This window comes from Bradyrhizobium jicamae (assembly GCF_018130215.1).
GTDB classification, from domain to species: Bacteria; Pseudomonadota; Alphaproteobacteria; order Rhizobiales; family Xanthobacteraceae; genus Bradyrhizobium; species Bradyrhizobium jicamae_A.
On record NZ_JAFCKQ010000036.1, the window covers coordinates 1 to 54,880 of the forward strand.

Consider the following 54,880-nt stretch of genomic DNA (forward strand, 5'->3'; position numbering starts at 1 on the left):
CGCGCCGATTCATTTCACCGCTCCCCGCGCAGGAACGAGCTATCCTAGCGCATTTCGGTTGGCCCTTCCATCGTTAGGCTGCTCCGGAAGTCTCGATTGAGGCCGGCCCCAGCCGCGGTCGGAGACAGCCGACATTCGAACAAGTGTTGCGGACGGCCGAGGATGGCCATACCCAGGCATCTTGCCGATCTCATTCGATCAGTTCGTCCGCCGCGATGAGAATAGATTGTGGTATCGTAAGACGAAGTGATCTTGCAGTCTGAATGTTGATGACCAGTTCGAACTTCGTCGGTCGAAGGACCGGAAGGTCATCCGACTTGGCTCCGCGTAGAATCTTGCCGGCATATACGCCGACCTGGCGGTAGGTGTCGGCGAGGCTCGCACCATAGCTCATTAGCCCGCCATCCGCCGGAAACTCGCGGATGTGGAAGATGCCGGGCAGTTGGTGACGAGAGGAAAGCGCAATTATCCGGCTCCGCCGAGAGTCGAAGAATGGGTCGTTCTGAACCACTAGCGCGGAGACGCCAGCCTTAATCAGCGCTGCAAAGTTGGCATCGATCTCGGCATCTGTTGTTGCGTTTTGCACAACCAACTCGCGGTCGGGCGACTGAGCTGCGGTGGCCACCGACTGGCGGAACTGGTCGACCGCGTCCATCCCGAAGCTAGGGTTGAGCAGCAGTCCCACGACGTGCGCCGACGGTACCAAGGTGCAGAGTAGCTCCGAAATCGGTCGGCTCCGCAGATCGGCGACAAGTGGCGGCAGCCGGCTGTAGTCGCCATTTGCCCAGCGGTACTCGATGGCCACGTTACGACCCTCGATATACCCCATATCTTCGAGCCCGCGGCGGAAGGCATTGGTGTGAATTGCGGCTTCCTCAGGCGAACGCGTGCTAAGGAAGCCGATCACCGGCTGAGTAGGCGGCTGCTGCGCGCGTGCCACAATTGGCCATGCTGCCGAAATAGCCGCAATTCCTTGAACGAAATCTCGCCGTCGCATTACTCTTCCGAAGCCTTGCCGCAGAGCAACCACGTAAGCTCAACATGGAATTGTCGGAAGGTGGTTCGAGGGCCAATTTGCGCTGAATATTTTTAGCTGTCCATGTCGCAGATGGATCACTCGCGTCGTTTTTGGCCCGGATCCCCGATGTCGCTTCTCCCCTGACAGCGGCGGAATAGCGCAAATGCCCCGACCGCCGGTTCAGGCCACAAGCCGACTTCAACGGCTACTCGATCACCTTGTCCGAGCGAAGCACCAGAGCCGCGGGAATTTCGTGTCCAATTGCCCTGGCAGTTTTTAGATTAACGACAAGCTCAAAGCGCGTCGGTTGCTCGACCGGAATGTCAGCAGGCTTCGTACCGTTAAAGACCTTCGCCACGAGCTGCGCTGCCTGACGGTACATCTGCGTGAACCGAGGACCATAGGCAGTGAAGCCGCCTTCCTCGGCGGTTTCGGGCCATTGATAGATTGCTGGCAACCTGAGGGTTCTAACCCGATCGAGAATAATTTGACGGTTGTTAAACAGGAGTGGAGTTGCCAGCACATTGATTGCTTGGGCTTGCGCATGGTAGGCCGCATCTATAGCATCAGCGATTGCGTCAACTTTTGCCGCCCAATGGATAGAAAGCTCGACCCCCTGAGCTTCGGAGAGCTTCTGCAACGCTTGGCTTTGTTCTGACGACGTTGTCGCGGGGTCGGCCAAGGCGGCTACGCGAAGAATACCTGGAACGGCCTCGACGAGGATTTCCTCTCGTTTGCCATCTAATTCGGTGGCAAGAATGCTAATGCCTGTTACGTTACCTCCTGGTTTCGCCAATGTGCGCACGAAGCCGGGACGCACCATATCGTCAGTCACCGCGATGATTGGCGTAGTAGTGGTGGCCTCTCGAGCAGCGCGAATAGCCACGTCGCCGCCGCATAGTATTACATCAACAGACGATTTTGCGAGGGTTGAGGCATGGGTTGCAAGCTCATCAAGCTTCAGGCCGTAGCCTTCCCTGTCGGAAGCAACGTTCTGCCCCTCAATAAACCCGAGTGATCGAAGTTCATCGTAAAATGCGAGATGATGTGGGTCTGTCAGGGCACCTTGGTGGAGGCTACCAATTCGATAGATACGCCCCGGTTGCTGTGCTCTCGCTTGGCTCGAGCCAACCGTAACTGCAGCACCGACAAATGCAATGAAATCGCGCCGCCTCATGCCCGCTCCGCCCTGGACCGCTACAGTCAGAATATAGGAAATCCTCGGTCGGAAATGACTGATTTCCGCATCGGGATCAAAAGCGGCTATGACGGCCAGCCCTACCGCTTGTCCGGTCTATCCCGAAGAGCAGATGCAAGTGCGACCATGTGGGAGAGCACCCACGGGCCACAGCCGGACTCGTGCATTGCAGCAATCGCGGCTCATTCGATCACCTCGTCGGCGGCGGCGAGCAGCGCTGGAGGCATGTCAAGGCCGAGCGTTTTGGATGTGTTCAGATTGATCACCAGCTCGAATTTTGTGGGTTGTTCGATCGGTAGATCGGCGGGTTTGCCTCCTTTGAGTATACGATCGACAAAAAAAGCAGCCCGACGTGACAAGTCGGCAATGCTGGCCGCGTAAGCCAACAAACCGCCAGCCCGAACTTGTTCTCGAAACACGAATATTGACGGGAGCCGGTGCTTCACTGCCCCTTCCGCAATGGCTCTGCCCTTTGCAACGAACACGCCATCTGACGTGACGACTAGCCCCTTCGCCCGCCCGTTCGCGAGGGTTGCAAGCTGGCTGTCGAGATTGTTCTCATCGGCCTCCACGATATCCACTGCTATGCCAAGTGAGCGAACATCCAGTTCCAATTTCTTCGCCCACGACGAGCCGACCTTGTAGATGGGCTGCCTTGTGGAAACTAAAACGCCGACCCTGTCGAGCGTCGGTACTACCTGTTTCAGGAGTTCGACGCGTTTGCCGTAAAGTTCAAGGTCCATGGTGGTAAGCCCCGTGACGTTGCTGCCAGGGCGAGAAAGGCTCCCCGCGAACCCCGTGCCGACGGGATCGGGATGGGCAAACGTGACAATGGGGATCGACGAGGTCGCCCGCTTCGTGGCCATCAGCTCCCGAGTTCCAGTCGCTACGATGATGTCAGCACGCTCGCGCACGAGATCGGCGACGAAGCCATCAATCAGGCTGTCATCACCTGCCGCAAATCGCCGATCGAAAACGACGTTCTGGCCCTCGACGTAGCCGAGCTCCTTCATCTGCGCCAAGAACGGACCAAAGTTGGCGGGCTCCGCGGGAGTCGCTCCGATCGAGACGAGACCGACAACTGGACGCACCTGTGCGTATGATGCCATTGACGGCCACATCGCTGCACCGCCGAGAAGCGCTACAAAATCACGACGTTTCAGTCGATCGAATTGCATTCGTAGTCCCTGGCCGGGAAGCTCCGTTACGATCCAGGAGGATAGCGCCAATGGACGTCCTTGTGACAGATGACAACGCGTCCCAGACGTGTAAAAATCGCCGTACAGGGCCATCAGTCTTGAAGCCCACACTGGGCCGTCCAGGCGGCGATCAGCGGCCTGATTCCAAGAGTCACCGGCGAGGTGGACGTTAAGGCATCGGCTTAATTCGCTCGAACGTCAGAACCCCTACTCCCTCGCGTCCGTCAACCGGGCTCCTGTTCGGCTCGGTCTTAATCACAAGCTTGTCGCCCTCGACAGTGTAAAAGCGGACCTGATCGGTTCCTAGTCGGCGTCCATCCCACTCGATGTCGACGTGATGAACCACCCTTCCGGGTGAGAGCTTGTACGTGCCGCCATATGCAAGCATCGCCTTGTGCAATTTGATCCGATCCGCATCGGTTGGCTCGGCACGTGGCCGCGGTTGCTCGTCCGAGACGAAAAACGCGATCATTCGTCCATCGGACGCATAGCTGATATATCCATAGGGTTGCTCGCCCATTTGGTTGTAACGTTCACCGGTCCCCGCGACTTCGCGGACGAACGACTTCAACTTCCATGTTCCAAGCAAAGGATTGTCTTCAGCCCCTGCGCCAGCCGGTCCTAACCCGGCCAGCATCAGCGAAATCAACAGCACCTTGCAACTCATGCCAGTTCCCCTTTGTCATTCGAAGTAGCGAGGGAAGATCCGCGCAGAGCAATTGTGGCGCCCGCTAGTTAGAGAGAGGCCACAAACCGCACGCTGATCAGGATGAGATAGAGAGACAATGCAATCTCCATTTGACGCTTTGGCATTTGATGTGCGAGGGCCACACCATAGCGTACAGTCATGACACTGAGCGGTGTCAGAAGCGCAAAGCCAATCAGGGACACATAGCCGAGTGACAATGGTGGCAGGCCCGGATGATTCCAGCCGGCGAAAACATAACCGAGCGCGCTTGGAATTGAGACAAAGAGTCCCACGCCTGATGCCGTTGCAATCGCCGCATGAATCGGAAAGCGGTAAAGGGTCAAGACAACGTTTGCGACAAGCCCACCACCGATCCCCATCAACGAGGCAGACGAGCCGATGACGACGCCATAGCCCGCCATAACGGTCGTACCGGGCAGAACCTTCCCTAACTGCCAGGTGTCTTTGCCAGCGAGCAACCTGATCGCGAGAAACATGCAAACGATGATAAAGACGCTCTTGAACACAATCGGTTTCGCTACCGAGGCGCCATAAACGCCGCCAAGCACGCCGACGACGATCGGGACCGCCCACATCCTGAGCACGCGGATATCGACCGCGCCCTTCCTATAGTGGCCTGCGAACGACGAAATCGAGGTCGGTACGATAACGGCAAGCGAGGTTCCGACGCAGAGCGGCATCAGGACGTCATCTGGAACGCCGTAAAGCTGAAAAACCTCATAAAGCACAGGAACGATGACGGTTCCGCCTCCAACCCCGAATAATCCCGCCAGGATTCCAGTGCAGGCACCCGCTCCAGCAAGAGCCGCGGCAAGCCATGCAGTGTGACTAAGCGCAAGCGCACCCATTTGCCCGCTCCTCGGTCATGAACATCACGTCGGAGGTCTGATCGAACTCCACCGTGTCGCCTGTTCGTAGGCATAGGCGAGTTGAAGACAGGCCAGATCACCATGACAGGGCCCGAGAACCTGCAGCCCCATCGGTAAGCCTTGCCTCGAAAATCCTGCCGGCACGTTGACCACTGGACAGCCGACGAGCGTGGCGTAGATCACCACCTCCATCCAGCGATGGTAAATATCCATCCTGCAACCGCCGATCTCTTTCGGCCACGTCACCCTTGCATCGAACGGGAAACACTGTGCAGTGGGAAGCACCAGGAAATCGTAGGTCTTGAATAATCGCTGGACCGCGCGACACCATTCGGCTCGGCGAGCGGACGCCTCAAGCACGTCAAGTGCCGACAAACGCATCGCCTGCTCAACTTCCCAACGCGCTTCCTCCTTCATCAGGGGTCGCTTCGCTGGATCTGCATAACGGCCTGCCAGGGGCCCACCGATGAGCCAGGCACGAAGCGCCACCCAATCCCTCCAGAGTTCATCAAGCCGGTAATCGACGCGAACCGGTTCGACAACACAGCCGATCTCGACGAAGGATTCGGCCGCTCGTTCGCAAAGCTCGAGTACGCCGGCGTCGAAAGGGAAATATCCGCCGAGATCGCCGAGCCAGCCGACGCGAGTTCCATCCCAGTCGCGCGCCAAAAGTTCGCGAAAGCAAACAGAGCTTTGTTCAGGTTCCGGTCGTGACCACGGCTCGTCTCCGACCTGCACGGAAAACAGCATCGCCAGGTCCTCAACCGCGCGTGCGATCGGTCCGACCGTACCGAGCGACGGCAGGTTGGGATCACGCCCTTCCGAAGGCATCCGCCCTTGGGTTGGGCGAAGTGAAAACAGATTGTTGTAGGCAGCCGGATTCCGCATCGAGCCCGCGCTGTCGCTGCCGTCAGCCACTGGTAACATGCGGGTCGCCACGGCGACTGCGGCCCCAGCGCTGCTACCGCCCGCTGTTCGAGTTCGGTCATAAGCATTGAGCGTGGTGCCGAATACAGGATTATAGGTTTGCGACCCCAACCCGAATTCGGCGGTGTTGGTCTTGCCAACGAGGATCGCGCCAGACTGCTTGGTCCGTTGCACAAAGATTGCATCTCGTGTCGGGATCGCTTCCCTGTGGAGCGGACAGCCGAGCGTCGTGCGAAGGCCTTTGGTCGATGCAAGATCCTTGATGGCTTGCGGGATGCCGTGGAGCCAACCCTGGCGGACGCCGCCAGCCAGCAGGGCATCCTTTTCACGCGCTTCCGTCAGGAGTTCTTCGCGATCGCGGATCGAAACAATGGCATTGTAGGATGAATCGATCCGCTCGATGCGATCCAGGTGGGCCGTAACGACCTCAAGACAGGAAGTTTCGCGGGAAGCAATCGAGTCAGCCAGCGCACATGCGCCAAGGTCAACGATTGCACTAGGTTGCACAGGAGCGATATTAATTCCCGATGGCCTCGCACCATCGGGCTGATGCGTGAAATGCAAATGGTGGTTTAACATTTCAGGCACTGTTTTTCTTCTGCGGGTTCCGCGATGGATGTGGGCCATAGGGAGTGGCGACGACACGAGACCACGTCTCGCGCCACAGTCTCGCGACGAACCATCGGATGAAATGACTGCGTGACAGCTGGGCGGCAGTCCAAATGTCACTAAGGCAATCGCCTGAATTCGCTATAAACTCGTCCTTGTGCATGACACGAGCGCCTTACTAAAAAGGTCGATGAGTTCTTCGTCTTGCGACGAAGAGAGCAATGACCTCTCGGTAACGCGGCCGCTTAAAGTCAGTAAGGCCGGTATCGCATAGCTATTTCCCGGTCCGCTCGAGTCAAAATAAAGCGCCGCCAGCGAAAAGATCGCCACTCGATCAGAGCAGCGGCGTTTGAACTCAAAACAGCCGGCAAATTATTGGAAGTAGAAACGCGGTCAGCACCCCGTTCAGACCCATACCAAGACCAGCGAACGCGCCCGCCACCTCATTGATCTGTAGCGCGCGAGCGGTTCCGATTCCATGCGAAGCGATCCCCATCGTGAGTCCCACGACACGCGGGTCACCGACGCGAACAAGGCGCGCAACAATTGGCCCGAGCACGGCTCCCGTAATGCCGGTCATGATCACAAGAACGATCGTGAGCGTCTGCAAGCCGCCGATCTGTTCGGATATGCCAACGGCAATTCCAGCTGTCACGGACTTGGGTGCGAGCGAGAGAATGGTCCGTGGACTCGCTCCTAGCGCCCATGCTAGGCTAACCGCACTCAAGATTCCGACTGGCAAGCCCACGGCCAAAGCCACCGTGATCAAGCGCGCGGAACTGCGGATAACAGCCCTTTGACGAAAAAGCGGCACCGCAAGCAATACAACGGCGGGACCGAGCATGAAATGTATGGTGTCGGCGCCGCGCAAATAGGTTTCATACGGGATATGCGTTGCCTCAAGACCAATGGATACGAGAACGATTGCCAACAGTGTCGGATTGAGTAGCGGATGATTGCCGCCCAAGCGCGATATTCGGGTTGCTGCCAAAAAGGCAAACACCGTCGCACCAGTCTCAAGGACCGGCTTTTCTGCAAGCCCCGTCCAGGCCATGTCTGCTAGGATTTGGCTAAGCGTCTGCATCAGGGAGCGCTCCCTCATGTGGGAAGGACTCATGCGCTGGGCTCTTCGCCGTCGCGTCACCCAACCAGCTCGCAACCGTCATTGTCACAGCCAGGGTGATTGCCGTGCCGCCAATGACAGCTGCCAAAATCGGCAGAGCTTCAGTTTTCAAGATGTCTAGATAGGCGATTACGCCCACGCCCGCCGGCACAAATAGCATCCCTAAAAACTGAAGCAGCCGATCGGCAAGAACTCCTAAATCGTCTGGCAACTTTCCCCGAACGGAAAGTTCGGCGTACAGCAGAATTAATCCAGTGACCGGTGCGGGGAGCGGCAACAAGCCTGATCTTGCCGCAACCTCTCCCACGCAAAGCCAAAACATCACGCGAGCAATTTGTTCAAGCATGACAAGGTCTCCGAAGGAAACACTTCTCAGCGTCCGCGCATCTACTTATAGCGGCGAACCTCAGGGAAATACGGTGCCAAATGCCAATTCACTTTCGGTGATCCCCGCTCGTCCGGATGCGAGATAAACGGACACAACTGCAATAATTGCGAAGAGCGCATACCCTAGAATGTATCGGCGGTTATGATTGTCGATTGCGACGTGTGAGCGAATGGCAGCGTGTCTTATCAATTCCATGATCGAGACTCCTGCTGACCTGAGGTTACGGCTAAGACCGCAAATCGGGATGTTAACTGGTTCACATGCTGTGCAATTTCCGATATTTGCCGAAGCGGTAAGCCAATGTTGGGAAGAGGCAGTCTGCGAAACCTGAAAAAGCCGCTAGAAACGGAAAACTGTTACGCTCTCTCGGTTTCGCTATTGTTTCGTGGAGCAAGCAAGATGATTTCGTTCTCGTTTCATGACAGTGTCCTCGACAAAGCAGATTGAAAGCAGGCCAGGTTTTTCGTTAGACGGGGAAGCACTGAATGGATGGGTTATGATCGTGAAAAGGCGGACATCTCCCGAGGTCGCTGAAGGGGCAGACAACGGACTTTGCGGGACGTACGCACATCGCTTCTAGTCTTCGCAGAAGAACAGACGGCGAGCCTTCTCATCGTTCGGGGCTTCTGGACCTAGCCCCAGAAAGTCAGGCCGGCGTTGAGGCTCCCGCAGCAGCAGAGGTCTCGCGCGGAGACGACGGGCTTCGCCGGCGGACCCGCATGCGTAGCTCAGCTCGCGGTTCCAGGATAAAATCCGATGCAGGGCGTCAAAATAGCGATCGTGCTCCTTTGCGTAGATTTCTGCCGCCACGCTCCAATCGGATCTCGTGGCGAGGAGTTCTTGCAAAACTCGAACATCGCGCAGCATTAGAGACAAACCGCAACCGAAGCACGGGTCGCTGGCTGCCGCAGCGTCGCCGATTAGCGCGACACCGTCGCGGTAGGGGTGCTCGAGGTGAATTGGATTCAGCTACATTTGAAGTCATGAAGAGATTGCCGCCCTTAACGGAACTGCGAGCTTTCGAAGCTGCGGCACGCCATTTGAGCTTCAGTAGAGCTGCGACAGAGCTCGGAGTTACTCCCACGGCAATCAGCCACCAAATCCGGCTACTCGAGCAATATTGCGGCAAGCCGTTGTTTCGTCGGCGACCGCGTCCGATGGCGTTAACATGGTCTGGGCAGCAGTTGTTTCCCATGGTTAGGGACGGCTTTGAATCATTTGCGACGGCCCTGGCGGCCGTGCGCGCTGGATCAGCATCCGGCGGGCTTCGTGTGACCTCGACGAATGCCCTGGCAGCGCGCTGGCTGGTACCGCGCCTGCCACTATGGCGGAAGGAGTTTCCCGGCATCCGTTTGAGCATTGTTGGTACCGACGCTGTGCTCGATCTGAGATCGGGAGAAGCCGATGTCGCCATTCGATATGCTCGCACACCGCCGTCAGATATGGTTTGGGTGGAGCTCGCGCGCGACACATTTCATGTCGTCGGAAGTCGATCCCTTGTTGGTGTGAGCCGCAAGGCTGCGAGGCCGAGCGATCTCGCGCGCTTTCCAATCATCGAATGCGAGTGGCCACCGACCGACTTCGGCGCACCGACCTGGGAGCGATGGGAAGAAGCGGCGCGCGCCAAGAAACGAAAAGTGCCTTCTTTGGCAACCTCGGCGAGCTTCAGCTTCAGGGAGGAATTGCATGCAATCGAAGCTGTGATCGCTGGTCAAGGAATCGCAATTCTGAGTGACATCCTTGTCGGTCGCGAACTGGCCAACGGAACGTTGATCCGGTTGTCCGACATCACGCTGCCAGGATATGGCTTTTTTGCCGTGTACAGACACGGGCATCCCAAGCGAGCTGCCATTCAAACTTTGGTAAGCTGGATCGGCAGCAGGGTCTGAGCCGCGTCACTAGTGGCGGCCTAGCCCGCTACTCTCGACGAGGTTCTGTTCAATGTCCGCTTTGGGTAAAAAAGCGAAGAACTCAGGTTGAGCAAATCTGGCCCGCTCTGCCGCGATGAGCGGATTTCCTTCGCACGCGGCGCAACTTCGCACCCGCGCTCGGCGACATCTGCCTTATCGTGGCGCAGCAATTGCCAGAGCGCCCTCTCGTGATAGTCTCAACTGCTTATCGTTGGCGAGGGTTCAAGTGAACCGGCGGGAGCTCATTGCACTGGTTGGTGGTGCGGCGGCGTGGCCAGTTACAGCACGCGCCCAGCTTACACAGAAGATAGCTCGTATCGGAATTGTCAGCATCGGCGGCTCGACTGCTGACATGATGGGCCCGCTGCCGCCCAACCGCACCGTGCGTGCCTTCCTGCGTGGAATGGCGGAACTGGGTTACGTTTACGGCCGCGATTTCGTGACCGAGCCGCGTGGCACCGACGGCATCGCGACGGTTGCCGAACTGGCTGCTATCCACGTCGATGTCATTGTCGCCACCGGCGGCGGAACGGCGCTTTCCGTGCTCAAGCAAGCGACGACAACGATTCCCATCGTTATGACGGCTGCTTCCGATCCCGTGCGCCAAGGGTTTGTCCAGAGCTTTGCCCGCCCGGGTGGAAACTTTACCGGGATGAGCATGCAGACACTGGACCTCACAGGCAAACGTCTGGAGTTGCTCAAGGAACTTGTCCCAGCCGCGGAAGTTGTGGCCGTATTGTGGGATTCGACCGACAGCGATTTGTGGCCAACAGCCTCGGCTGTCGGCCAGGCACGAGGCTGGAAACTTCTGTCAGTCGAGATTCGCGATGTCACGGAAATCACGGCTGCCTTCAAGACAATGTTGAATGCGAGCGCCAGCGCACTCCTCGTTCCGGCATCGGGCCTTCTCTTCAGCCAGGCTAGCAAAATTGTCGAACTTACCACGCTGAACCGCATTCCAGCAATGTATGAGCTGAGGGCATTCGTTGATGTTGGTGGCCTCGCTTCTTTTGGCGCCGATATCGACGATATCTGGCGGCGTGCCGCTACCTACGTCGACAAGATATTGAAGGGCGCTAGTCCTGCCGAATTGCCAATCGAACAACCGACCAAATTCGAGCTTGTGATCAACAAGCGAACAGCGGCGGCGCTCGGTCTGACCATGCCTCCCTCTATCCTGATCCAAGCCGACGAGGTGATCGATTAGCCGCCTAACACGCCGCGCAAATGCTCAGGTCTCCTTATGACCGATATTGTTGAAAAAGTTGGAAGTATTACTAGTTCAAAAATCTCGTTGAAATCAGCTCGGATCGAATTTCGACAAGCAGCGCCTTCACGATGGACATAGGAAGATCGCACAGCGATTCTGCGTAGACTGATGTGGTCCCCCGTATCTAAAAGACGCAAGCGCACCGGCAGCCCCTAGAAAATAGGCATGAGTGCCACATGGGACTTTTTTCAACAATATCGACCCATCGCGACATTTTGCGCTGCCGCACGAGTCCGGTCGTTATAGGAGCAAAGCGGATATTGCGTTCGCATGACGACGATGAGTTTAGGGGCACACGGAATAGTTCGTTCGTGGCTTCGCTCACCGCGGGGAGGTCATCCCCTCATGCCCTTTCTTCACCGAAGACCACCAAGGCTCTCACCAAGCATGGTGGTTCACGGTCCCGTCCTAGCAAGGTGGTGCCGCTGCTATTTTGGCTTGTCGTAAAGCGGCGCCCCCTTGTCAACAATGTGGACTGTCACGAACTTGATCGGTTTGTCGCCGACCACTTTGAATGCTCCATGTGGCATATCGCGATGATTGATGCCAGCTAGGCCAGTTGGATACTGAACTTGTTTGCCGTCGGGGGTTTCAACCGACCCGCCGTCAATAATGTAAAATGCCTCTTCACCGTGATGGATATGCAGGGCTCCAACGTCGCCTGGCTTCATCTCTTGGATGCTCGTAATGATTTCCATGTTGGTACCGGCGAGATCAGACCGCTTTAATTCTTTCCGGTAAGGCGAGTCCTGCGAATGCGCCGCGGAAGCCAAGACACACACGAACAAAAGGCTTAGGAAATATTTCATGCCACTTCCTCCCAAACATTCGCCTTGAAGGGGCATTTTTCTTCAGCCTAGAAGCGACAGCAAGTGGGTTCTACGGGGTAGAGACCGCCCGATACCTCATGCCGCCGATCGGCCCTTGGACGTTCCGGTTAAAATCCGGGCGGACATCTGCGCCACGCTTCGCAAGCCGAACAGACGAAACGCGACTCGATATCGGAGAGGCGCACGTCGTCGGCCCAGCGGTCCGCCATCAGCGCGAGCGATCGGCGCAGCGATGGTCGGCACAGTAGATCAGCACGCCATGCGCGCCCATCTCGCGCATCTCCCCGAACGTGATCCTCTGCTCCCGCATGCTGCATCTGAGCGTGGTCGGCACGCGCGCAAATCGTCAAGCTCTGGTGGCATGGGTCGGAGCCGAGCTACCGCGTGTCGTGGGTGTGGTCGTCGTCGTCGAGCCCGTCGTCGAAGGCGTCGCCGTCACCACTTCCAAACAGCCGCCATGAGGTAGACTGGATCTCGTAGGCCGGGGATGCCTCGGCCCGTGAATCCCCCCGACGGCCCCGGCTTTACCTCCCACTTGCCATCCCGATGCGTTATCGCCTCGCGCACAACCGGCTGAAACGCCCGGATCGCATCGTCATCGTCTTGGATGCAGAAGATAGTGAAGGAGCTGGGACCATTCTGTAGAACCCGATGACCCGGTCCGCCTTTGCGCAATTCCTCGAAGTAATTATCCATCGCTCTCACCCTGATTTCGCGGCGAGGATCACATAGCCCCGACCGCGTGGCGAGCCTATTGATGCGCCATCCGCGCGGCCGGCCCCGATGTCCGCCCGATCTAATTGAACGCACCACGCGCCACGCGTGGAAGGCACGTTCGACAAATGTCGAACCTGAAGCCAAGCGCGCCGGCAACGACGGCAAGAGCTATACGTCACTTATCGGTGATGTTGATCGATCTCACCATGTCGGTGAAATAGGCCGCCGCAGATTCGACAATGCGCCAGCGGCGATGTCTGGTCTTTACACCAGTTAGGTGAAATTGCGCCGTGAAGGCGGCTTGATTGACGCGCGCCACCGCGCGGGTGCAGCGTTGTGATGCCATCGCCGATGGCGAGCCGGCCCAGTGGTAGCGCACCGGGTCGGTTCTAACCCCGCAACGCTACCGCACACGCTACCACCATGACCACCGACAACGCTGACGCCGCACTCCTCCCCCTGATCGCCGACCACGACAGGATGTTCGTCCGCCTCACCGAGCTCTGTAAAGTTTGGGATGCCGGAACCCATCGCGTCGAGCATGAAGCGCTCGCGGCCGAAACCGAGTAGCTGGGCGCGCTGATCATCGGCACGCCGGCACACACGAAGGCCGCGCTCGACGGCAAGATGCGTGTGGCATGGTTCAAAGACGACGTCATCACCCAGCTGATGCTGGCACACGACCGGGCGCGGATCGCCGCCCGGCGCAAGACCAGATCGGCCGAGCGATCCGTCGCCGCCTAAGACCACGCCATCATCGTCGACAGGCCCGCCCCTCAACAGGCGGGCCTTGTGCTGTGTGTGTAAGGAACCTCACTCTGTTGTGACACTGTGCTGTCGTTTTGGTGTTCCCTTGGTGCTTGCCCGGCATCAGCGCGGCGCGGGATGATTTCCGGCGAGTCACGCCTGTCACCGAGGTCACCAACATGGAAGAATCCCGATTAAGCGTCCGTCTGCCTGCCGAGCTGCGCGCTGCGCTCGAACAGGCGGCCGAGCGGAATTGCCGTTCTATAAACGGCCACGTCGTCTACACGCTGCGCGAGGCAGTTCGCCGCGATCGAGAGCAGCGGCAGGCGGAGGCGGCGCGATGACCTGGCGCGATAACCTCCGCATCCATCCTGCCGCAGATCTGTTTCCCATGATGGGCGATACCGAGCTGCGCGAACTTGGTGAGGACATCAAGCGGCAAGGATTGCTAACCCCTGTCGTGCTTTGGAAAGAGCAGAAGGATTTCGAGCCAGTGCTGATAGATGGCCGCAGCCGTCTTGACGCGATGGAAGCGGTCGGCATCGAGATTGAGGTCAACAGCATCGGTACGGATTGCGACCCTAACACTCGAATCATGATGAGGCGCGCGCCCTTAGACTTGTGGTACCCGATCAAGACAAGCGAGGTCCGTGGCGATCGGGTCGACGGCGACTCGTATACCTATGCAGTAAGTCTCAACATCCGACGCAGGCACCTCACCACCGAACAGAAGCGCGACCTGATCGCAGCCATCCTCAAGGCGACGCCGGAGAAGTCGAACAGGCAGATCGCTGAGACTGTGAAGGCGAGTCACGTGACGGTCGGCGCCGTCCGTGCCGAGATGGAATCAACTGGACAGATTGACCAGTTGACCAAGACGGTCGGCAAGGATGGGAAAGAGAGACCTGTTGCGCAAGTCGTGAAGGTCAGAGAGATCGCCGCCGCGGCGTCGGAGGTGCAGGTCGCGAAGGTCAAGGTGACCAAGCCCGAACAGCGCACAGCACTTCGGATCGACAGCTTTCGCGCCAACATCTACGTCATCGCTGACATGTTCGATTCTTTCGCTCCGAAGGAGATCGAGACCATCGTGCAGAGGATGGCAAGCAAAGAAGGTTACCTCGAAGTTGTGCGCGACGTCGCTGACCGGCTCCGCGATCTGGTGCGCGCCGCCGAGCGCGTGCTCGACGAGCAGAAGATTGAAGCGCCGCCGACCGCACCGGAGCCGGAGACCGCGCCGACCAGCGGTGCGCTGTCTTGGAAGGTGACGCCGGACGGGATCGTCCACCTCGCCACCACGCCAACCGCCGACTTTCGTATAGTGGTGAAAGATACCATCACACTGTCGCGCAAGCCGCCCGGCGATCGATGGCATCCCGATCACGTCATCGGCTGCTTTGACACGTTGGACGCCGCCAAGGCGGCCGCCGAGACGGGAACGGCCCACAAGATCACCGCACCACCAACGGCGCCGCCGGCCACCACGGCACCCGCCAAGCCGAATAGGGAATGCCCGCACGGCTTGTTCGCCCTTTCCTGCGACCGCTGCATCGAGGCCAAGGCCGCTGCCAAGCAGACCACTGAGACGACGGGGGCTTGATCGATGTCACCGCGCGCCCGCCTGACCTGGGACCACTTGCCCCTCTACGCCTCCGATGAGGAGATCGGCGAGGCTGCCATCGGTTGGGAAAGAAGGCGTGAATTTGCCGGCTTGGCGGCTTCGCAGGAACGTAGGGGTATGCCTACAATAGATCCCGTGTGGGGCGGTCGCTACGTTCCGGCTGTTAGAGCCTTCTGGGATTTTGAGTATCGGCTGAACGGATCAACCGCAGTCCCACTCGCCCCGAACGGAGTCGAAGGAAAGTTTCATGGATCATCAAGACGCAAGGCTGGCAACACCCGGCCTGAAACGACGCAAGCGAAAGACCGGCCCGCCGGTCCCGTACTGGTTCGCGACTGACGAGGCAATCGCCGCGGGCTACACAGTAAGGTCGGCAAACCTGCGCGAGATCGCCGACGACCCTGTTGCACTAGCAAAGCGCTGCCAGCGGCTGCAGGCCGAGATGCTGACGTTCCTGTCCGGCCGCGATCTCGATCCGGTCGGCGCGTTCGATGGCACGTTCGGCGCCGCGCTCAAGCACTACGAGACAGACTCGGAGAGCCCGTATAACACCGAGATCAAGCCCGGCGTCCGGCGCGTCTACGGCATCTATCTCAAACGCCTGCACGGTCACATCGGCGCACTACGCATCGATCACCACGACGGCCGGCATGCCAAGCGCTGGTTCGCAGAGTGGCGCAAGGATGAGGACGGCAGCGATCACCTCCCGCGCGCGCTGATGGTCTTGGCAGTTCTGAAGGCCGCGATCTCGTTCGGCGTGCTGTGCCGCCTCGCCGGCTGCAAGGCCTTCCAAGACGTGCTGGCCGAATTGGAGACGCCTAAGCCCAAGGCCCGGACTTCCGCTCCGTCGGCCGAGCAGATCACCGCGGTCAGGAAGGCGGCACACGCCGCCGGGCGTCCTCGCCTCGCCCTGCTCTATGCCCTCGTCTATGAGACCACCGGCCGGACCTTCGACTTCCTGGGCGAGTGGTTCGCTCTCGACTACCAGAAGCCAAGCGCGGTCATCGCGCGCGGCCAGAAGTGGATCGGGCCGATGTGGAGCGCGATCGACGCCAACGGCATCATGACGATCAAGCCAACCAAGACCGAGGACACGTCCGAGGTCGAGGTGGTCTTTGACCTGACCTGCTGCCCGATGGTCATGGAAGAGCTGACCATGGTGCCCGAGGATGAGCGCAGCGGACCGCTGATCATCGACACGCGGACCAAGGTCCCCTTCCCGTACACCACGTTCCGTTACTACTGGCGTGAGGACTTCGCCGCCGCCGAGCTGCCGGAGAGTATCTGGTGCCGGGACCTCCGCGCCGGTGGATCGACCGAGGGAAGGAAGTTTGGCGCCTCCAAAGACGACCTGCGGATGGTCATGGGCCACACCAATGAACGCCAGACCGACAACTATGACCGCGCCAAGCTAGAGGCGTTCCGCCGCGTCATGAGCGCCCGGACCGCCGGCAGGAACGCCTCGTAAACAAACCCGAGGACCATCTCAGGACCACGGGACCGCGCCTTTTGAATTAGTCAATACGATCAGCGCCTTACAGAAGCGCAAAACAGCCGAAAGTTAAGGAGCTGTTAACGTCAATGGATTGCGAACGCGGCCCGGCGGCTCGAACAGCTTCGGCAGACCCGAGAGTCCGGCGACATTCCTATCGGATACGCCTGGTCGGACGCTGCCGCATCTCTTCCTCGGACGCTGCCTGTTGCGCTTTCAGCCGCTGCACGAAGATTCGTGCCGCCCTCGAAATATGATCCCGGCTGAGCGTCTCCGCTGTCGCGCCATCGCCCGACATGACGGCTTCGAGGATCGCGACATGCTCGCCAAGGATGATCTGCGGCATCTGCGCGTCGTCGCGCAGCACCTCTCCCATGACGCGGCGCAGGTAGGGCCAATGTGGAGCCGTCGTTTCGCCGATCAGCGGATTGCCGGCCAGTTCGTTGATGAAGCCGTGAAAGGCCATATCGGCTTCGATCTGTTCGTTGAGGGAGCCGCTCTCGACCGCCGCCTGCCCGGCGTCGAGGTAAGCCCGGCCTTCATGCCTCGCCCGCTCGGAGCCGCGTTCTGCGGCGAGCCGGGCCGCCAGGCCGTCCAGCATGGCGCGCACCTCGTAGAGGTTCTGCACGAAATCGACGTCCAGCGGGGAGACGATCAGGCCCCGGCCGGGAGCCTCGCGGACCATTCCACGGTCGCGGAGCAGCAGCAACGCCTGCTGAACCGGCTGGCGGGAGACCCCATAGGCGCGCGCCAATTCATCCTGGATCAGCCTTGAGTTGGCCGGCAACGCGCCCTCAACGATCTCAGAAACAATAGCATTTACAACCTGTTCCACCAGGGTTGGCTGGTTCTGGATCTGGGCCATGCATTCTCCGCCGGGTGCTTCGCTCAAATTTATCACTGCGTCGCAGAAGAATCTATTGCTCCGTATTCGAATTCAGAATATGTATTCTGTATTCGAATTCAATACCGCCTCGATGCGGAACTTCACATGGGAGGACGCCAATGCTCGTGGTTAGCCGTCGTTCGCTATTGAAATCCGCCGCCGGCCTGGTTGCCGCCGGATCGCTGCTGAAGAGCCCCGCCGTGCTGGCCCAGGCCGCGCCGCTCAAGCTGAAGTTCGGCAACGACCTGCCGGCGACCCACACCGTGAATCTGCGCCTGAAGGAGGCCATCGAGGCGATCGGAGCCGAGACCAAGGGCCAGCTCACGATCAGCCTGTTCCCCAACAACCAGCTCGGCAGCGACACCGACATGATGACCCAGCTCCGCTCCGGCGCGCTCGAGCTCGCGACCATGCCCAGCACGGTGCTTTCGACCCTGATCCCTGCCGCATCGCTGACCGGCGTCGGCTTCGCCTTTACGAACTATGACAAGGTATGGGCGGCGATGGACGGCGAAGTCGGCAAGTACATCCGCGGCAGCATCGAGAAGGTCGGCCTCGTCCCCTTCGAGGCGATGTGGGACAACGGCTTCCGCCAGATCACCTCAAGCACCCATCCGATCAGTTCGCCTGAGGATCTCAAGAACTTCAAGATTCGCGTACCTGTCGTGCCGCTGTGGGTCGCGCTGTTCTCGGCGTTCGGCGCAGCACCGGTCAGCATCCCCCTGAACGAGGCGTACTCCGCGCTGCAAACCAAGATCGCCGACGGCCAGGAAAATCCGCTGGCGCTGATCGAATCCGCCAAGTTCTACGAGGTGCAGAAGTACTGCTCGCTCACCAATCACTCCTGGGACGGCTTCTGGCTGCTTTCGAGCCAGCGGATCTGGAAGACGGTTCCGAAGGAGCTGCAGGAAGTGATGCAGAAGCACTTCAATGCCGCTGCCAGGAAGCAGCGCGACGACATCGTCCAGGCCAACGCCGAGTACCGCAAGAACCTGGAGTCGAAGGGGCTCGCGTTCAACGAGACCAAGGCCGATGCCTTCCAGGCAGCACTGGCCAAGACCTCCTTCTACAAGGACGCGAAGACCAAGTTCGGCGACGAGGCCTGGACGCTGCTGCAGAAATACGCCGGCAACATCGGTTGATCGTCATGCAGATCGCAGACGAAATCGGCGTCGTGCCACCCAGGATGACCGGGGTTGCGGGCGCCCTGCAAAAGGCCGAACAATGGCTCGGTTCAGCGATCGCGGCCGCCGCGGCCCTGCTCGTGGTCGCGGAAATCGTCGTGTTGTTCACCGGCGTTTCTGCGCGCTACTTCTTCCAGCGGCCGCTGATCTGGTCGGATGAATTGGCCGGCATCCTGTTCCTGTGGCTCGCGATGCTCGGCGCGGTGGTCGCCTTTCAGCGCGGCGAGCATATGCGGATGACGGCCCTCGTGGGCAAGCTCGATCCGCGCAAGCGTGCCTTCTTCGACGTGCTCGCGATCGCGGCGCCGCTGGCATTCCTGGTCCTCGTTCTCGAGCCGGCCTACGAATTCGCCTCCGACGAAGCGTTCGTCTCGACGCCCGCACTCGACATCTCGAATCTCTGGCGCGCCGCGGCACTGCCGATCGGCCTCGGCCTGATGCTGCTGGTCGCACTGTTCCGGATGCTGTCGTCAGGTCAATGGCGGCTAACCGCAACTGCCGTCGCCCTCGTCGCCGTCGTCGGTGCCGCATTCTATGCCCTGAGCCCGCTCCTGATCCCGCTCGGCAACCTCAACCTGCTGATCTTCTTCGTCGGCCTGGTCGCCGTGATGGTGTTCGCCGCTGTGCCCATTGCCTTCGCCTTTGGGCTCGCCACCTTCGCCTACATCACGCTGACGACCTCCACGCCGTCGACCGTCGTGATCGGCCGCATGGACGAGGGCATGAGCCATCTCATCCTGCTGTCGGTGCCGTTGTTCGTCTTCCTCGGCCTCCTGATCGAGATGACGGGCATGGCGCGCGCCATGGTGGCCTTCCTCGCGAGCCTGCTGGGACATGTCCGCGGTGGCCTGCAATATGTGCTGGTCGCCGCGATGTATCTGGTGTCGGGCATTTCGGGCGCCAAGGCCGCCGACATGGCCGCCGTCGCTCCCGTGCTGTTCCCCGAAATGATCGAGCGCGGCGCGAAACCCGGCGACCTCGTCGCGCTTCTGTCGGCCACTGGCGCGCAGACCGAAACCATCCCGCCGAGCCTCGTCCTGATTACCATCGGATCGGTCACCGGTGTCTCGATTGCGGCTCTGTTCACCGGCGGCCTGCTGCCGGGGCTGGTGCTTGCAATCATGCTCTGCTTCGTGGTGTGGCAGCGCTATCGCAAGGAAGACCTCTCGCATGTGAAGCGCGCAAGCTGGGGCGAGGTCGGCTCGACGTTCCTCGTGGCGTTGCCTGCTGTGGCGCTGCCCTTCGTGATCCGCTTCGCTGTCGTCGGCGGCGTCGCCACCGCGACCGAAGTCTCGACGATCGGTATCGTCTATGCGGCGCTTGCGGGCCTGTTGTTCTATCGCAGGTTCGACTGGCGCCGGCTCTATCCGATGCTGACCGAGACCGCGGCGCTCTCGGGTGCGATCCTGCTGATCATCGGCGCCGCGACCGGGATGGCCTGGGCGTTGACCCAGTCCGGCTTCTCGACCGCGCTCGCATCGTTCATGACCGGCCTGCCCGGCGGCGCGCCGATGTTCCTGGCCGTGACCATCATCGCCTTCGTCGTGCTGGGCAGCGTGCTCGAGGGCATCCCCGCAATCGTGCTGTTCGGACCGCTGTTGTTCCCGATCGCCAAGCAGGTCGGAGTGCACGAGGTCCACTACGCGATGGTGGTCATCCTGGCGATGGGCATCGGCCTGTTCGCCCCGCCGTTCGGCGTCGGCTACTACGCCGCCTGCGCCATCAGCCGCATTCATCCCGACGAAGGCATCAAGCCGATGCTCGGCTACGTGCTGGCGCTGCTGATCGGCACGATCGTGATAGCGGCCGTGCCGTGGTTCTCGATCGGCCTCTTGCACTGATCAACCCTGATTTGCAGCCAAGCATTCGAGGATTCGACCATGAAGGACCTCTTGAATTTCGGTGAGATGCTGTCGGTGCACGCGCGGCTTGCGCCGAACAGTCTGGGCACCCGTGACCTCGACCGCTCGATGACGTTCGGCCAGTGGAACGATCGCGCCTGCCGCCTCGCCAACGCCTTGCTGGGCCTTGGTCTGGTCAAAGGCGACCGGGTCGCAATTCTTGCCTACAACTGCGTCGAGTGGAGCGAGATCTTCGCAGCCACCGCAAAGGCTGGGCTCGTCGCCCTGCCGATCAACTTCCGGCTGGTCGGCAAGGAAGTCGAATTCATCGTCAACAACGCCGAGGCGGCTGCCGTCATCGTCCAGGACGAGCTGGTCGGCGTCGTCGAGGAAATCCGGGATGCGCTTCCCGTCAAGGCCGATCGCTTCATTCACTTCGGCACAAGGCAGTGCCCGGCGGGATATCGCGACTATGAAGCATTCCTGTCGGCCGGGAGTGCCCGCGAGACCAACCAGCACGTCGCGCTGTCCGATCCCTGGACATTGATGTACACGTCCGGAACCACGGGCAACCCGAAGGGCGTGGTGCGCAGCCATCGCAGCGCGGTGCTGCTGTCGATGGTCACCGAGATCGAGCTTGGCCTGCATCGAACGGATGGCGCGCTCCTCGTGATGCCGATGTGCCACGCCAATTCGCTGAACTTCTTTGGCGCGTTTGGTTATTGCGGCGGCGTCAACTCGATTTATTCCCGCAAGAGCTTCGATCCCGAGCATGCCGTCAAGACGCTGGCCGAGGGCGGCTCGACCTTCACCTCGCTAGTCCCGACGCACTACATCATGATGCTCGGCCTGCCGCAGGCAACCCGCGCCAAATACAATTTCGACGCTGTCACCAAGCTCATGATCTCGTCTGCGCCCGCGCGTCCTGAAACCAAGCGCGAGGTGATGGACATGTTCCCCAACTCCGGCCTGTTCGAACTCTACGGCGCGACCGAGACCGGCTGGGTGACCATGCTGCATCCGCACGAGCAATTCACCAAGCTGGGTTCGGTCGGTCGCGAATGCGTCGGCGCAGCGCCGATCAAGCTCCTCGACGAGGCCGGCAACGAGGTGCCGGACGGAGAAACCGGCGAGCTGTACTCCTGCAACGCGCACACATTCGACAGCTATTGGCGCCTGCCGGAGAAGACCGCACAGGCGTTCCGCGGCGACTATTGCTCGGTCGGCGACATGGCTCGTCGCGATGCCGACGGATACATCCACCTCTCCGACCGCAAGAGCAACATGATCATCTCGGGCGGCGAGAACATCTATCCGTCCGAGGTCGAGGCCCTGGTCGGCGCGCATCCGCTCGTCAAGGACGTCGCCGTGATCGGACTGCCGGACGACAAGTGGGGCGAGAGCGTGCATGCCGTCATCGTGCTGCATGACGGCGCAGCCCTGACGGAGGGCGAGCTGAGCGCGTGGTCGAAGGAACGCATGGCCGGTTTCAAGCGTCCGCGGTCCTACAAGTTCATCACTGAGGACGAGATGCCGCGCAATGCCACCGGCAAGGTCCTTCATCGCGAACTGAAGAAGAGATTTTCCGACTGACCCGGTGAACGAGAGCGTCCCGACGTATCATGCAGGCTGTCCTCAACTCCGCATTGCCGGTCTTCGCGTTGATCCTGACAGGGTTCATCTGCGGATTCTTCGGCGTGTTCGACAAGACGGCAACCGACAATCTCAATCGATTTGCGATCTACCTGGCGCTGCCATCGCTGATGTTCACGGCGATGTCCAGGATCCGGCCGGACCAGGTTCAGCAGTTCGGCTTCGCAGCGGCGTTCTGCGGCGGTTTTGCCGTCACCTTCGCCGTCGCTTTCGTGGTGAGCCGCCTGCGAGGCCGGCGCGTGGCCAACGCGAGTGTCGAGGGGCTGGATGCCGGCTACAGCAATGTCGGCTTCATGGGCATCCCGATGTGCCTGCTGGTGTTTGGACCGGAAAGCGCCCCCGCCTCTATCATCGCCACGCTGTTCACGGCCTGCGTCCTCTTCCTGTTTGCGATCGTCGTGATCGAAATCGATTTGCAGAAAGCGGACGGCTTCTGGTCCACCAGCGCCAGGGTCACGCGCGCCATCTTTACCAGCCCACTCCTCATCGCGCCGGTCGCCGGCCTCGCCGTTGGGCTGAGCGGCCTGACCGTGCCTGCCCCGTTCGCGAGCTTTACGTCCATCCTCGGCGGAGCCGCGTCCCCTGCCGCGCTTGTCTGCATCGGACTCTTCCTGGCGCAAGAGCGGGTCGTCACCAATGACATCGGCTCCATCGCCCTGCTCGTTTCGATGAAGCTCGTCCTGCAGCCTGCAGTGACCGCATTCCTGGCTTTCCGCGTTTTCTCGATGCCGCCACTGTGGTCGCACTCTGCGGTGATCCTGAGCGCGCTGCCGATCGGATCGGGACCTTTCACCATCGCCAAGCTTTATGGGCTCGAGGCCGGCGTCACCTCGGGCTCGATCCTGGCTTCCCATGTCTTCGCCGTTCTGACCGTCTCGCTTCTCGTCGCCTGGCTCGCGCAGATCTGATCCATGCAACTCTAACAGCACCGGAGTTCCCCGATGAAAGCCCTTCCCGACAGTGCCGCCGACCTGATTGCCCGCCTTCTGAAACGCCGCGGCGTCACGCGCGTCTTCGCACTCTGCGGCGGCCACATCATGCCGATCTGGATGCGGCTTGACGCGGAGGGCATCCGCATCATCGACGTTCGCGACGAGCGCGCCGCCGTTCACATGGCACAGGCGCATTCGGAGTTGACCGGCGAGCTGGGTGTCGCGCTGGTGACGGCAGGCCCGGGCATGACCAACGCGATCACGGGCATCGCCAATGCACATGTTTCGCGCGCGACGGTCCTGGTCATTTCAGGGGGTAATCCGCGGCCGCAGGAAAACCGTGGCGGCCTGCAGGACATGGACCACACGCAGCTGGTCCGATCGATCACCCGCTATGCCCGCACGGTGCGCGAACCGTCGCTGGTGCTTCAGGAACTCGACGAGGCGATCTCGCGCGCCTTCGGCGAAGGTGGCGAGCCGGGTCCGTCCTATATCGATTTTCCGACCGACACGCTGCGCGGCATCGTGCCGAAGGCGCTGCAGCTCGAAGAGCATCTGTCGGCCAAGCCGCGTACCGTCACCCTTCCCGACCCGGCGCAAATTGCCCGCGCGGTCGATGTGCTCTGGTCGGCGAAGCGCGTGCTGGTGATTTCGGGACGCGGCGCCCGTGGCGCCGGCCCGGAGCTCGTCTCGCTGCTCGATCGTCTCGGAGCCGTCTATCTCGACACCGGCGAGAGCCGCGGGCTGGTGCCGGACAGCCACCCATCCGTGGTCGGCGCGATGCGCGGCGCCGTCATGGGTGACGCCGACGTGGTCCTCACCGTCGGACGCCGGCTCGACTTCCAGCTCGCCTACGGCTCTCCGGCCGTGTTCCAGTCCGCCAAATTCGTCCGGATCAGCGATACACCGTCCGAAATGCGCGACAACCGTCGCGGCGCCGTCGAGATCCTGGCGTCGCCCGCCGAGACACTCCGCGCCATGGTCGAACATGCCGGCAATCGCGCTTCCGAGGTCGACCGGCAATGGGCTGCGAAACTGCACGCCGGCCACGAGGAGCGCGCGAAGAAGCTGCAGGCGAGCATGGCCGCCGCGCCAAACGGCTCCGACGGCAAGCTGCATCCGAACAAGGTCCTCTCCGAAATCCAGAAGGCCATCGGCAACGACTCCGTCGTCATCACCGACGGCGGCGACTTCCTCGCTTTCGCGCGTGTCGGGCTCAATGCGCCCTTGATGCTCGACCCGGGCCCTTTCGGCTGCATCGGCATCGGCGTGCCTTACGGCATTGCGGCCAGCCTCGCATTCCCGGACAAGCCGGTCGTGGTGGCGACCGGCGACGGCGCCTTCGGCTTCAATGCCATCGAGGTCGACACGGCCGTACGGCACAAGGCCCCGGTCCTGATCGTCGTTGCCAACAACGGAGCCTGGCAGATCGAAGTGCATGACCAGACCGTCACCCATGGCAAGGTGGTCGGCACCCGACTGCAAGTCGCCGACTATGCGGGCATGGCCCGCTCCTTCGGCATGCACGCCGAGCGGGTCGAAACCGAAGAGCAACTCGGACCCGCGATCCAGCGCGCGCTGGCCAACCGCCCTGCGCTCCTCGACATGGTCGTGACGCCGGAGGCGATTTCGTCCGACGGCAAGACCGGTCTTGCCTGGGTGCCCGATCTGCAGCCGCTCGCGGCCTGGGACGAGGCCGAGCGCAAGTGGCGGGCGTCCTGATGCGACAGGACATCGCGGAAACCGCGTTGGAGGGATGCCGGTGTCTGCGTTTGCGGTGGGCTGGCCCGTCACCCCTTCGGCGTCAGCATCTTGCCTTCGATCTTGGGGAGATCGTCTGATGGTGAGGTGTTGCCGCCGGCGCGGCGGGCTAGCTCGACGGTAAGGCGCTCGGCGGCTTCGGGCTGCATCAGGCCGAGGATATCGGACATCTTGCGCGGCTGGATCTGCGAGGCGATCTCGTAGAGCACGCTCATGTCGAGGCGGTCGAACACCTTGGCGGCGTCCTTCGGCTTCATGTTCTCGTACATCGTGACGATGCCCTTGAAGCGGGCGGCGTCGGCCTTGGCCTTCTCGGCCGCGGCGGCGTTCGCCTGGGCATCATTGGCCTTGGCTTCCTCGACCTTGGCCTCGATGCGCTTCTCGGCGGCCTTCAGGAGGCTTTCACGGATATCGACCTCGCGCGCCCGCTGCTCGATCTCCTGGCGGCGCGCCTGCAGCCGCTCCAGGATCGCGCGCTCGGACGCCGACACCGGCGCGGTCTGATCCATGTTGACCACGACGCCGTCGGGCTTGGGCACGGCGGCTGCGGGCGGTGCGGGCTTCGGCGCCTCGGTCTTCTCATCCTTCTTTTCGGCTTCCACCGATCCCGTGATGTCGGAGGAATCGGCCTTCACCGTGGTGTCGGCGGCAACCCTGCGGGCGCCGGGAAAGTTGATATTGTCCTGGGCCCATGAGCGGCCGGCCGACGGCGAATCGTAGTCGAACACATAGCCGCCATCGAGCACGAGGCCGGCGATCTTCAGCACCATCAGGCCGAAGATCGCGACCAGCACAACCGGCATCACCCTGATGTCACGGAACGACTTCATGCAGCGAGGCCGCTGGCCCTCCGGCGCTCGGTGAAGGCTTCGGCGGCCGCGGCGACCGCACGCGCGCCCGAGACCCGCGGCGCCGGTGCAGGAGCGGGCGTGGGCGCCGGCGCAGGTTCAGCCGGCCGCGCCGCCAGCGCGATCTTGGACAGGCGGCGCACCACGTTATCGCCTTCGGCGAGCTGGCCCTTCAGCTGCATCGACATCGCGGCTGCCGCGTCGATCTGATTGCCGAGATTCTCGTTGACGTCGCGCACGGTGTGCTTGAGCCCGCCGATCGCGCGTTCGGCGATCTCGGTCGCGGTGATCAGCTCGGCGATGACAGCCTTCAGCGAGTGCTCGTCCGCCTTCAGCCGCTGCAGCCGCTTGTTGAGCAGCCAGCAATAGCCGATCGTCAGCATCAGAAGCACCGCAACCAGACTCTCGATTGCCATGCCCAGCAAATGACTCATGGAGCCTCCATCATCTTGGTCTGCTCGTCCGCCTTCTCGAACATCGCGAAGGTGGTTTGTGGTTTGCGCAAATTCTTGGTGACGCGGATCGCGACGCGGTCGCCGACCCGGCCCATCCGCCCCTCGGTCAGGGTGACATTGCCGCAGCGCACGGAGACCAGCGAATTGGCTCCGATATCCAGCGGCAGCGTGTCGCCGACCTTCAGCCGCATCAGCTGCTTCAGCGGGATGTCGGCCTCGTAGAGCACGGCGTCGACCGAGATCTCGGCCTGCGCCACCTCGGTGGCGAAATGGCCTTCCCAGATCGGGTCGCGGCCGAACTTTTCGCCCATGAACATCTGCAACAGCACGTTGCGGATCGGCTCGATGGTGGCGTAGGGCAGCAGCAGCTCGACATTGCCGCCGCGGTCTTCCATGTCGATGCGCAGGCGCACCAGGATCGCGGCATTGGCCGGACGACTGATCGCGGCAAAGCGCGGATTGGTCTCCAGCCGATCGATCGTGAAGGTCACCGGCGACAGCGGGCGGAACGCCTGCTCGGCATCCGCCAGCACGACCTCGACCAGCCGCTTCACCAGATTGGTCTCGATCGTGGTGTAGGGCCGGCCCTCGATGCGCAGCTGGGTCTGGCCGCGGCGGCCGCCGAGCAGCACGTCGATCATCGAATAGATCAGGCTGGAATCGACGGTGGCGAGGCCGAAATTCTCCCATTCCTCCGCCTTGAACACCGAGAGCACCGCCGGCAGCGGGATCGAGTTCATGTAGTCGCCGAAGCGCACCGAGGTGATGCGGTCGAGCGAGACCTCGACGTTGTCGGAGGTGAAGTTGCGCAGGCTCGTCGTCATCAACCGCACCAGGCGGTCGAACACGATTTCGAGCATCGGAAGGCGCTCGTAGGACACCATCGCGGAATCGATGATGGCGCGGATGCCGGAATGATCGTCGAGGTTGACGTCGCCGACGGTGAAGCCGAGGAGATTGTCGATCTCCTCCTGCGACAGCACGCGCTCGCCATTGGTGCTCTTGGTGCCGAAGTCGCGGCTGCCGTCCTCGACCATGGCCGCCCATTGCAGCGCCATGCTCTCGGTGAGCTCGTTCTTGGCGGCTTCCGATGCGGCGGTCGCGGGGTCCTCGGAATCGAGCGAGGCTTCCCATTGCGCCGCAATGGCGTCCTGGTCCATCTGGTCGTTGCCGGCCATGGCTTATCCCTGCCCCGTCACTGGATCACGACTTCCTTGAACAGCACTGCGCTCACCTGGTTGGGCGCGACCGCGAGATTGACCCGCTTGGTCAGCTCCTCCTTGAGGCGGAACAGGCCAGCCGAGCCGTTGAGGTCGCTCGGGCGCAGCTCGCGCATATAGGTCTGGAACAGGTCGGTGACGCGCGGCAGCGACGGCTTGATGGCCTCGGCCTGCTTCTCTTCCTTGACCTCGAGCACGAGCTTCAGTTTCAGGTATTGCACGCGTTCGCCGGGGGCGCCGACCAGGTTGACCAGCATGTCGGGGATGTCGACGAAGGACGGCGGCTTCGGCGGCGGCGCGGCCTCGGCGTGCTGCTCGTCGCCATGGCCACGCATGAAGAAGAACCATCCGGCACCGGCGCCGACCACGACGAGGAAGCCTGCCGCGGCGAGGATCAGCTTGAGCTTGCCCTTCTTCGCAGGCGCGGCTGCTGCGCCTTCAGCGCCTTCCGTCTTGTCCTCGTCAGCCATCGTCCGCCCGCTTCACCTTGAGAGGGATGCGAACGCGATTGCCACCAGCCTTGGCTTGAAGACGCGATACAAATGCCGCCGGAGCATACGCGCCCCAATGGCGGCAACTCTGGAGTGACAATGGTTAACGGAACCTTAGGATTACCGTTCAACTAGGAAAAAACTGCCGGGCAAACATGGTCAACAAGACCTTTCTGCCGCCCTGCTCCACATCCGGAAATCCGTCTAACCCATTCACACAGCACAATATTCCAAGTTGGCACGGCTTTCGCTGAGAGGATGGCGTGACCTCGAGGGTTTGGGAGAACCCGGAGGTCAACGCCGATCCGGTCGAAGGCTTGGGAGAGCCTCTCGCAATCGGGTCACCTCACAGGGGAGAACCACCGATGCAGAATGCGCTTCTGATCGGACTATCGAAGCAGATGGTGCTGGAACGGCAGATCGACGTCGTCGCCAACAACATCGCCAACATGAACACCAACGGTTTCAAGGCCGACCGTTCGCTGTTCGAGGAATATCTGTCGTCGAGCGCGCATGAGGACAATTTCGCGCCCCGCGACCGCCGCGTCTCGTTCGTCCAGGACCGCGCCACCTATCACGACTTCTCGCAGGGCCCGACCGAAGAAACCAAGAACCCGCTCGACGTCGAGATCGACGGCGGTGGCTTCCTGGCTGTGCAGACGCCCGCCGGCGAGCGCTACACCCGCGACGGCAGCCTGCAGATCAACAACCAGGGCCAGCTCGTCACCGCCGAGGGCTACCAGGTGCTCGGCAATTCCGGCCCGATCGTGTTCCAGCAGACCGACCACGACGTCAGCATCGCCGCGGACGGCGAGATCTCGGTGCAGGAAGGCACCTCGAGGACCGACTCGATCCGCGGCAAGCTGCGCCTCGTCTCGTTCGCGCAGGCCCAGAGCCTGCTGAAGGAAGGCTCCAACCTCTATTCACCAGGCGAGGGCAACGCGCCGATCGCCGATACCGAGTCGACGGTGCGGCAGGGCTTCATCGAGAAGTCCAACGTCAATTCGGTCACCGAGATGAGCCGCATGATCGAGATCTCGCGGACCTACGCCCAAATCGCGACGCTGCTGCAGCAGCAGAGCGACCTGCACAAATCGGCGATCGAGAAGCTCGCCGACGTGCCGACCTGACGGGGGAACTGACCCATGCGCGCACTTTATACCGCGGCGACCGGGATGGCGGCCCAGGAGCTCAACGTCCAGGTCATCTCCAACAACATCGCGAACCTGCAGACCACCGGCTACAAGAAGCAACGCGCCGCGTTTCAGGACCTGATCTACGACCATGTGCGCCGGGTCGGCGCGCAGGCCTCGCAGCAGAACACCATCCTGCCTGTCGGCATCGACCTCGGCGGCGGCGTCAAGACCGTCGGCACGCCGCGGATGATGACGCAGGGCACGCTATCGCCCACGGGCAACACGCTCGACGTCGCGATCCGCGGCGACGGCTTCTTCAAGATCCTGATGCCGGACGGCACCTTCACCTACACCCGCGACGGTTCGTTCCAGATGGACAACCAGGGCCGCATCGTCAACGCGCAGGGCAACCCGGTGCAGCCGACGATCACGATCCCGCAGAACGCCTCCGGAATCACCATCAACACCCAGGGCCAGGTCTCGGTGACGCTGCCGGGCCAGACCGCCTCCACGACGATCGGCCAGATCGGCCTGACGCGCTTCATCAACGAGGCCGGCCTCAACCCGATCGGCGACAATCTGTTCCAGGATACGCCGGCGTCCGGCCAGCCGCAGGACGGCATCGCCTCGACCGACGGCTATGGCGACATGCAGCAGGGCAATCTCGAGCAGGCCAATGTCGAGGTCGTCAGCGAAATCTCCAATCTGATCGCAGCCCAGCGTGCCTACGAGATGAACTCCAAGGTGATCTCCGCCGCCGACCAGATGATGCAGACCACGTCCCAACTGTTCCGCTGAGGATGATGTCGATGATCGCCCGCCCTCTCCTGACCGCCGCCGCCCTGCTGATGGTCTCCGCGACCGCTCTGGCGGTCACCGTGGCGCCATCGGTCGCGCAAAGCGCCGGTGCCGGCGCGAGCGAGACCATCGCGCCGCCGGCACTGCGCGGCAACGTCACGGTGTCCGACGACATCGTGCGGGTCGGCGACCTCGTCGAGAATGCCGGCAGCTCGGCCAGCATCGCGATCTACCGTGCGCCCGATCTCGGCACCACCGGAACGCTGCCGGTCGCGCAGGTACTCAACATCCTGCGCGCCCGTCAGGTGATCGGCGTCGACACCCGCGATCTCAAGGAAATCACCGTGACGCGGCCGGCGCGCACCATCGACGCCAAGGAGATCGAGCAGCAGGTCGCGCGCGCGCTCGATCACCGCCACGGCCTCGGCGATGCCGCCAACGTCAGCCTGACCTTCGACCGCGATCCCGGCGATATCAGGTTGGAATCCACCAACAGCGGCGCGTTGCAGCCCGTCGCGGCACGCTACGAGCCGCGCACCGCCCGCTTCGACGTCACCTTCGAGATCGGCAACGACACCGGCGCCGCGCCGCTCAAGCTGCGCTTCACCGGCACTGCAATCGAGACCATCGAGGCTGCGATCCTGACCCGCACGCTCGAGCGCGGCGACGTGCTGAAGGCGTCCGACGTGGTGGTCGAACGCCGCCCGAAGGCCGAGGTCGGAAACGACGCCGCAGTGCGCGACAGCGTGATCGGCATGCAGGCCCGCCGTCAGATCGGCGCCGGCCGCGCGCTGCGCGTCACCGATCTCGCCAAGCCCGATCTGGTCACCCGCGACCAGAACGTCACGCTGATCTACCAGAACGGCGGTCTGTATCTGACGATCCGCGGCAAGGCGATGGATGGCGGCGCCGAAGGCGACGTCGTCAGCGTGATGAATCTGCAGTCCCAGCGCGTCATCTCCGGCACCGTGATCGGCCGCGGACAGGTTGCGATCGCAGTCGCCACCCCGCGCCCGGCGCCGGTCGCCGACGCGACCACCGCGCCTGGCTCCGCTCCGATCAAGCTCAGTTCAGTTGCTCCAAACGCCGAGTAAGTTCATGTCCCCGTTTCGTATCAACCGTCTCCTGTTGACCAGCTCCCTGCTCGTGCTCGGAACCATCGCCAGCGGTTGCTCATCGATCGACCGTCTCTCCCAGATCGGCGAGCAGCCGAAGCTGACCGCGATCGACAATCCGACCACAGCTCCCGGCTACAAGCCGGTGCAGATGCCGATGCCGAAGCCCGAGGTCGCCTCCTACAGCCCGAACTCGCTGTGGCGAAGCGGCTCCCGCGCCTTCTTCAAGGACCAGCGCGCCGCACGCGTGGGCGACATCCTGACCGTCACGGTGAACATCACCGACAAGGCCGCGATCGCCAACGAGACGCAACGCAGCCGCACCAGCACCGAAGATTCCGGCGTCACCAACTTCCTGGGATCGCAGACCATCACGCAGGCCAACAAGATCCTGCCCGGCCGCCTGCTCACCACCGATTCGACGTCCAACAGCGACGGCAAGGGTTCGGTGAACCGCCAGGAAGCCCTGCAGACCAACGTCGCCGCCGTCGTCACCCAGGTGCTGCCGAACGGCAACCTCGTGGTCGAAGGCAAGCAGGAGATCCGGGTCAACTACGAAATCCGCGAACTCGTCGTCGCCGGCATCGTGCGCCCGGAGGACATCCAGAGCGACAACACCATCGATTCGTCGAAGATCGCACAGGCCCGCATCGCCTATGGCGGCCGCGGCCAGATCACCGACGTGCAACAGCCGCGCTACGGCCAACAGGTGATGGACGTCCTGCTACCGTTCTAAGACAGCGGGAACCGGTTTTCGGAACTGGATCATGCCCGACTGAAGAGTCTTCACGAGCTCCCACATCTCGTCGCGAACCTAGGCGCGGCGCGGTGTACCGGCACGGCCCTCGCTAGCTCCCCTGGCGAGGGCCGTGTCATTTTCTGACGTGGCGGAAGCTGCGCGAACTGCGCCCGATACCTCCGCGCGCAGATTCCACGATCGCCTTCTCGACTCGTTAACCGTCGCCGCAACGCGCAGTGGCGGTCGGCGCGATTGCACCGTAGCAAGGCGGCAACGCAGGGTTTTCCAGTTGATGGCCATGCTCAGGGACGGTCAGTATGCGGCGTGGTTCCGGACGCCGCGCGGCGAAGGTACCGGAATTGTCCGTCTCGCAGACGGCAAGATCTCAGGCGGCGACACGATGTTCGCCTATGGCGGCACCTACGAGGTCGACGACAACAATTTCACCGCGACTTTGACGACGCGCCGCTTCGCCGAGAGCTCGAGCACAACCGTGTTCGGTTGCGACGAGGTCGAGGCGCGGCTGACCGGCCGGTTCAACGGCACCACCGCGGTGTGCTGGGGAGCAGCCAAGGAGGCGCCCGGCATCCGCTTCGAGGCCACGCTGTTCCTGCAGCAGCAGGAGCTGCCGACCGCGCCCGGCCCGACATCCCCGCCGCCGCGCGGCGACCTCACCAGATTGCCGCAGACGCCGCACAGCCGCCGCGCCGCAAAGCAGATCGTGACGCGCCTCACCTGAACTCTCACTGATCCGGATGGCGTCTCCCCGCCTCCAGGCGTACCATCGCGCATGCGCCAGGCGCATCCGATCGCAAGCCGGAAGGGAGGACCTCATGTACGCCGCCATCCGTCAGGCCAGGGCGAAAGCTGGCACCGCCGAAGAACTCGCACGCCGGATCAAGGAAGGCGCGATCCCGATCATCAGCGACGTCGAGGGCTTCATGGCCTATTACGTGGTCTATGCCGGCGACGACACGGTGACCGCGATCAGCGTCTTCAACAACTTCGCCGGCGCCGAGGAGGCCAATCGCCGCGCGCTGACCTGGATCGACGACAATCTCGGTCCGCTCCTGGTCGGCCAGGCCAGCGCGGTGGCAGGTCCCGTGATCGTTCATACCATGGCGTGACGGCCGGGACCGCGCGAGCCGTCGCGCGCAAGCCGCACGCCCGCGGATCGCGCACGGCTGCGCGCGGCAAGCTTCAGGAAACGTCGTGTGTTGCGTCGTCCGCATCGGACCCGGCAGCCCATACCAAGGTGTGCGGTCGGACGTACCAAGATGCAGGGCGCGCGGGAGCCCGAAAGTCGCCATCCTTGCCGGGAAAATTCACGGCCGGATCCGCGGCCGGCGGACACCCGCCGGCGCCGATCGTCAAAACCGATTGGGGAAGCGTCATGGGATTGTCCTGGCAACAAGGTCCGCTTTCATCGGGTGCGATCGGCCGCTTCCTTGTGCCCGAACCGTTGCCCGGGAGACTGCTCTACGTCGAGCGGCTACGCAGGCGGATGCGCGTGCAGTTCGGAGGAAACTGGATCGCCGACAGCGAAAACGTCGTCCTGCTGTTCGAGCCGGGCCGTTATCCGGTCGCCTATTTCCCGGAAACCGATGTCGCTCCCCATGTGCTGGAACGCAGCGACCATACCACCCGGCATCCCGATCTCGGACCGACTTCCTGGTATGGCGTACGGTCGAGCGAGCAGCACGTGGCGGCGCGCGGGGCGTGGCAGCATACCGGCCTGCCCGCCTACGCCGGCGAATTGCAGGCGCGCGTCGCGTTTGCCTGGCGCACGATGGACGCCTTCTATGAAGAAGACGAGCGGATCGTGGGCCATGCCGCCGACCCCTACCACCGCATCGACATTCGCCAGGCCTCCCGCAACCTCGTGGTCCGCCATGCTGACCGGGTCATCGCCGACACCAGGCGGCCGCTGGTGCTCTACGAGTCGGGCTTCGCGCCGCGCTGGTACGTTCCGCGCGACGACATCGACGTATCGGCATTGACGCCCGTGAAGCTTCAGACCTTTTGCCCCTACAAGGGGCTCTGCAGCTATTACTCCATCGGCGAAGCGCGCCAGGCGGCGTGGTCGTATCCAGAGGCCTATCCCGAGGTGCGCCGGATCTCCAACCTGGTCTCGTTCGAACCCGAGATCGTCGCGGTTCATCTCGACGGCACCCGGCTCCATCTCGAACCGGGCCAGTCGGTGGTGCCGCACGGACCCGATCGCAACCTCGACGTCGCCGAGATCGTCCGCGAGTGAGGACGCACCCTGCGGCCGATAACCGGCCGCGAGACGGAAGCGGAGCGAGCCATGGCGCGGCTGCTGTCGGTGAATGTCGGACTTCCTCGCGACATCGACTGGAAGGGTCGCACCGTCCGCACCGGGATATGGAAGACCCCGGTGCCCGGCCGCTGCCGGGTCGGCCGGTTGAATCTGGCCGGTGACGGCCAGGGCGACCTCGCCGGCCACGGCGGCGAGCAGCGCGCCGTCTTCGTCTACCAGATCGAATCCTACCGCCACTGGCAGGATCAACTGAACCGGACCGACTTTGTCCACGGACAGTTCGGCGAGAACTTCACGATCGAAGGGTTGCCCGACGATGCCGTGTGCATCGGTGACCGTTACCGGATCGGCAGCGCACTGTTCGAGGTCACCCAGCCGCGCGTGACCTGTTATCGCGTCGGCATCCGCGTGAACGAGCCGCGCATGCCGGCATTGCTGACGTCAAGCGGACGGCCCGGATTCTACTTTCGCGTGCTCAGGGAGGGCGACGTCGGCGCCGGCGACGACATCGTCAAGGAAGAAGAGGCGAGCGAGCGGATGACCGTTGCCGAGATCAACGCGCTGCTCTATTCGCCCGATCATCCACGCGATCGACTGGAGCGCGCGTTGCGGATCGAAGCGCTGTCCGCCGGATGGCGCCGGTCATTCGAGGCAATACTGCAAAGCCAGGTCACCGGCGCAGCCGGCGGCAATGCCGGCCTTGCGCCGGCGGCGGCGGCGCATCCGGTCGCGCCGGGATTCCGTCCACTCGCGATCACGGCGATCGACCGGGAGTCCGCGGACGTCGTCTCCCTGACGATGCGGGATCCGGACGGGCGGCCGCTGCCGGCGGCGCGGCCCGGCCAGTACGTCGTGCTTCGCCTTCGACCGCCCGCCGCTGCCTCGCCGCTGTTTCGCAGCTACTCGCTCTCCGGTCCCGTTTCGTCGGAGCAGCGTCGGATCAGTGTGAAGCTCGAGCTCGACGGAGCTGCGGGAGCCTACCTGCACCACCACGTCCAGGTCGGCGACATCATCGACGTCAGCTCGCCGCGCGGCAACTTCTTCCTGCAATCCGGGGATCGGCCCGTCGTGCTGATGAGCGCCGGGATCGGAGCGACACCGGTCCTCGCGATGCTGCATGCGCTGGCCGAGGCTGGCGCGACGTCCCGCATCCTGTGGCTGCACGCGGCGCGCGACAGTCGGCATCATCCGTTTGCCGCCGAAGTGCGCCGTCTCATGCGCGGGCTCAGCCGCGGCCGCAGCCATGTGTGCTACAGCAGGCCAGGCATGAGCGACAGGATCGGTGAGGATTTCGACGCCAGCGGTCATCTGTCCCGATCGGTGTTCGACGAGGTGGGCATGCCGCGCGAAGCGGACGTCTATCTTTGCGGACCGACCCGCTTCATGGCTGACATGAAGCAAGCGCTTGCCGCCTACGGCGTGGCGCCGGAACGGGTTCACCTGGAACTCTTCAACGGCGGCGAGTCGCGGACGCCCGGCGTCGTCGGCGCCGTGATACGGGCGCCTCATCCCCTCGCCGAGGATGCCGGCGCCGGTCCCCTGGTATCGTTCGCGCGAAGTGGCGTCGCCGCGCACTGGGACGCGTCAGCCTATCAGAGCATTCTGGAACTCGCCGAGGCATGCGACGTGCCGGTCCGTTGGGCGTGCCGGAGCGGCGTTTGCCACAGCTGCGAAAGCGGCTTGATTTCAGGCGCAATCGCCTACGGACCGACGCCGCTCGACATGCCCGCCGACGGCAATCTTCTCATCTGCTGCTCACGGCCGGCCGGCGACGTCGTCATCGATCTGTGATCGCGAACATCAAGCCGATTGGAAAGAATCCGCTTCCCCCGAGAATGCGATCTGTTTGGCGTGATCGCTGTTCACCACCAGTATGGCCACCGCCACCCCTCATAGAGTTGCCACGACGACACCAGGGGCGGTCCATATGGATCGACCCGGTCGTCTTCAGGGCGATAACGATATCGTGGAACAATGTAATAATCCCACGGAGTTGGCGTTACGGAAGGCACCGCGATAACAACCCTCCTCGGTTCATGGACGACCTGTGCCCTCCGCGCCCGGGCTTCAGCACCAGACGTCCCGAGGTTACACAGCACCAGGGCTGCTCCGAGAGCGCACGCGACGGTCATTTTCTTCATGCATCGGCCTCCTTGCCCGAGAGTGCAAAAGGACTCAAAGCAAGGCAAGCTAATTCGCTCTCGGCTGGCCTGAATGACCGCTTGTGGCCTGCAGCCGACCAATGCACCCGACCCGAACTTGTCCGCTTTGAGGTGTAGACCGGACCCTGATGAGACCCGGCCAAGCTGTCGCGATCGACCCCGAGCGGACTTGGGTCACATGGGTCAGCACCGGGGGCGGACACGCCATTGATCTAAGTCAAGCTCATCCATCCTGTCGTGATCACGATACGTTGAGTCCCGCCTCAGGCGGCGGCTCCCGTCATCTTTCGGCTCGTGAGCGTGAGGAAGAGGATCATGGGTCGGCGGAAGCGCCGTGACAGTTGCAGGGATGCAGCCGGCGTTCTTTTCGGCCTTGCAGGCGTCACTCTCGATCCAGCGCCAGCTCAGGCATGCACTGCCAGTACGTTGATCGTCCGCGTCGCGACTGTCACGGCGCATCTCAGGCAATCGTCTAGAGCAAATTCCATATTGATGGGCTAGTGACTGAATTCTGTTACGAGCGGAACATATGGGCTGGAAGAACCTGTTTCATCTCAGGGATTATCTGAAATCGTCGCTATGGCTAATTCCGTTCATTGCCATCCCGATCGAGCTGGTGGCAACCCGAGTACTCCATCGACTCGATAGCTGGCTCGGTTGGACACTCCTGGACCTCGGCGTCTCGGGTGCCCAAGGGATGTTGAATGCGATAATAAGTGCGACACTGAGCTTTGTCGTTTTTACGTTTGGATCCCTGCTTGTTGCTCTTCAGATCGCAAGCGGCCAGATGACGCCACGCATCATCGCCACGATATTGGTGCGCGACAATGTCGTCAGGTGCACCACCGGTCTTTTCATTTTTACATTGTTGTTTGCCATTAGCGCGCTCAACAGAATTCAAACGACCGCATTTCAGTTAGTGGAATTTCTTGCCGCCTGCCTTGGTTTGACCTGTTTCGCCGCATTCCTCTTTCTCATTGACTATGCTTCAAGACTCCTTCGGCCGATCAGCATCATCGGACGCGTGGGAGAAGCAGGCCTTGCGGTCATGCGGAACGTCTACCCTCATCCGACCCGTGAGGCGAGTGAGGCGACCAGATTGGTTAAAGATCCCGGTTCGCCAGGTCGCATCGTTCAACACCTGGGTAAGTCTGAGATCATTCTGGCAGTCAATCTCAAAGATCTCATCGTCCTGGCCGAAAAGTCGCACGGCATCATCGAACTGGCACCTCAGGTCGGCGATTTTGTCGGGACCAGCGAACCACTCTTCAGGTTGTACGATGGCGCCACATCACTCGACGAAGCGGAGTTGCGATCAACTCTCGCGTTCGGACCCGAACGGACGCTCGAGCAGGATCCGACTTTCGCATTTCGCATCGTGATTGATATTGCCCTCAAGGCGCTGTCGCCCGCCATCAATGATCCGACAACGGCAGTGATTGCAATCGACCAGCTTGCCCGGCTTCTTCGCAGCGCTGGAAATCGAAACTTGCGCACGGATGAACTATTCGGCCCGACAGGCGAATTGCGGGTCATTTGTAGAACACCGAACTGGGAGGACTTTGTTCACTTGGCATTGACGGAATTACGTCATTGCGGCGCACAGAACATGCAGATCGTGCGAAGATTGAGGGCGATGATCGAGAACCTGATCGACACATTGTCGAAACATCGTCGTCCGGCTCTGCACGAGCAGCTGACACTCCTAGATCGAGAAGTCGATAGATGGTTCATTTACGCGGAAGACCGCGCTCTCGCGCTCGTCGCTGACACTCAGGGGTTGGGAGGAGCCTCGGGAGAAAAGCACGCTAATTCTCGACCGGTTTAGGTGTGCAATTCCCCGATTTGGAATTTTCCGGAGCTCCGCGAACTGTGCTATCTTGGCTCGGCTGCTGTTTCCGCCTTCAGAGTGAGGCACGGCATGGACGAAGCCAGAAAGCTCGCCGCAATACTTGTGGCCGACGTCGTTGGTTTCAGTCGGCTCGCCGGAGCGGACGAGGACCGCACCCTGGCAAGGCTGCGCGCACTTCGAAGCGACCTGATCGATCCGACAATCGCGATTCACAAGGGACGCGTGGTGAAGCGGACGGGCGATGGAGCCATCGTCGAATTTCGAAGCGTGGTCGATGCCGTTCGTTGCGCCATCGAGGTCCAGAACTCGATGATCGAGCGTAACACCGGCTTGCCGCAGGAGCGGCGGATCGAGTTTCGTATCGGCGTTCATCTCGGCGACGTGGTCGAGGAGAGCGATGGCGACCTCATGGGCGACGGCGTCAATATAGCGGCACGATTGGAAGGGATTGCCCAACCTGGAGCGATATGTCTTTCGGAGGACGCCTACCGGCAGGTGAAATCGCGGCTCGATGTTGCAATCAGCGATCTTGGTGAGACCAGGCTGAAGAACATCGCTGATCCGATACGCGTTTACTCGCTTCTGTTTGGGAGCGCGATTGCGAAGGCGACGACATTGGCCGGGCCCGCGAGCTCGACTGCCCTCAACTTGTCACTTCCCGACAAGCCGTCGATTGCGGTCCTTCCGTTCCAGAATATGAGCGGAGATCCTGAACAGGAATATTTTGCTGACGGAATAGTCGAAGACATCATCACGGCGTTGTCGCGATTTCGCCAGCTCTTTGTGATCGCGCGCAATTCATCGTTCGTCTACAAGGGCCGAGCCGTCGACGTCAAGCAGGTAAGCCGGGATCTGGGAGTGCGCTATGTCCTCGAGGGGAGCGTGCGCAAGGCCGCGGACCGTATCCGCATAACTGCGCAGCTCATCGATACTTCAACGGGGGCGCATCTATGGGCGGAGCGTTTCGACGGTGGACTACAGGACATCTTCGATCTGCAGGATCAAGTTGCGGCACGCGTCGTTGGCGAAATAGCACCAAAGCTGGAGCAGGCCGAGATTGAGCGTGCAAAACGCAAACCGACCGAGAGTCTTGATGCGTACGACTATTTTTTGCGCGGAATGGCAAGCGTCAATCAATGGACCCGAGTTGCGAACGACGAGGCGCTACGCCTGTTTTACAAGGCAGTTGAGCTGGATCCGGAGTTTGGCTCAGCCTATGGGATGGCCGCATGGTGTTATATCTGGAGGAAGCTCAATGGATGGGTGATCAATCGCGCGCAAGAAACTGCCGAAGGCGCCCGCCTTGCCAGGCGGGCTGTAGAGGTGGGTAAGGATGACCCCGTCGCGCTGTCCAGAGGAGGCCACGCACTGGCCTGGTTTGTCCGTGATCTTGATAGCGGTGCAGCTTTCATTGACAGGGCGCTGGCGTTAAATCCGAATTTGGCGGCAGCGTGGAACCTTAGCGGCTGGGTGAGGGCCTATCGAGGCGAGTTGGACTTGTCCATCGAGCACCATGCACGGGCAATGCGCCTGAGCCCGCTCGATCCCATCCTCTACAACATGCATGTTGGAACCGCGTTTGCGCATTTTCAGGCGGGTCGCTACGTGGACGCGACGGCATGGGCAAACAGCGCGTTGCACGAGCAGCCGAACTATCCGGCTGCCAATCGGATTCTGGCAGCCAGCAATGCACTAAGCGGGCACATGATTGAAGCGCAACAAGCGATGGCGCATTTGCGTGAGCTCGACCCCGCCTTACGTATCTCGAATCTGACCGAGGTGCTCCCTCTCCGCGCTGAAGATCTCGCCAAGCTTGCCGAAGGCTTGCGGAGGGCCGGGCTCCCCGAATAAGCAATCCGACCGCTTCTGGCCGAGAGCCAACACTAGTCTGCATGTCTGCTGTGGACCAGCACGGGTTTCTTGGCAATGCCGCAAGTCCGGTAATGGCCCGTCGTGACCGTTCGCGCGGCACGGGCCGCGCCAAAAAAGGGAGGATGGTCAATGAGTCTATTGCATCGACTTCTTCTTTTCGCTCTGCTTGGGTTGCCACTCGTGGTTCTCGACGCTGCGAATCTCATCCACGCACAGGTCGTCGCCATCGGCGCAAGCAACACCGCCGGTACGGGATATACCAAGGGCGGCGTCATGACATCGGAGGCATATCCTGCTCAACTGGAGGAGCTCCTGCGCGCACGCGGGCTCAGTGTGACGGTCAAGAATGCCGGCGTGCCTGGCATCACGGCTGGCCAGATGCTGGGGAGCCTCGACTCCGTGGCTGATTCCGGCACCAAGGTTGCGATCATCGACCCGATGTGGAACGAAATGCGCCTGGGCGGCAGTAAGCTCGATATGGAACGCAACATCGCGGAAATGTCACGCCGCCTGAAAGCCCGCGGCATCAAGGTGATCGTCTTTCAGACATGGCCACCGTATTTTAACGGCAGTCATCCCAGTGCCAAGGCTCACGCCATCGTAGCAGCGAAATTGCTTCCGCAGGTTATGGCGGCTCTTCGACGCTAACCGGCGCCGAACAAGTGCCCGACTAGCCCGTCGAGCGCGAGTTATCGCCGGCATCATCGCGGCTTCGTGCAATCCTCCTTGCTCCACCGCAAGAGTCCGGAACTGGCTCATAGCCGAGCTTGGAGGCCGGCGCTCTCACGTCTGCTCCGGCGAGCAAAGCGGGCATGACGATCGATCGGCACGACACGCGCCGGGTACGGCCGGCCGGCACCTGATCAGCAAGGCAATCCGAGCGCGCCCATCACCCCTTCTTCCGTTTCGCGGTGGTGTCAGCCGGCGCGGCCGCCTTCTTTGCCGGTTTCTTCGCCTTGGCCTGGTTGAACGCGATCGCGGCGCGGATCAGGGTTTTCAGCGCAGGGGCGTTGATCTTGTCGTCTTCGAAGAAATCGATCGCGCGCCGTGCGTTGCCTCCCAGCCCGTCGTTGAAGAGCTTGTCGGGATCCGGCAGGCTCGCCCCGTACATGAAGGTCAGCTTCACCTTGCCCTTGTGGGCATTGGCGACGGCGATGATGACGCCGTCGCGATACCACACCGGGCTGCCCATCCACTTCCATTCCTCCGTGATCCCGGGATCGGCAGCGAGGATGGTCTTGCGCAGGCTGGCGAAGGTCTTGCCGCGCCAGTCCGGGATACCGGCGATCATCTGGTCGATGCGTTCCGAAGGTGTCATTACTGCCTCGCGTCCTTGTGTCAGGTGCATGCAATCACATTTGCGATGCCGGGGTCGAGCCCTGGGGTATCCGCCGCGGCGCCAGATATGGCAACGCGAACAGATAAAGGCCGGTGAGCAGGAGCAGGATCAGCGGGAACAGCGCCAGCAAACCGATCCACAGCGCCTGTTGCTGCGCGAACATCGCGACGAGGTTGATCATGACGGCCACGGTAAAGGCGATTGATACCCAGCGGTGGAACTGACGGATCCAGCTATTCAATGAGACCTCCTGTTGGAGCGTGGGAAGAGACAGATTTCCGTCATTGCGAGGAACTCGGCACCAGATCGCGAAGCAATCTTGCGCTGAAGCAATCCATGTATCAGCATTTTGCCGCGCGATGGATTGCTTGGCTTCGCTCGCAATGACGGGGTTGGGGCGTTGCAGACGGCCTTACTCCGGCCGCGCCAGGATCTGATCGAGCTTCTCCAGGAACTGCTTCCATCCGGCGTGGGCGCCGCCATAGGCCTGCTTGTGGTGCGGCTGGAAGCCCGACTGCTCGACGCGCAGATGCGTGCCGGTCGCCGTCGGCGTCAGCGTGAAGGTCACGACGCTCTCGATATTGAAGGCTGGGTCGGGGTTGGCAAAATTCCAGGTGTAGGACAGCGTCTTGTTCGGCTCGACGGCCAGCACCTTGCAATCCAGCACGCCGCCCCAATCGCCACGCAGGTTGAAACTGTGCCCGACCACGGGCTTGAAGTCGTTCTTCATCAGCCACTCCTCGATCAGATGCGGTTGGGTGAGCGCGCGCCAGAGCTTTTCCGGCGGGTGGGCAATGTCGCGCTCGACGACGACGGAACGCGTTTCAGTGACTGGCATGCTCATTGGTCCATTCGTTTGAGGAGGTCTTCGAGGTGGTCGAACCGGTTCTGCCAGAAGCCCGCCATCTGGCTGGTCCAGTCGATAAGAGGTGCCAGCGCGCCGAGCTGGGCGCTGTAATGGGTCTGGCGACCCTGATGGCGATCGCGCACCAGCCCGGCCTGCTTCAGCACGCCGAGATGCTTCGAGACCGCCGGTTGTGAAATACCCGCGCGGGACGTCAGTGCTCCAACCGTCTGCTCCCCTTCCCGGCACAGCCGTTCGAAGATGGCCCGCCGGGTCGGATCGGCCAGCGTCCGGAAGAGCATATCGTGGGTATCGGTCATTGGGATGCATAACCCGTTGGCTATGGATATATCCATAACCGCACGGCTATAGATGAGTCAAGCAGGGAAATGAGTCGCTCAGCGAAGCGAACGGCCGCCCTGCTCCAGCAGTTGCGCCAAGCCGGCTGCGGCAGTTCTCCATAACCAGGCCGTTATGCGTTTGCGTTCGCTGCCCGACGGGCAAATCAGTCGAAACCTGTCAAGTCGTCGAGACCAAAATATTTCGGTTTATCGTAATGACAAACCAGTGTATAGAGTTTCCGTCTCACCCGCTCGAGGGGCGCTTCGCGATCGTCACGAACGTTGTGGTGGGATGCGGTGGACGCCGCGTGCGTGACTGACGAGAGCGCATGCGGCGGACGGCGAAATCGTGCAGACCTGACGCCCTGGTGGCAGGTGTCCTCTCGTGAAGCGTGCGAAAGCATCTTCGCGAAAGCGGTGACAAAAAAGCCCAGTCTCACCGGGGCGAGCACGTATAAGCCGTAACCCATCGCGCAGGGAAAGCCGGGCTGTTTCCGGTTACACCTGTGGTCCTACCCCCGTGCTTTCTACATTGCACGGGGCCCATGGGTGCGATCGGCACCCGGCTTTCCCTGCGCCCTCTGATCGAGAGGGCGGAACGACAGGCAAAACTCGGACAAATCGTGTCGCGGGAAAGCGAGACTGCATCCTCATCCACCGTCGTCGTCGCCCGGCTTGGCCGGGCGACCCAGTACGCCGCGGCCTCTCGGCTCAAGCCCACACGTCTCTGGAATACCGATCACCCGCATGCGCGGGAGATGACACTTAAGGCGCGCTTGAATTGCACCGGATCATCGCCAAAATCCCTTGCCCCCAGCTCACGGAGATTCCCCGATGTGCCAACTCTGCGACGCCACCGCTCCCAGGCAACCATCCCGGCGCAGCTTCCTCGCCGCAGCATGCGGCGCGGCCGCCGGTCTTGCGCTCGGACCGCAGGCGTTCGCCAAGGAGACCAAGCGGCCGCCAAAGCCGCAGAACGTGCTGTCGCCGGATGCGGCGCTGGACCGGCTGGTGAAGGGCAATGCCCGCTATGTCGAAGGCGTTTCGCGGCGGCATGATTTCAGGCACGAGCGAGAGGCGCTCGCCGGCGGACAAAATCCGTTCGCAGGGATCCTGGGGTGCGCGGATTCGCGGATCGCACCCGAATATGCCTTCGACTGCGGTCGTGGCGATCTGTTCGTCTGCCGCGTTGCCGGCAATTTCGCCAGCGACGAGATGGTTGCAAGCCTGGAATATGCGGTGAACGCGCTCAACGTGCCGCTGTTCATGGTGCTCGGCCACGACAGTTGCGGCGCGGTGGATGCCACCATCAAGTCGCTGAAGGACAACAGCACCCTGCCCGGCCATCTGCCTGAGCTGGTCAGCGCCATCGCGCCGGCCGTGAAGGCAACCGAAGGCAAGCCAGGCGACCGGCTCGCCAACGCCATCAGGCAAAACGTGATCGACAACATCACCAAGCTCAAATCGGCGACGCCGATCCTCAATGCCGCAGTCGATCAGGGCAAGCTCAAGGTCGTCGGCGGCATCTACCGCCTCGGCCACGGCAAGGTCGAATTGATCGTGTGATGAAGTAGTGAAGGCGGCCACAGGTTCGCTGTCGTCCCGGCGAAGGCCGGGACCCGTAACCACGAATGCCGATTGTTGCGTGCCGCCGGAACGACGAGTGCCGTTCACAACCTTCGCCGCGGCGTATGGGTCCCGGCTGCAGGTTACGTAAACGTCGCCTCGACCTTGCCGAGTCCGTCCAGCTCCAGCACGACCACGTCGCCAGCCTTCAGCCACAACGTCTTGACCAGGCTGCCCGTGAGCACGATCTGCCCCGCATGCAAGTCCCTGCCCTCGGCGGCGAGATGATTGGCGAGCCAGGCCAGCGCATTGTGGGGATGGCCGAGCACGTCGGCGCCGGTGCCGCGCCCCTCCTCCTTGCCGTTGATGACAGCGCGGCCGGTCACGCCGAGCAGATCGGGCGCGATGATGCGCGGCACGGCCGGGCCGAGCACGCAGCCGGCGGCGAAGAAGTCGTCGGCAACCAGCGTCGGTGCGCCCAGCGTCTCCCATTTGACATAACGGTCGTCGACGATCTCCATCGCCGGATGATATGCCTCGATCGCCTCCGCGACCCATTCGGCGGTGAATGGAGCTTCGCTGGCGGCGAGATTGCGCGCGAGGCGAACCGCGATCTCGCACTCGACGCCGACATTGACATAGTCGGCCGCAGGCAGGCTCACACCGCTCTCGTGCACCACCTTCTCGAACACGCCGCCGCCACAGGGGTGCGCGATGTCGAGATATTGCTGCATCACCGCGCTGGTGCAGCCGATCTTGTAGCCGACGAGACTGCCGAGCTGGGGCTGCAGCAGATCGTGCAGCGCGCGCTGCACCTGGTAGCCTTCGGCTTCATCGCGCGGCACGATGTCCTTCGGCAGCGCCTTCAGCGGTGCGCGGTTGCGGCGGGCGGTGGCGATCGCCTTAGCGGCCCCGAGGATCCTTTCCATCGGCGCAGCCTCCCTGTCGTTCTGTTTGCTGTCCGCAATTCAGCACTCAGGGATGGGTCTGGCAAGCGCATCGCAGCACGACACTCCTCACGCCTTGACGAGGCCGAGCCGGATCAGGCTCTCGGCGGTCGCAACCAGCAGCTCCTCGTTGCCGCGCGGGCTCCAGCCGAGCAGCGTGCGTGCCTTGGCGCTGGTCGATTGCCTGACCTTGCCGAGCAACGGCAGCGCCGCGCGAACCATCGGATTGCGGCGGGCAGCGAGCCGCAGCATCCAGTCCGGGGCCTGGAACCGCGGGACCCGCCGCGCCTTGGCTCCGAGCCTGGCACGCAGCACACGGGCGATCTGAAGGACCGACATCGTCTCGCCGGCGACCGCCAGGAAGCGCTCCCCCCTGGCCTCGGGCGACGTCATCGCGCGCAGATGCAGGTCGGCGACGTCGCGCACGTCGACGAGCGCAAGATTGATCCGCGGCACCGCGGGCATCGCGCCCTCGAGCAGCATCCTGATGATGCCGATCGACTCGGAGAAGTCGGGCCCGAGTGCCGGTCCGAACACGGCGACGGGATTGACCACCGCAAGCTCGAGACCATTGCCTTCGCGCCCGATGAAATCCCAGGCGGCGCGCTCGGCCAGCGTCTTGGACTTCGGATAGGCCAGCACGTCCGGGCCGTCGAGGTTGGTCCAGCTGGTCTCGTCGAACGGCGCCGTGCGCGGCGGATAACCGTAGCCGATCGCCGCAAACGACGATGTCACGACGACGCGCCTGGCGCCGGCATCGCGCGCCGCGCGCAACACGCGCAAGGTTCCCTCGCGCGCCGGCACGATCAGCTCATTTTCGTCCTCGGGCACATGGGCGAGCAGCGGCGAGGCGACATGCATCACGTAGTCGCAACCGGCCGCCGCCGCGCGCCAGCCCTCGTCACGCATGAGGTCGGCGGCGAGGAAGCCGACCTTGTCGGGCGCATCAGCTCCGCCTTCGCGCAGCATTGCGACCACGTCCCTGGCGCGGTCGAGGTTGCGCACGGTGGTCCGCACCTCGTGCCCGGCGGCAAGAAGCTGCAGGATGACATGCACACCGATGAAACCGGACCCGCCCGTGACCAGAACCATGCTCATGTCGCCGCCCCTTCCACGGTTCGGCGGCGGCGCCGATATCGCGCCACCCGCCCTGCACAGGCGGCATCTGGTCACCTATCTGGGATTGGGCAAGTAGGATGAATTTCGAGACTGGTATGGAAAACAATACCGACGATGCCTGCGAGGGCGCCGAACGCGGCGGCTGCGCCCCCGATCCTGCCGTGATGAACGAATTCCGGCGGACCATCCACGCGCTGAGCGGAAAGTGGAAGCTCGAGATCCTGGGCATGCTGGCCGAGGGCAGCGTGCGGTTCGGCGTGCTGCGCCGCGCGCTCGTGCCGATCACCCAGCACATGCTGACGGCGCGGTTGCGCGAGCTGGAACGTGACGGGCTGGTGTTGCGACGGGTGCTCGCCGAGAAGCCGCTGCAGGTCGAATACCAACTGACCGATTCGGCCTGGGGCCTGCTGCCGGCGTTCCGCGAATTGCTGACATGGTCGAAGACCTACGGCATCCGCCGCAGCGCAGCGGCAAGCGAACGGCGCTTGTGGTTGGAATCCGCTGAGTGATCCGAACCTGTCACGGCACCGGAATTCGGCTCCCGCTCCCGCTTGCGGAGGAGGTGAAGCAAGCTCGCGCGAACCTACGGCCGGCGCGCGCCGGAATCGATCCGCGGCGGGTCACCACCACTATTCGTCGCGATAGACCTTCTCGCGCTTCTCGTGTCGTTCCTGCGCCTCCACCGACAGCGTTGCGATCGGACGGGCTTCGAGCCGCTTCAGCGAAATCGGCTCGCCGGTCTCTTCGCAATAGCCGTAGGTGTTGTCTTCGATGCGCTGGAGCGCCGCGTCGATCTTGGAGATCAGCTTGCGCTGACGATCGCGGGCGCGGAGCTCGATCGCGCGATCGGTTTCCGAGGACGCGCGGTCGGCGAGGTCAGGATGATTGACGTTCTCTTCCTGGAGCGTCTGCAGCGTGATCTTCGATTCGCGGAGGATCTCGTCCTTCCAGGACAAGAGCTTGGCGCGGAAATAGTCGCGCTGCCGCTCATTCATGAAAGGCTCTTTTTCAGTGGGCCGGTAGTTCTTCAGCTTTTCCAAAGGCAGCCATGTCCCTGTCAGGCGGAGGGAACATCTCCCCTCCGCGCGGCGCCTTATATAGCCACGACATGTGACAGACAATATCTGCAACCGTTAATGCCGGGGTACCCCCAAGGCCTTGCACAGGCAATCTTATCCGGCCCGGCCGGGGGTGGCCCTGCCCCCTCAATAACCGACCGTGAACCGCTTTCGGATATGGGCCGGGCGCTCGATCTCGTCGGCGAGTGCAACTGCGAAATCCTCGAACGAGATCCAGCTTTTCCCGTCCGTCCCGGTCAGAAGCTGGTCGGTCCCGAGACGGAACTTGCCGGTCCGCTCGCCCTCCACGAACAGCGCCGAGGGCGAGAGGAAGGTCCAGTTCAGATCCTTTTCCTGGCGCAGCAGGTCGAGATATTCAGCGCCTTTGGTGGCCTCGGCCTTGTACTGGGCCGGGAAATTGGGGGTCGTCACCAGCCTGACGCCGGGCGCCACCTCGAGGCTGCCCGCCCCGCCGACCACGAGATAACGGCCGACCCCGGAGTCCTTGGCCGCGCCGATCAGCCTGGCCGGGTCGCTGGCCGTGAAATGCACCGAGCTGATCGCAGCGTCATGGCCGGCCCACAGCGCGGCGAGCCCGGCCTCGTCGTGCACATCGCCCTTTTTGGCAGTGACGTTCGGCAGCGCAGCGATCTTCTCCGGGTTGCGGGCGATGGCGGTCACGATGTGGCCGCGGCGGGCGAGTTCCGCGGTGATGCGCGAGCCGGCCCGGCCGGATGCGCCGGCGATTGCGATCTTCATTCTCATGTCTCCGATAGTTGGTTTCCACTGGTGACTAGATAGCGAAATGGATGTAGGTGTGAAGAACGCACTTATGCGTCACCTGATTACGCCGGAGTAACCGCGATGAAAGCCGCTCACCTGAAACCGGACGCCTACGCGGCCAACTGCCCGACCCGCCAGATCCTCGACCGGGTCGGCGACAAGTGGGCGGTGCTGATCCTGCTGCTGTTGCGCAGCGAGCCGATGCGATTCAACCAGCTCCGCCGCGCCATCGAGGGCATCTCGCAGAAGATGCTGTCGCAAGTGCTGAAAAGCCTGGAGCGCGACGGGCTGCTGCGCCGCCGCGCGATCGCGACAGTTCCGGTCACGGTGGAGTATTCGATCACGCCGCTCGGGCTGACGCTCGCCGAAGCGGTCGATCCGCTGCGCGACTGGGCCGAGCAGAATCTGAAGGAGGTGCTGGCGGCGCAACGCCGCTACGACGCTCAGCGCAAGCCGCTGGAGGCAGCGTGAGGCAGGTGAGCGACCGGTGGAAGGACTAGTACTGGCCGGCCTTGGCGAGCTCGACCTCGACGCGCAGCTCGATCTCGCCGAGCACGGCATCGAGGCCGGGATCGCCGGAGGATTCCTTCAGGCTCGCGGCAGCGTTGCGCAGCCGGTTCACCGTGGCGGTATCGAAGCTGCCCGAGAGCAGGCCGAGCTTGAGATCGTCGAGCACGTCGAGCGCGCCCTTGCCGCGGGCCACCGAGCGCTTGCGGCGTTCGGTCGGGTCTTCGACACCCTGCAAGGCGAGCAGCGCATCGAGGCTGGCCGCGGCCTTCGGCGCGGCGGCGGAACGGACCTCGTCCGGAACGGTCGTCGTCTCCGGCAGCGAGAAGCTGGTCGAGGAGGTACGGCGCGTGCTGCTCGTGGACGAGCCAAGCGTGGTGCCGTTCGGTCCGTAGATTCGCATCATGATGATCCCGCAGGCCTGACTGGCGCCGAGCATCACCGCTTCATGGTTAACGGTGCGTAAACGACCCGGCAATTTCTGCCGCCACACGGCAGTTTCGCGCGCCCTGCCAAACCGGACCCGAATGGGAACCAAAAAATTTCGATAAACATATCAACACATTGCGGGCCGAACCCGACGTGGCACGGAGCTCGCATGGTTAATGGCGGATCGCCGTCATGGGAGTGTCGCGCGACCCGCCAGTGAGTTCGAGGGGAGCATCGGGATGCCCGGCATCCGCCACGTGAGATTATTCGGGATGGCCTGCGCCGCGCTGGTGGCGCTGGCGGCCTCGGTCATGCCTGCAGCCGCGACGTCGCGGATCAAGGACCTCGCCAATATCGAAGGCGTGCGCCAGAACCAGTTGATCGGCTACGGCCTCGTGGTCGGCCTCAACGGCACCGGCGACACGCTGAACAACATCCCCTTCACCAAGCAGTCGCTGCAGGCGATGCTGGAACGCATGGGCGTCAACATCCGCGGCGCCACCATCCGCACCGGCAACGTCGCCGCCGTGATGGTCACCGGCAATCTGCCGGCGTTCGGCACCCAGGGCACGCGCATGGACGTCACCGTCTCCGCGCTCGGCGATGCCAAGGACCTGCGCGGCGGCACGCTGCTGGTCACCCCCCTGCTCGGCGCCGACGGCAATGTCTACGCAGTGGCGCAGGGGACCCTTGCGATCTCCGGCTTCAACGCCGAGGGCGAGGCCGCCAAGATCGTGCGCGGCGTGCCGACGGTCGGACGCATCGCCAACGGCGCCATCATCGAGCGCGAGATCGAGTTCGCGCTGAACCGCATGCCCAATGTGCGATTGGCGCTGCGCAACGCCGACTTCACCACGGCAAAGCGCATCGCTGCCGCGGTCAACGACTATCTCGGCGTCAAGACCGCCGAGCCGCTCGATCCCTCCACCGTGCAGCTCACGATTCCGCCGGAGTTCAAGGGCAATGTCGTCGCGTTCCTGACCGAGATCGAGCAGTTGCAGGTCGAGCCGGACCTCGCCGCGAGGATCGTGATCGACGAACGCTCCGGCATCATCGTGATGGGCCGCGACGTCCGCGTCGCGACCGTCGCGGTGGCGCAGGGCAACCTCACCGTCACGATCTCCGAAAGTCCGCAGGTCAGTCAGCCCAACCCGCTGTCGCGCGGCCGCACCGTGGTGACACCGCGCAGCAATGTCCAGGTCACCGAGGACGGCAAGAAGTTCGCGGTCGTGAAGGACGGCGTCTCGTTGCAGCAACTCGTCGACGGCCTCAACGGCCTCGGCATCGGACCACGCGATCTGATCAGCATCCTGCAGGCGATCAAGGCCGCCGGTGCGATCGAAGCCGACATCGAGGTGATGTGATGCAGAGCCTGATCAACGGCAACGGCGGCAGCATGCCGAGGCAGGCGCTGATGCCGCTGTACAACAGCCGCCCGGATCCCGTGCTGCAGGACGCGCTCACCAAGGTGCCGGCCCAGACGCAGGCCAAGGACAAGAAGACCGCGACCGAGTTCGAGTCGATGTTCCTGAACTCGATGTTCGCGCAGATGACCTCCGGCCTGAAGGGCGACGGACCGTTCGGCGACACGGTCGGCACCGGCCCGTGGCGCTCGATGCTGACCGATCAATATGCGCAGAACTTCGCCAAGGCCGGCGGCGTCGGCATTTCCCACGAAGTGTTCCGCTCGCTGATCCTGCAGCAGGCCAAGCAGAGCTAACCCGGACAAAGGAGAAGTGCGATGAACCAGCGTCCACAGCATCGCCCGGCGCCCGCCCCCGCAGCGCGGCCCACGACGCCTCCTGATGTCGCAAGATTGGCCAAGGAGCTGATGGATGTGATGAGCGCGCTGCTCGGCGTCGTCGAGCGGGAGACCGAACTGGTGCGCGCCGGCAAGGTGCGCGAGGGCATGCAGCTCGAGACGCAGAAGTCGGAGCTGTCGCGGCGCTACATGATCGCGGTCGAGCATCTGAAGTCGATGCACAAGATGCTGTCGCAGACCGAGCCCGAACTGCTGACGACGCTGCGCCGCCATCACGATACGTTCCGCGCCATGCTGCAGGTCAATCTGACGGTGCTGGCGACCGCGCATGCGGTCTCCGAGGGGATCGTGCGCGGCGTCAACGCCGAGGTGCAGCGCCGCAACATCCCCAACACCTACACGGCGTCGGGACGGCGCGCGGCGCCCGGCCCGCGCAACATGACGCCGCTGTCCGTCAGCCGTTCACTCTGAACAATTTTCGTCAATTTGACGCGCAGACGTCAGCGCATCATTCAGCGCGTCTTCTAACGGCCTGTTGAGAGGTTCCCCATAGAGTTGCGGACCGCGGGGGGTTGGGATTTGACTCAAGCAAACTAGTGCCGGTGCACTAAGAGGCTGCCATGAGTACGGATTTCAACATCAAGCCGGTGGGGGCACCGGTTGCGGCACCTGTAGTACCGCCGTCAAGCGAGACGGCGCAGAGGGCCGTTGCGACCGAGCTGCCGCCGAGCCAGAGCGTGACCGCTCCGGAGCCGGCGGTGCGCGTCACCATCGGATCCGACGCCGTCAACGCGTCGATCTCAAATCAGGCCTCGGCCTCGACGAACACCGACCGCGTCGTCATCGACCGCGATGCCGGTGCCGTGGTCTACCAGGTGGTCGACAATCGCACCAACCTGGTGGTGCGGCAGTTTCCGGAGGATGCGGCGCTGCGGCGCCGGGCCTATTTCCACACGCTCGATCTCAACAAGGACAATTCGAGCCGCAAGCGCGCGACCGACCGTCAGGCCTGAGGGAGATCCGTCAGCTCGACTGCGTGGCGTAGGCCTGATCGAGGTAGGTCGATCCGGTCGCGGGATCGCTGACGACGTTCTTGATCAACGCCGTGCCCGACTTGACCAGGGTGAACTTGGTATCGCCGATCCGAAAGCTGCTGTCCTTGATCAGCACGTCCTGGTACTTGCTGGTGCCATCGCTCTGGTAACGCACCTTGGCGCGAAAGCCCTGGACGTTCGACACCGTGATGTTGAACGACTTGCCGTCGGCGTATTTGCCGCTCCAGCTGCCCTTATAGAGCGTCGGGTCGACCGGGACATAGGGCGTGTTCGATGGAACGGTGAGCCCGACGGCCTTGTAGTTGGCCGACAGGATGCTCATCAGGTCGGTCATGCGCGGCTCCCGTGAGGCCCGTCGATCAGCCGCGGCCGGACAAGCCGGCGGCCAGGTTGCAGTTGATCTCGATCAGCGGCTTCAGCTTGGCCGGGTCGGGATCGAGCTGCATGTCGACGGTCTGCTTCATCACGAACACGCCGATATTGGCGATGTTCTGCCGGACCTCGAGCGGCTGCGGATTGTCGTCACCCTGCGCGGCACTCAAGAAGATCGACCACAGACGGCGGTTGAAGAGCAGCGCGTTGTCGAGCGCCTTGTCGGGGCCGTTCCAGTTGGTCTGGACTTCCTGGAGCTGGCGAGCGGCCTTCAGCAGTGCCTGCGCTTCGATTTCACGTGGGGACGCGGTCGCGGTGGACGTGCGAGCGTAGGCTTGGGCAGCATTGGACATTCAAGACCTCGATGGTGCGGATTTCTCGAGCCGCGGAGACGCAATTCTAGCGCCCGGTATTTATGCGCCCGCCGCCTTTAAATATTGTTAGCAGCCGTTACGACATGCGCCTTTCTCGCGGCACAGACAGATCCCGTAATATCCCGGAAGCAAACGAAAAACGGCGGGGTTGCCCCCACCGTTCCCGCGTTGTCTGTCGCCGAACTTAGCGGAGCAGCTGGAGCACGCTCTGCTGGCTCTGGTTGGCGAGCGCGAGCGCGGACACCGCGATCGACTGGCGGGTCGACAGCGCCTGGCTGTTGGCCGCTTCCTCGTTGGTGTCGGCCAGCGTCAGGTTGGACGAGCCGGTCTGCAGCACGTTGATCAGGTTCTTGGAGAAGTCCTGACGGATCTGCACCATCGACAGGTTCGAACCCAGCGACGACGCTTCCGACCGCAGCGTGCTCGAGGCGCTGCTCAGCGTGGTGATGATGCTGTTGGCCGAGACGTTGTCGAGGAAGTCGGTGCCTGACGTCAGCGTGCTGAGGCCGAGGCCGGTCGCATCGAACGTCACGCCCTGGATATTCAGGGTCGACTTGCCGGTCTCGTTGAACACCAGCTTGAGATTGTCGCCGTTCAGCAGGTTGACACCGTTGAAGGACGAATCCTGCGCGGTCGTCGTGATCTGCTGGACCACCGCGTTGTACTGGCTGACCAGATTGGAGCGGGTCGCCTGCGAGGTCGCATCGGCAACCGCGGCATTGACGGTGCCGACGGTGGCGGTGGCCGCGGTGATGTCGACGCCCTCGGCGGTCGGCGCAGTGCCGGCCTTGGTGATGGTCTGGCTCGCCGCGTCGTTGGTCGAGGTGAAGGTCAGCGTATCCGCCGTCGAGGACAGCGACGCCGAGACCGCAACGCCGTTCGAGACCAGAACGCTGTTCAACTGATCGAGCGTCTGGACGGTGGCCGTTCCGGTGCCGGTCGAGAACGACGAACCGATCGTGACCGCCAGGCTGCCGGTCGAGGTCTTGAAGGTCAGCACGGCGCCGCCGAGCTTGCCGGCGTTGAGGTCGGCAGCGGTCGTGGCGCCCGTGCCGGCGCCGGTGCCGGTGACGTCGACGTTGGCCTTGGTCGAGTAGCCGGTCGGGCTTTGCAGCACCTGGGTGGCGATCGACTTCGCGGTGTCGACCAGCTTCTGCAGCGAGGTGAGGCCGGTGTTGGCGGCCTGCAGGATCTGCACGCCGTTGCCGATACCATCGAGCAGATTGTTGATGTCGCTGGCGCGGTTGTCGAGCGACTGGGCCGTGAAGAAGTTGGTCGGGTTGTCGAGCGCGCTATTGACCTTCTTGCCGGTGGCAAGGCGGTTCTGCGTCGTGGCGAGCAGATCGGCGGTCGACTGGAGGGAGAGCAAGTTCTGACGAACGGAAGCGGAGAGGACGATGTCGGACATACTGATACCCTTCTGGATGGACACAATTGACGCGACGCCGCAAATTTCACGCGGCGGTCCGTGCCACACTGTGCCGTCGGCGCTACCCGTCCGTTAAAGGGTAGCTCCGTACTAATACCCAGATCGCAATCCCGTCCGGCAGTTGCGCGAGCAAGTGGCGCCGCCGACTGCGATTGCAACATTGGCGCGAGACGAAGACGTGCTGCGGGAGCGGATTCGTCCGTTGCTTCGGCCATTTGCGCCACCATGGAACCGTGGCACCCGCAGCCGGCGCGGCTGAATTGCACACGCGACCGGCGTCAGCGGCGGCAACCGATTTTCTTAACCCAAATCAACAAATGCGGTGGAAAGTCGAAACCTTTTGCTCGCCGCAGCGTCGCACGACGCGGGCAGGCGCCGCGCGAACAAGCACCAGACAACCATCTGCACTGTAAAGTGTATAAGGTTCATACCGCAACCCTTGTGCAATTGGATAAGCGAGCTATGTTTCGCTGCCCTTCCACACGCCAAGAGTAGGTGGTGCGAGACCGTGTGCTCCCGCCCTCGGCAGGAGACCCAATGTCTGCGGTATCGCGTCCGCCCAATCGTTTGCTGCAAGCACTGCCCGCGGCGGAGTACGAGCAACTCCATCCACGCCTCGAAACGGTCGAACTGGCCAAGGACGCCGTGCTGGCCCATGCCGGCGCGCCGCTGTCGCGGGTCTACCTGCCGCACAGCGGCGTCGTCTCGATGATGGTCAACCTGTCGGACGGGCAGTCGGTCGAGATCGCAACGATCGGACGCGACAACGTCGTGGGTGCGGCCGCCGCGCTCTATGGCGGTTCGCTGCTGGCCGACGCCATCGTGGTGGTGCCTGGAACGGCGTCAGTGCTGACGGCGGAACATTTTCGCGAGATGGCCGATCGCAGCGCTTCCTTCCGCACCCTGGTCAGCCTCTATGATCAGGCGTTGGCCGCCCAGACCCAGCAATCCGTCGCCTGCAACGTCTCGCATCCGGTCGAGGCGCGGCTGTCGCGCTGGCTGCTGCGCGCGCGGGAGCTGTGCGGCAGCGAGGGATTGCCGCTCACCCAGGAGATGCTGGCGCAGATGATCGGTGTCCGGCGCAATGCGGTCTCGATTGTCGCAC

58 protein-coding genes (1 of these 58 cut by a window edge) are annotated in these 54,880 nt (G+C 62.5%); 30 read left to right on the forward strand and 28 right to left on the reverse strand.

All coding sequences use genetic code 11. The features are described 5' to 3' along the window. Window positions 1–190 precede the first annotated feature (190 nt). The 9 genes from JQ586_RS29025 to JQ586_RS41625 all read right to left on the reverse strand — a co-directional run bounded on the left by JQ586_RS29025 (window position 191) and on the right by JQ586_RS41625 (window position 9,009). Window positions 191–997, reverse strand: a complete 807-nt coding sequence (locus JQ586_RS29025; protein WP_212398052.1) for an ABC transporter substrate-binding protein — start codon at window positions 995–997, stop codon at window positions 191–193. A 226-nt stretch (window positions 998–1,223) separates the two neighbouring features. After that, window positions 1,224–2,195 (reverse strand): ABC transporter substrate-binding protein, encoded by a 972-nt coding sequence (locus JQ586_RS29030; RefSeq protein ID WP_212398053.1) that lies wholly within the window; start codon window positions 2,193–2,195, stop codon window positions 1,224–1,226. Between the two features lie 203 nt (window positions 2,196–2,398). After that, window positions 2,399–3,394 carry an ABC transporter substrate-binding protein gene (locus JQ586_RS29035; protein ID WP_212398054.1) on the reverse strand — a complete coding sequence of 332 codons (996 nt, stop codon included), beginning with the start codon at window positions 3,392–3,394 and terminating at the stop codon, window positions 2,399–2,401. Between the two features lie 190 nt (window positions 3,395–3,584). Beyond that, entirely contained in the window at window positions 3,585–4,082 is a 498-nt protein-coding gene (locus JQ586_RS29040) for a lipocalin-like domain-containing protein (RefSeq protein WP_212398055.1), read from the reverse strand. Between the two features lie 68 nt (window positions 4,083–4,150). After that, entirely contained in the window at window positions 4,151–4,972 is an 822-nt protein-coding gene (locus JQ586_RS29045) for a sulfite exporter TauE/SafE family protein (protein WP_212398056.1), read from the reverse strand. A gap of 24 nt (window positions 4,973–4,996) precedes the next feature. Next, the gene (locus tag JQ586_RS29050) at window positions 4,997–6,499 is read right to left on the reverse strand and encodes an amidase (protein WP_212398127.1); all 1,503 of its coding nucleotides are present in this window, start codon (window positions 6,497–6,499) and stop codon (window positions 4,997–4,999) included. A gap of 385 nt (window positions 6,500–6,884) precedes the next feature. Beyond that, window positions 6,885–7,613, reverse strand: coding sequence for an LrgB family protein (locus tag JQ586_RS29055; protein WP_212398057.1), 729 nt, complete (start codon window positions 7,611–7,613; stop codon window positions 6,885–6,887). Continuing rightward, entirely contained in the window at window positions 7,600–7,998 is a 399-nt protein-coding gene (locus tag JQ586_RS29060; RefSeq protein WP_212398058.1) for a CidA/LrgA family protein, read from the reverse strand. Before JQ586_RS29060 ends, JQ586_RS29055 begins: the two co-directional genes overlap by 14 nt. A gap of 618 nt (window positions 7,999–8,616) precedes the next feature. Continuing rightward, window positions 8,617–9,009 carry a hypothetical protein gene (locus tag JQ586_RS41625; protein WP_212398128.1) on the reverse strand — a complete coding sequence of 131 codons (393 nt, stop codon included), beginning with the start codon at window positions 9,007–9,009 and terminating at the stop codon, window positions 8,617–8,619. A 14-nt stretch (window positions 9,010–9,023) separates the two neighbouring features. Between JQ586_RS41625 and JQ586_RS29070 the strand changes: the two genes are divergently transcribed. Further along, window positions 9,024–9,929, forward strand: coding sequence for a LysR substrate-binding domain-containing protein (locus JQ586_RS29070; RefSeq protein ID WP_212398129.1), 906 nt, complete (start codon window positions 9,024–9,026; stop codon window positions 9,927–9,929). A 247-nt stretch (window positions 9,930–10,176) separates the two neighbouring features. Continuing rightward, a complete protein-coding gene (locus JQ586_RS29075; protein WP_212398059.1) occupies window positions 10,177–11,157 on the forward strand; it encodes an ABC transporter substrate-binding protein in 981 nt (326 codons plus the stop codon). Between the two features lie 491 nt (window positions 11,158–11,648). Here the strand turns inward: JQ586_RS29075 and JQ586_RS29080 are convergent, their stop codons facing one another. Further along, window positions 11,649–12,029, reverse strand: a complete 381-nt coding sequence (locus JQ586_RS29080) for a cupin domain-containing protein (protein ID WP_212398060.1) — start codon at window positions 12,027–12,029, stop codon at window positions 11,649–11,651. A gap of 913 nt (window positions 12,030–12,942) precedes the next feature. Continuing rightward, entirely contained in the window at window positions 12,943–13,146 is a 204-nt protein-coding gene (locus JQ586_RS29090) for a hypothetical protein (protein WP_212398061.1), read from the reverse strand. Between the two features lie 44 nt (window positions 13,147–13,190). On the opposite strand from JQ586_RS29090, the gene JQ586_RS29095 reads away from it, so the two are divergent. The 4 genes from JQ586_RS29095 (at window position 13,191) to JQ586_RS29110 (ending at window position 16,600) form a co-directional block, all read left to right on the forward strand. Further along, entirely contained in the window at window positions 13,191–13,337 is a 147-nt protein-coding gene (locus JQ586_RS29095) for a hypothetical protein (protein ID WP_212398062.1), read from the forward strand. Between the two features lie 290 nt (window positions 13,338–13,627). After that, window positions 13,628–13,858, forward strand: a complete 231-nt coding sequence (locus JQ586_RS29100) for an Arc family DNA-binding protein (RefSeq protein WP_212398063.1) — start codon at window positions 13,628–13,630, stop codon at window positions 13,856–13,858. Then, window positions 13,855–15,111 (forward strand): ParB N-terminal domain-containing protein, encoded by a 1,257-nt coding sequence (locus JQ586_RS29105; protein ID WP_212398064.1) that lies wholly within the window; start codon window positions 13,855–13,857, stop codon window positions 15,109–15,111. Before JQ586_RS29100 ends, JQ586_RS29105 begins: the two co-directional genes overlap by 4 nt. Before the next feature lie 268 nt (window positions 15,112–15,379). Beyond that, a complete protein-coding gene (locus JQ586_RS29110; protein ID WP_212398065.1) occupies window positions 15,380–16,600 on the forward strand; it encodes an integrase in 1,221 nt (406 codons plus the stop codon). A gap of 178 nt (window positions 16,601–16,778) precedes the next feature. On the opposite strand, the gene JQ586_RS29115 is transcribed toward JQ586_RS29110, so the two are convergent. Then, window positions 16,779–17,489, reverse strand: coding sequence for a GntR family transcriptional regulator (locus tag JQ586_RS29115; protein WP_212398066.1), 711 nt, complete (start codon window positions 17,487–17,489; stop codon window positions 16,779–16,781). A 140-nt stretch (window positions 17,490–17,629) separates the two neighbouring features. On the opposite strand from JQ586_RS29115, the gene JQ586_RS29120 reads away from it, so the two are divergent. The 5 genes from JQ586_RS29120 to JQ586_RS29140 are packed head-to-tail and all read left to right on the forward strand — an operon-like array spanning window position 17,630 to window position 24,842. After that, complete coding sequence (locus tag JQ586_RS29120) at window positions 17,630–18,652, forward strand: TRAP transporter substrate-binding protein (RefSeq protein ID WP_212398067.1); 1,023 nt, start codon at window positions 17,630–17,632, stop codon at window positions 18,650–18,652. Window positions 18,653–18,696: 44 nt separating this feature from the next. Next, window positions 18,697–20,535, forward strand: a complete 1,839-nt coding sequence (locus tag JQ586_RS29125) for a TRAP transporter large permease subunit (protein ID WP_249148299.1) — start codon at window positions 18,697–18,699, stop codon at window positions 20,533–20,535. 39 nt (window positions 20,536–20,574) lie between these two features. Continuing rightward, window positions 20,575–22,128 (forward strand): class I adenylate-forming enzyme family protein, encoded by a 1,554-nt coding sequence (locus JQ586_RS29130; RefSeq protein ID WP_212398069.1) that lies wholly within the window; start codon window positions 20,575–20,577, stop codon window positions 22,126–22,128. Window positions 22,129–22,157: 29 nt separating this feature from the next. Then, a complete protein-coding gene (locus JQ586_RS29135) occupies window positions 22,158–23,096 on the forward strand; it encodes an AEC family transporter (RefSeq protein ID WP_212398070.1) in 939 nt (312 codons plus the stop codon). 33 nt (window positions 23,097–23,129) lie between these two features. Next, on the forward strand, window positions 23,130–24,842 hold the full coding sequence (locus JQ586_RS29140) for a thiamine pyrophosphate-binding protein (protein ID WP_212398071.1): 1,713 nt from the start codon (window positions 23,130–23,132) through the stop codon (window positions 24,840–24,842). A 68-nt stretch (window positions 24,843–24,910) separates the two neighbouring features. Here the strand turns inward: JQ586_RS29140 and JQ586_RS29145 are convergent, their stop codons facing one another. Genes JQ586_RS29145 through fliL form a run of 4 tightly spaced genes read right to left on the reverse strand, consistent with a single transcriptional unit; the run spans window position 24,911 to window position 27,874 of the window. Next, complete coding sequence (locus JQ586_RS29145; RefSeq protein WP_212398072.1) at window positions 24,911–25,711, reverse strand: MotE family protein; 801 nt, start codon at window positions 25,709–25,711, stop codon at window positions 24,911–24,913. Beyond that, window positions 25,708–26,163 (reverse strand): DUF6468 domain-containing protein, encoded by a 456-nt coding sequence (locus JQ586_RS29150; RefSeq protein ID WP_212398073.1) that lies wholly within the window; start codon window positions 26,161–26,163, stop codon window positions 25,708–25,710. The genes JQ586_RS29145 and JQ586_RS29150 overlap by 4 nt, the downstream gene beginning before the upstream one ends. Beyond that, the gene (gene fliM / locus JQ586_RS29155; protein WP_212398074.1) at window positions 26,160–27,362 is read right to left on the reverse strand and encodes a flagellar motor switch protein FliM; all 1,203 of its coding nucleotides are present in this window, start codon (window positions 27,360–27,362) and stop codon (window positions 26,160–26,162) included. Before fliM ends, JQ586_RS29150 begins: the two co-directional genes overlap by 4 nt. A 17-nt stretch (window positions 27,363–27,379) precedes the next feature. Next, window positions 27,380–27,874 carry a flagellar basal body-associated protein FliL gene (gene fliL / locus JQ586_RS29160; protein WP_212398075.1) on the reverse strand — a complete coding sequence of 165 codons (495 nt, stop codon included), beginning with the start codon at window positions 27,872–27,874 and terminating at the stop codon, window positions 27,380–27,382. 386 nt (window positions 27,875–28,260) lie between these two features. On the opposite strand from fliL, the gene flgF reads away from it, so the two are divergent. The 11 genes from flgF to JQ586_RS29215 all read left to right on the forward strand — a co-directional run bounded on the left by flgF (window position 28,261) and on the right by JQ586_RS29215 (window position 40,498). Then, entirely contained in the window at window positions 28,261–29,025 is a 765-nt protein-coding gene (flgF, locus tag JQ586_RS29165; protein ID WP_212398076.1) for a flagellar basal-body rod protein FlgF, read from the forward strand. A gap of 15 nt (window positions 29,026–29,040) precedes the next feature. Beyond that, window positions 29,041–29,829, forward strand: a complete 789-nt coding sequence (gene flgG / locus JQ586_RS29170; RefSeq protein WP_212398077.1) for a flagellar basal-body rod protein FlgG — start codon at window positions 29,041–29,043, stop codon at window positions 29,827–29,829. Window positions 29,830–29,831: 2 nt separating this feature from the next. Continuing rightward, a complete protein-coding gene (flgA, locus tag JQ586_RS29175; RefSeq protein WP_212398078.1) occupies window positions 29,832–30,923 on the forward strand; it encodes a flagellar basal body P-ring formation chaperone FlgA in 1,092 nt (363 codons plus the stop codon). 4 nt (window positions 30,924–30,927) lie between these two features. After that, complete coding sequence (gene flgH, locus JQ586_RS29180) at window positions 30,928–31,680, forward strand: flagellar basal body L-ring protein FlgH (protein ID WP_212398079.1); 753 nt, start codon at window positions 30,928–30,930, stop codon at window positions 31,678–31,680. 295 nt (window positions 31,681–31,975) lie between these two features. Continuing rightward, complete coding sequence (locus JQ586_RS29185) at window positions 31,976–32,422, forward strand: hypothetical protein (RefSeq protein ID WP_249148287.1); 447 nt, start codon at window positions 31,976–31,978, stop codon at window positions 32,420–32,422. 94 nt (window positions 32,423–32,516) lie between these two features. After that, on the forward strand, window positions 32,517–32,810 hold the full coding sequence (locus JQ586_RS29190) for an antibiotic biosynthesis monooxygenase (RefSeq protein ID WP_212398080.1): 294 nt from the start codon (window positions 32,517–32,519) through the stop codon (window positions 32,808–32,810). 266 nt (window positions 32,811–33,076) lie between these two features. Next, window positions 33,077–33,940, forward strand: a complete 864-nt coding sequence (locus tag JQ586_RS29195; protein ID WP_212398081.1) for a DUF427 domain-containing protein — start codon at window positions 33,077–33,079, stop codon at window positions 33,938–33,940. Window positions 33,941–33,991: 51 nt separating this feature from the next. Continuing rightward, window positions 33,992–35,755 carry an MOSC and FAD-binding oxidoreductase domain-containing protein gene (locus JQ586_RS29200; protein ID WP_212398082.1) on the forward strand — a complete coding sequence of 588 codons (1,764 nt, stop codon included), beginning with the start codon at window positions 33,992–33,994 and terminating at the stop codon, window positions 35,753–35,755. Between the two features lie 900 nt (window positions 35,756–36,655). Further along, window positions 36,656–37,954, forward strand: coding sequence for a DUF2254 domain-containing protein (locus JQ586_RS29205; protein WP_212398083.1), 1,299 nt, complete (start codon window positions 36,656–36,658; stop codon window positions 37,952–37,954). Window positions 37,955–38,047: 93 nt separating this feature from the next. Then, entirely contained in the window at window positions 38,048–39,829 is a 1,782-nt protein-coding gene (locus tag JQ586_RS29210) for an adenylate/guanylate cyclase domain-containing protein (protein ID WP_212398084.1), read from the forward strand. A 150-nt stretch (window positions 39,830–39,979) separates the two neighbouring features. Further along, window positions 39,980–40,498 carry a GDSL-type esterase/lipase family protein gene (locus tag JQ586_RS29215; RefSeq protein WP_212398085.1) on the forward strand — a complete coding sequence of 173 codons (519 nt, stop codon included), beginning with the start codon at window positions 39,980–39,982 and terminating at the stop codon, window positions 40,496–40,498. Window positions 40,499–40,739: 241 nt separating this feature from the next. Here JQ586_RS29215 and JQ586_RS29220 read toward each other — a convergent pair whose 3' ends face one another. The 4 genes from JQ586_RS29220 to JQ586_RS29235 all read right to left on the reverse strand — a co-directional run bounded on the left by JQ586_RS29220 (window position 40,740) and on the right by JQ586_RS29235 (window position 42,353). Beyond that, entirely contained in the window at window positions 40,740–41,168 is a 429-nt protein-coding gene (locus JQ586_RS29220; RefSeq protein WP_212398086.1) for a DUF1801 domain-containing protein, read from the reverse strand. A 34-nt stretch (window positions 41,169–41,202) separates the two neighbouring features. After that, window positions 41,203–41,430, reverse strand: coding sequence for a hypothetical protein (locus JQ586_RS29225; RefSeq protein WP_249148289.1), 228 nt, complete (start codon window positions 41,428–41,430; stop codon window positions 41,203–41,205). Window positions 41,431–41,601: 171 nt separating this feature from the next. Then, entirely contained in the window at window positions 41,602–42,033 is a 432-nt protein-coding gene (locus tag JQ586_RS29230; protein ID WP_212398087.1) for an SRPBCC domain-containing protein, read from the reverse strand. Continuing rightward, entirely contained in the window at window positions 42,030–42,353 is a 324-nt protein-coding gene (locus tag JQ586_RS29235) for a helix-turn-helix transcriptional regulator (RefSeq protein WP_212398088.1), read from the reverse strand. Before JQ586_RS29235 ends, JQ586_RS29230 begins: the two co-directional genes overlap by 4 nt. 855 nt (window positions 42,354–43,208) lie before the next feature. Here JQ586_RS29235 and JQ586_RS29240 point away from each other — a divergent pair. Then, on the forward strand, window positions 43,209–43,940 hold the full coding sequence (locus JQ586_RS29240) for a carbonic anhydrase (RefSeq protein ID WP_212398089.1): 732 nt from the start codon (window positions 43,209–43,211) through the stop codon (window positions 43,938–43,940). A 143-nt stretch (window positions 43,941–44,083) separates the two neighbouring features. Here JQ586_RS29240 and JQ586_RS29245 read toward each other — a convergent pair whose 3' ends face one another. Together JQ586_RS29245 and JQ586_RS29250 are read right to left on the reverse strand one after the other, a co-directional pair. Further along, window positions 44,084–44,869: a 2-keto-4-pentenoate hydratase gene (locus tag JQ586_RS29245; RefSeq protein WP_212398090.1), complete on the reverse strand. Its 786-nt coding sequence runs from the start codon at window positions 44,867–44,869 to the stop codon at window positions 44,084–44,086. Window positions 44,870–44,956: 87 nt separating this feature from the next. Continuing rightward, window positions 44,957–45,985, reverse strand: coding sequence for an NAD-dependent epimerase/dehydratase family protein (locus JQ586_RS29250; RefSeq protein ID WP_212398091.1), 1,029 nt, complete (start codon window positions 45,983–45,985; stop codon window positions 44,957–44,959). Window positions 45,986–46,101: 116 nt separating this feature from the next. On the opposite strand from JQ586_RS29250, the gene JQ586_RS29255 reads away from it, so the two are divergent. Then, window positions 46,102–46,515 carry a winged helix-turn-helix transcriptional regulator gene (locus JQ586_RS29255; RefSeq protein WP_249148290.1) on the forward strand — a complete coding sequence of 138 codons (414 nt, stop codon included), beginning with the start codon at window positions 46,102–46,104 and terminating at the stop codon, window positions 46,513–46,515. Window positions 46,516–46,635: 120 nt separating this feature from the next. Here the strand turns inward: JQ586_RS29255 and dksA are convergent, their stop codons facing one another. Next, window positions 46,636–47,001: an RNA polymerase-binding protein DksA gene (gene dksA, locus JQ586_RS29260; protein ID WP_212398093.1), complete on the reverse strand. Its 366-nt coding sequence runs from the start codon at window positions 46,999–47,001 to the stop codon at window positions 46,636–46,638. A 210-nt stretch (window positions 47,002–47,211) separates the two neighbouring features. Continuing rightward, window positions 47,212–47,823, reverse strand: a complete 612-nt coding sequence (locus tag JQ586_RS29265) for an NAD(P)-dependent oxidoreductase (protein ID WP_212398094.1) — start codon at window positions 47,821–47,823, stop codon at window positions 47,212–47,214. A 105-nt stretch (window positions 47,824–47,928) separates the two neighbouring features. Between JQ586_RS29265 and JQ586_RS29270 the strand changes: the two genes are divergently transcribed. Next, a complete protein-coding gene (locus JQ586_RS29270) occupies window positions 47,929–48,318 on the forward strand; it encodes a helix-turn-helix domain-containing protein (RefSeq protein ID WP_212398095.1) in 390 nt (129 codons plus the stop codon). Between the two features lie 25 nt (window positions 48,319–48,343). On the opposite strand, the gene JQ586_RS29275 is transcribed toward JQ586_RS29270, so the two are convergent. Then, the gene (locus JQ586_RS29275; RefSeq protein WP_212398132.1) at window positions 48,344–48,757 is read right to left on the reverse strand and encodes a flagellar assembly protein FliX; all 414 of its coding nucleotides are present in this window, start codon (window positions 48,755–48,757) and stop codon (window positions 48,344–48,346) included. Between the two features lie 265 nt (window positions 48,758–49,022). On the opposite strand from JQ586_RS29275, the gene JQ586_RS29280 reads away from it, so the two are divergent. The 4 genes from JQ586_RS29280 (at window position 49,023) to JQ586_RS29295 (ending at window position 51,558) form a co-directional block, all read left to right on the forward strand. Further along, complete coding sequence (locus JQ586_RS29280) at window positions 49,023–50,147, forward strand: flagellar basal body P-ring protein FlgI (protein ID WP_212398096.1); 1,125 nt, start codon at window positions 49,023–49,025, stop codon at window positions 50,145–50,147. Continuing rightward, a complete protein-coding gene (gene flgJ / locus JQ586_RS29285) occupies window positions 50,147–50,503 on the forward strand; it encodes a flagellar assembly peptidoglycan hydrolase FlgJ (RefSeq protein WP_212398097.1) in 357 nt (118 codons plus the stop codon). Before JQ586_RS29280 ends, flgJ begins: the two co-directional genes overlap by 1 nt. Window positions 50,504–50,524: 21 nt before the next feature. After that, window positions 50,525–51,016 (forward strand): hypothetical protein, encoded by a 492-nt coding sequence (locus tag JQ586_RS29290; RefSeq protein WP_212398098.1) that lies wholly within the window; start codon window positions 50,525–50,527, stop codon window positions 51,014–51,016. Window positions 51,017–51,165: 149 nt separating this feature from the next. Beyond that, a complete protein-coding gene (locus JQ586_RS29295; RefSeq protein ID WP_212398099.1) occupies window positions 51,166–51,558 on the forward strand; it encodes a hypothetical protein in 393 nt (130 codons plus the stop codon). 10 nt (window positions 51,559–51,568) lie between these two features. Here JQ586_RS29295 and JQ586_RS29300 read toward each other — a convergent pair whose 3' ends face one another. From JQ586_RS29300 to JQ586_RS29310, 3 genes are all read right to left on the reverse strand, one after another. Continuing rightward, on the reverse strand, window positions 51,569–51,934 hold the full coding sequence (locus JQ586_RS29300; RefSeq protein ID WP_212398100.1) for a hypothetical protein: 366 nt from the start codon (window positions 51,932–51,934) through the stop codon (window positions 51,569–51,571). 25 nt (window positions 51,935–51,959) lie between these two features. Beyond that, window positions 51,960–52,325, reverse strand: coding sequence for a flagellar biosynthesis regulator FlaF (flaF, locus tag JQ586_RS29305; RefSeq protein WP_212398101.1), 366 nt, complete (start codon window positions 52,323–52,325; stop codon window positions 51,960–51,962). A 205-nt stretch (window positions 52,326–52,530) separates the two neighbouring features. Beyond that, window positions 52,531–53,754 (reverse strand): flagellin, encoded by a 1,224-nt coding sequence (locus JQ586_RS29310; RefSeq protein ID WP_212398102.1) that lies wholly within the window; start codon window positions 53,752–53,754, stop codon window positions 52,531–52,533. Between the two features lie 558 nt (window positions 53,755–54,312). On the opposite strand from JQ586_RS29310, the gene JQ586_RS29315 reads away from it, so the two are divergent. Continuing rightward, window positions 54,313–54,880: the 5' portion of a Crp/Fnr family transcriptional regulator gene (locus tag JQ586_RS29315; protein WP_212398103.1), read on the forward strand. It continues 143 nt past the right edge of the window; only the first 568 of its 711 coding nucleotides appear in the window; the start codon lies at window positions 54,313–54,315; the stop codon falls past the right edge of the window.

What these genes read in the sequence shown, in the direction of transcription:
- JQ586_RS29025 (WP_212398052.1), bottom strand. Translation starts at nt 997, where the DNA reads ATGCGACGGCGAGATTTCGTTCAAGGAATTGCGGCTATTTCGGCAGCA.
- JQ586_RS29030 (WP_212398053.1), bottom strand. Translation starts at nt 2,195, where the DNA reads ATGAGGCGGCGCGATTTCATTGCATTTGTCGGTGCTGCAGTTACGGTT.
- JQ586_RS29035 (WP_212398054.1), bottom strand. Translation starts at nt 3,394, where the DNA reads ATGCAATTCGATCGACTGAAACGTCGTGATTTTGTAGCGCTTCTCGGC.
- JQ586_RS29040 (WP_212398055.1), bottom strand. Translation starts at nt 4,082, where the DNA reads ATGAGTTGCAAGGTGCTGTTGATTTCGCTGATGCTGGCCGGGTTAGGA.
- JQ586_RS29045 (WP_212398056.1), bottom strand. Translation starts at nt 4,972, where the DNA reads ATGGGTGCGCTTGCGCTTAGTCACACTGCATGGCTTGCCGCGGCTCTT.
- JQ586_RS29050 (WP_212398127.1), bottom strand. Translation starts at nt 6,499, where the DNA reads ATGTTAAACCACCATTTGCATTTCACGCATCAGCCCGATGGTGCGAGG.
- JQ586_RS29055 (WP_212398057.1), bottom strand. Translation starts at nt 7,613, where the DNA reads ATGCAGACGCTTAGCCAAATCCTAGCAGACATGGCCTGGACGGGGCTT.
- JQ586_RS29060 (WP_212398058.1), bottom strand. Translation starts at nt 7,998, where the DNA reads ATGCTTGAACAAATTGCTCGCGTGATGTTTTGGCTTTGCGTGGGAGAG.
- JQ586_RS29070 (WP_212398129.1), top strand. Translation starts at nt 9,024, where the DNA reads ATGAAGAGATTGCCGCCCTTAACGGAACTGCGAGCTTTCGAAGCTGCG.
- JQ586_RS29080 (WP_212398060.1), bottom strand. Translation starts at nt 12,029, where the DNA reads ATGAAATATTTCCTAAGCCTTTTGTTCGTGTGTGTCTTGGCTTCCGCG.
- JQ586_RS29095 (WP_212398062.1), top strand. Translation starts at nt 13,191, where the DNA reads ATGACCACCGACAACGCTGACGCCGCACTCCTCCCCCTGATCGCCGAC.
- JQ586_RS29105 (WP_212398064.1), top strand. Translation starts at nt 13,855, where the DNA reads ATGACCTGGCGCGATAACCTCCGCATCCATCCTGCCGCAGATCTGTTT.
- JQ586_RS29110 (WP_212398065.1), top strand. Translation starts at nt 15,380, where the DNA reads ATGGATCATCAAGACGCAAGGCTGGCAACACCCGGCCTGAAACGACGC.
- JQ586_RS29115 (WP_212398066.1), bottom strand. Translation starts at nt 17,489, where the DNA reads ATGGCCCAGATCCAGAACCAGCCAACCCTGGTGGAACAGGTTGTAAAT.
- JQ586_RS29120 (WP_212398067.1), top strand. Translation starts at nt 17,630, where the DNA reads ATGCTCGTGGTTAGCCGTCGTTCGCTATTGAAATCCGCCGCCGGCCTG.
- JQ586_RS29125 (WP_249148299.1), top strand. Translation starts at nt 18,697, where the DNA reads ATGACCGGGGTTGCGGGCGCCCTGCAAAAGGCCGAACAATGGCTCGGT.
- JQ586_RS29130 (WP_212398069.1), top strand. Translation starts at nt 20,575, where the DNA reads ATGAAGGACCTCTTGAATTTCGGTGAGATGCTGTCGGTGCACGCGCGG.
- JQ586_RS29135 (WP_212398070.1), top strand. Translation starts at nt 22,158, where the DNA reads ATGCAGGCTGTCCTCAACTCCGCATTGCCGGTCTTCGCGTTGATCCTG.
- JQ586_RS29140 (WP_212398071.1), top strand. Translation starts at nt 23,130, where the DNA reads ATGAAAGCCCTTCCCGACAGTGCCGCCGACCTGATTGCCCGCCTTCTG.
- JQ586_RS29145 (WP_212398072.1), bottom strand. Translation starts at nt 25,711, where the DNA reads ATGAAGTCGTTCCGTGACATCAGGGTGATGCCGGTTGTGCTGGTCGCG.
- JQ586_RS29150 (WP_212398073.1), bottom strand. Translation starts at nt 26,163, where the DNA reads ATGAGTCATTTGCTGGGCATGGCAATCGAGAGTCTGGTTGCGGTGCTT.
- fliM (WP_212398074.1), bottom strand. Translation starts at nt 27,362, where the DNA reads ATGGCCGGCAACGACCAGATGGACCAGGACGCCATTGCGGCGCAATGG.
- fliL (WP_212398075.1), bottom strand. Translation starts at nt 27,874, where the DNA reads ATGGCTGACGAGGACAAGACGGAAGGCGCTGAAGGCGCAGCAGCCGCG.
- flgF (WP_212398076.1), top strand. Translation starts at nt 28,261, where the DNA reads ATGCAGAATGCGCTTCTGATCGGACTATCGAAGCAGATGGTGCTGGAA.
- flgG (WP_212398077.1), top strand. Translation starts at nt 29,041, where the DNA reads ATGCGCGCACTTTATACCGCGGCGACCGGGATGGCGGCCCAGGAGCTC.
- flgA (WP_212398078.1), top strand. Translation starts at nt 29,832, where the DNA reads ATGATGTCGATGATCGCCCGCCCTCTCCTGACCGCCGCCGCCCTGCTG.
- flgH (WP_212398079.1), top strand. Translation starts at nt 30,928, where the DNA reads ATGTCCCCGTTTCGTATCAACCGTCTCCTGTTGACCAGCTCCCTGCTC.
- JQ586_RS29185 (WP_249148287.1), top strand. Translation starts at nt 31,976, where the DNA reads ATGGCCATGCTCAGGGACGGTCAGTATGCGGCGTGGTTCCGGACGCCG.
- JQ586_RS29190 (WP_212398080.1), top strand. Translation starts at nt 32,517, where the DNA reads ATGTACGCCGCCATCCGTCAGGCCAGGGCGAAAGCTGGCACCGCCGAA.
- JQ586_RS29195 (WP_212398081.1), top strand. Translation starts at nt 33,077, where the DNA reads ATGGGATTGTCCTGGCAACAAGGTCCGCTTTCATCGGGTGCGATCGGC.
- JQ586_RS29200 (WP_212398082.1), top strand. Translation starts at nt 33,992, where the DNA reads ATGGCGCGGCTGCTGTCGGTGAATGTCGGACTTCCTCGCGACATCGAC.
- JQ586_RS29205 (WP_212398083.1), top strand. Translation starts at nt 36,656, where the DNA reads ATGGGCTGGAAGAACCTGTTTCATCTCAGGGATTATCTGAAATCGTCG.
- JQ586_RS29210 (WP_212398084.1), top strand. Translation starts at nt 38,048, where the DNA reads ATGGACGAAGCCAGAAAGCTCGCCGCAATACTTGTGGCCGACGTCGTT.
- JQ586_RS29215 (WP_212398085.1), top strand. Translation starts at nt 39,980, where the DNA reads ATGAGTCTATTGCATCGACTTCTTCTTTTCGCTCTGCTTGGGTTGCCA.
- JQ586_RS29220 (WP_212398086.1), bottom strand. Translation starts at nt 41,168, where the DNA reads ATGACACCTTCGGAACGCATCGACCAGATGATCGCCGGTATCCCGGAC.
- JQ586_RS29230 (WP_212398087.1), bottom strand. Translation starts at nt 42,033, where the DNA reads ATGAGCATGCCAGTCACTGAAACGCGTTCCGTCGTCGTCGAGCGCGAC.
- JQ586_RS29235 (WP_212398088.1), bottom strand. Translation starts at nt 42,353, where the DNA reads ATGACCGATACCCACGATATGCTCTTCCGGACGCTGGCCGATCCGACC.
- JQ586_RS29240 (WP_212398089.1), top strand. Translation starts at nt 43,209, where the DNA reads ATGTGCCAACTCTGCGACGCCACCGCTCCCAGGCAACCATCCCGGCGC.
- JQ586_RS29245 (WP_212398090.1), bottom strand. Translation starts at nt 44,869, where the DNA reads ATGGAAAGGATCCTCGGGGCCGCTAAGGCGATCGCCACCGCCCGCCGC.
- JQ586_RS29250 (WP_212398091.1), bottom strand. Translation starts at nt 45,985, where the DNA reads ATGAGCATGGTTCTGGTCACGGGCGGGTCCGGTTTCATCGGTGTGCAT.
- JQ586_RS29255 (WP_249148290.1), top strand. Translation starts at nt 46,102, where the DNA reads ATGGAAAACAATACCGACGATGCCTGCGAGGGCGCCGAACGCGGCGGC.
- dksA (WP_212398093.1), bottom strand. Translation starts at nt 47,001, where the DNA reads ATGAATGAGCGGCAGCGCGACTATTTCCGCGCCAAGCTCTTGTCCTGG.
- JQ586_RS29265 (WP_212398094.1), bottom strand. Translation starts at nt 47,823, where the DNA reads ATGAAGATCGCAATCGCCGGCGCATCCGGCCGGGCCGGCTCGCGCATC.
- JQ586_RS29270 (WP_212398095.1), top strand. Translation starts at nt 47,929, where the DNA reads ATGAAAGCCGCTCACCTGAAACCGGACGCCTACGCGGCCAACTGCCCG.
- JQ586_RS29275 (WP_212398132.1), bottom strand. Translation starts at nt 48,757, where the DNA reads ATGCGAATCTACGGACCGAACGGCACCACGCTTGGCTCGTCCACGAGC.
- JQ586_RS29280 (WP_212398096.1), top strand. Translation starts at nt 49,023, where the DNA reads ATGCCCGGCATCCGCCACGTGAGATTATTCGGGATGGCCTGCGCCGCG.
- flgJ (WP_212398097.1), top strand. Translation starts at nt 50,147, where the DNA reads ATGCAGAGCCTGATCAACGGCAACGGCGGCAGCATGCCGAGGCAGGCG.
- JQ586_RS29290 (WP_212398098.1), top strand. Translation starts at nt 50,525, where the DNA reads ATGAACCAGCGTCCACAGCATCGCCCGGCGCCCGCCCCCGCAGCGCGG.
- JQ586_RS29295 (WP_212398099.1), top strand. Translation starts at nt 51,166, where the DNA reads ATGAGTACGGATTTCAACATCAAGCCGGTGGGGGCACCGGTTGCGGCA.
- JQ586_RS29300 (WP_212398100.1), bottom strand. Translation starts at nt 51,934, where the DNA reads ATGACCGACCTGATGAGCATCCTGTCGGCCAACTACAAGGCCGTCGGG.
- flaF (WP_212398101.1), bottom strand. Translation starts at nt 52,325, where the DNA reads ATGTCCAATGCTGCCCAAGCCTACGCTCGCACGTCCACCGCGACCGCG.
- JQ586_RS29310 (WP_212398102.1), bottom strand. Translation starts at nt 53,754, where the DNA reads ATGTCCGACATCGTCCTCTCCGCTTCCGTTCGTCAGAACTTGCTCTCC.